Below are 57,671 nucleotides of genomic sequence, written 5' to 3'. Positions count from 1 at the left end.
ACCATTCCACAATCTAATGCTTTTTTAAAGCAAAACATCACTCTTTATTAATATAAGGAAACAGCTGAGCTGAGTTAGTTGTCGCGAACAAATCAGATAGGATTTAATGGGTAGCTTTATTGAAAAAACGGGAGCGTCTCTTCGTGAACCCTCTTCTGTATTTACTATTCCTTCATACCAAGAGGTGACATATTCTGTGATGCCTTAAAACTACATTCCTTTGAACATAAATTAATGTCAAACAACATAATTTTATGTTCAAAGGGAGGCTTACGATATGGATAATTTTGATTCAATTTGTGAACAATTTGCTACAATACTTAAAGGAAAAAGTAAAGTAACTCAAGATAGTTGTTCTGTATCATTACACCGCAATTTTAAGGTGTGGGTTCAAGGGCGCCAAAGCAGTTCTGTTATGCCAGCAGAAGTCTTATTTGAATCATTAGATCAAAGCGGTAATGCGTTAAACTTGGCTGAAATCGCTGTTTTACAAGAAGAGATTCCTCGTTTTATGTATTCAATTGTACAACAGGGTTTGATTGTGAGTGCCCTACATAATCACTGGTTATTTACTAATCCTATAATTATGTATATTCACATTCAATCTATTGAGCCTCCATTAAGTTTTGCCAAAAAGATGGCACACTCATTTTCATTTTTACGTAGTTATCCCGTTGCCTAGGCAAGTTTTAAACAAAATGAAATCGTTAAAAAAAGAAATAATAGTTCTCATTTTTAATTTTCTCTCCATATAATCTTAAAATTTATATATCTTAAGTAATCGTTTGTAAACAATATGTACACAAAAGTATATATAAACGAAAATAAAAAGCGAAAACTCGTTGTTACTGAACGGGCTTTCGCTTTTCTTACTTCCTCTAACATGCTTTATGTAAACTAGGAAAGGAATGCATATAGTATACAACTAAACTTATTGGTGTTAATCTTGTTTTCTCTCGAAAACAAGATCGTCTGAAGGAGTATAATTATTAGTAGGTAAATTCCCTGTTAGAATCATTAGTTGCTGCTCCACACACCAGATAGCAAAATAATTAAGAGAGTGAAGAAAGCTAATCCCTACTCAACAGAGATTAGCTAATAGAATGATTAAAACTTTTAAACCTTTTCTTCCATAATGATTATTGAATTGTTACGTTGTCAACGTATACAGCTGTTTGACCACTGCTTTTCGAAGAGCCCATAAACTGCACGCCAATCTCTTTAATGTCATTTAAATCGGAGATGGATGATAAATCTAAAGTTAAAATAGTTCCATTTTAGGAATTAATTTCCACACTCTCACCATCAAACCATTTCCAATCTGACCCTGTTTTCACATATAACTGTGCATTAATTCCATTCCCTAGATTTCCCCAATCAGCGTGCTTTACAGTTGCCTTTAGTTGAGATTTTCCACTGAAATTTTGGTTTTGAGTTAAAGATAAATAATGCTGGGAATTATTGTTTAATTGAACATCAGCTTTTAAAGAATAGTTGTCTTTTGATGCCCACTCATTCGTTGACCAGGGTCCAGCCATTACATTTCCACCACTCCAGCTTTGTGTTTCGGTTTCGAAATTATACAAAGTATTTTCAGTTCCACCTGAACCACCAGGATGATCTCCTCCATCAAATACTGGACTTATTTTAGAAGTAGCTTTTAAACCATTAGCTCCATTTACAATTGTATTACCCCACGAGGTTAAATTATCTCCAGCCCAATCATTTGATAAGTCTAAATAACTCCACTCGGGGCCATTACCTTTCCAAGACCAAGCTAACCAACCAACATTCTTCTGCTGTGAGTAACTCATAATTGTTTCCTCATCAACATCTCCATTCGTATGTTTATGTCCAAATTCACCAATAATTAATGCAAGATCCTGATTCAGTACTCCGTCAATATTTGATTTAATAGTGGAAGCATCCCCCCCAGCATATTCATACATATGAATAGAAAACATTGTATTTTTTAGTGGATCAGCATTAAATACATCTTTACCATATTGATGGATAGACTCTGGATATTGTCCCCAACCTGCGGAATCTACAATTAATGTATGGCTGAGTCCAGCATCTCTTAACTTTGGAATAGCCTGTTTATAGCCACTTGCCCAACTTGCACCATCCCAAGTACCATACCATTCATTGGCAATATTAATTAAGACCCTATCTTCTTTTCCAATAAGAGCCTCTTTAATACTAATCCAATAGCTAACAGCATCGTTTAACGAGCTAACAGCATCGTTTCCTGTGGCATCATGCACCTCTAAAATAGCAATAAGGTTATTCTTCTCAGCTAAGGATATAAGACTTTTTACTGTATTAATATCATCTTTTGTATACTGGCTTCCATCAGATAGGACGATTCTAATAGTATTAGCCCCTGTCTTCGCTATAGCAGGGATTGCTGTAGAAGAATCATCTTTAAACCAAGAATGAGCATGGTTAATTCCCCTCATAACAAACGGGCTACCTGTTGCATCGTACAGAGTGTTTCCGTTTACATAAAACCCAGTTGCTGCTTTTACCTCAGGCTTAAAAATAAATAGAGAAGTAGCAAACATTAGGAGACATAGAAATATTAATGGAACTTTCTTAATAATTGACATTTCATCACCTCGTAAAAGTTTTTATTTTAAACTCTTCTTCTATAAAAAATATTAAACATTCACTCCTTTCATAGTTCACTGGAAAGAAGTAAAATAAGTAAACGCTAACATTCATGAATTTTTAGTTTTAAAAAGTAAAATGAAATATCTCATTTTAAACTTAACAGAACATTAAAAATATTCAATCTATTCTATATGTGAGAGACTATTACCTCACATGACCCATCTATTTCAAACTTATTAATCTGTTTAGGTAATAAGAAGTGGCTTCCTTTCTCCAAGATGTATTCCTTTTTACCTTGGAGAAGCCTGCTTTCTCCCTTTATTACACTGCAAAGCATAAATGGCTTATCCATAATAAATTGGGTCTTGCCTTTGATGTCCCATTTATATATGGAAAAAAACTTTTCTTTTATGAATGTAGTAATAATTACGTTTTCTTTCATTTCAACAGAAGGTTTAATAATTGCATCTACATGGGGGATTGTTGCTACCTCTATAGCTTTTTTTAAATGTAACTCTCGTTTCTTCCCCTCTGTATCCGTACGATCATAATCATATACGCGATATGTTGTATCAGAGCTTTGCTGTGTCTCTAAGATTAAGGTTCCTTCTCCTAATGCATGAATAGTACCACTAGGAACATAAAAGAAATCTCCTGCTTTTATTTTCAAACGACGGAGTAAGCCATTCCATTCTTTATCTTCTATCATTCTAATAAACTCTTCTTTTGTTTGAGCAGTATGACCATAAATAATCTCTGCATTTTTCTTACAATCTATAACATACCAGCACTCTGTTTTACCTAATTCTCCATGTTCATGTTTTTGGGCATAAGTATCATCCGGGTGAACCTGGACTGATAGATCCTTATTAGCATCTAAAATTTTTGTTAATAGAGGGAATTTCTCTCCTTGCTCATTCCCAAAAAGCTCCCTGTGCTCCTTCCACAGGTCGATTAGTGTTTTACCTGCATAGGGGCCCCTTTTTACGATGGAAGGTCCATTATCGTGTGCGGAAATGGCCCAACATTCCCCTGTATTTGTAGAGGGAATATTATACCCAAATGTTTCTTTTAACGTGGTCCCACCCCAAATTCTCTCCTGAAAGGTGGGTTCTAAAAAAATAGGTTCCATAATAACTAAGCACCTCTTCTGAATACGAATGATTATTAAAATAGTGTTTATGAATGAATTTTTTTATGATAACCCTGTTGGGCAAGGATTAACGCCCCAATAATTCCTGCGCGATCCCCTAATCCAGGCGAGACAATGTATTTGTGAGGATAGGTAGAGAGTTCCGGCAAATCGATGTAACTATTTAATAATTCACTAAGTTTATTATAAATGAGGGAAAAGACTTGTTTTTGCTTCATTACTCCTCCACCTAAAATAATTTTTTTAGGGGAAAGGATCAGAATGTAATGCATTAAGGCTTGAGCTATATAGAAAGCCTGCAATTCCCATACGTCTAATCTACTAGCTAATTGACTTGCTTCTTTTCCCCATCTATCCCCAATAGCAGGTCCAGCTGCTAGTCCTTCAAGACAATCTCCATGATAAGGGCATTTCCCCTCATATACATCATCTGGATGGCGACGAACTATAATATGACCCATTTCAGGATGTGATAATCCTTGAAGAAGTTGACCATTTACTACTGCACCCGCACCGATTCCTGTTCCTACAGTAATGTATAAACAACTATCCAATCCTTTGGCTGCACCTAATTTTGTTTCTGCTAAGGCTGCTACATTTACATCAGTATTAAAGATAATTGGAACCTCGAATTCTCCCTTAAGAGCCCCCAATATAGAGTAATCTCTCCATAATTTTTTTGGGGTAGAGGTAATGCAACCGTAAGTATCGCTTTTTGGATTAATATCACAAGGTCCAAATGAGCCAATCCCTATAGCGCCTAATGTAAATTGCCGAAAGAAGCTGATTACTTCTTGCATTGTTTCTTTCGGGCTAGTTGTAGGGATTTGAATTTGTTCAATAATTTCTCCATCCTCATTACCAATAGCACAAATGAATTTTGTGCCTCCAGCTTCAATTCCCCCATAAATCATAATGATTCCCCCTTTGTAAAATGACCAGGTGAAAATAAAGATGTCCTCTATCGTCTGATATTAACTGTTGTAAAGACAAATTTATCGTAACGGTGTCTTGAAAATGAGTATTCAAAAGGGATACCTGTATTTAGATAAGCAACTTGCTCCACTTCAAGAACCGGATCATCAGTAGCACACCCCAAATAAGTTTGATCTAATTCATTTGGTTTATCCGCCCTTATCTTTCTATGAGATCCCCCTATTGTTAATCCCAACGTATGAGTTATATGGTTATAAATAGAAGAATGTAAAACTTCCTCATTAATCCCTCCAATAATATTTGTAGGCATAAAGGTTTCTTCTATCACGAAAGGTTCATTTTCTACATTACGAAGACGAATGATGTGATAGACCGGTGTATTATGGTCAATAGAAAGGTGTTCAGCTACTTTCTCTGTTGGAAATAATACATTGAACCGAATAATTTCGCTTTCAATGTCTTTATCTTGTAATAAACCCGTCAACCCTAAATTTTCTCTATCTGTTACATTAACTAGATTATGTTGGATAGCCGACTTTACAATAAACGTTCCATGACCACGCTTGCGGTACAGTAATCCTTCAGCAACTAATATATCAAGAGCTTTCTTCATCGTCATACGACTGCAATCAAATTCCTTTGAAAGAGATTTTTCATCAGGAATAGGTTGATCACTAGGATATTCACCCTCTTGTACTCTTTTCCTCATTTCATTTGAAATTTGTTCATATTTGCTCATTTTGTTTCCTCCATTCATAGCTGTATATATAGCAAGCCATTTTACTTTATTTTAGTGTTGAAAAAAATTAAATGTTATAGTCTTTATTTCTATGATAATATTTATAGTTTCTATTATAATCTTCAATAATTTAATAATATATACAAAGCTATTAGAGGAACTACCACAGTGATAAAAAAATATGAACATGTAAAAATCTCTTTCCCTACCTGAAGTTATATGATTTTCTGCCTTTTCAAAAAGTGGTAAAGAGCACCTACTTTTCCTGCATCATTTTTAAAATAACAACTACTTACTTCTGTAATATCTAATGTTTCCTTCCTTATCTTCTCCATTCTTTTTTTAATTTCGTTTATAAACTCAGGTTGTGAACTAATTCCTCCACCAATAAGCAATTTTTCAGGAGCTAGAGCGTGTATAATGTTGGTACATCCTGAAGTAAATGCATTATAAAACTTATTTAAAGATGCGTTAACTGTTATATTGTCCTGTAGTAAGAATATTTCTTCCCCACTGACTTTTTGATCGAGACCATTCGAAACATCTTCAACTAAGGCTCTAGTAGAACCCATATTACTGAATGAAAAACGATCTAGCGCTGTTTCTAACTGTTCATCAAATAACAAGGACATTAGTCCAAACTCTCCAGCCATTCCTTTTCTTCCTCTATAAAGATCACCGTTTATAAAGATTCCTCCACCAATCCCTGTACCAGCTGTGATACAAATAAAACTCTCGCATTCAGTAGCATTTCCTCTCCATTTTTCAGCTAAGGTTGCGCAATTTGCATCATTTTCTAATTCAATAGGAAGGTGTAATGTACTTAATTCCTTTTTTAAGTACCTACCAGTCAAATCAGTCACGGCTCCTGCGAAGTAAACATATCCATTTTCAGGGTTAACTGCACCAGGGACACTTAACGCAACCCCTCGTATCATAAAACTCTTTTGATAACTATTAATGATATCAAGTAAGCTATTAAAAATTTGTTTTTCTCCCTGCTTTGGGGTAGTAATAGATCCTGATTTTAAACATTCTGCTTCATGATTCATAACAGCATGTTTAATAGTAGTACCACCAATATCAATAACCACATACTGAGCCATGCTTTTCCTCCTTTTTTAAAGAAGTGGTCTGTAGAACCATCTCTTTAAAATCCATTGTCCTGGGAGACCTTTTTAAACCAATAGCCACTTTTTTTAACTGTACGTTCAGCATCTTTATCGAGGTTCACTGAAACAAATCCATATCGGTTTTTATAGGCATTTGTCCATGACCAATTATCCATAAATGTCCACAAATGATATCCTTTTACATTTGATCCCTCTTGAATAGCCTTGTGAACCCATTTTAAATGTTCTCTTATAAATTCAATACGATAACTATCTTGAATGACTCCTTCTTTATCGCGAAATCTTTCTTCCCCTTCTACTCCCATACCATTTTCAGAGATAAAGCATTCAATGTTACCGTAGTTTTCCTTAACATTAATTAAAATATCATAGATTCCTTTTTCATAAATTTCCCATCCCCTATGTGGATTCATTTTGCGACCAGTCATTACATAGTTATCAAAGTAGCGCTCGGGTGTGAACGGAGCTTCTGGATTAGGGAGATTTTCTTTAGCTTTTACTCTTCTTGGTTGATAATAGTTAATGCCTAGAAGGTCTACCGTATTCGATTTAATTAAATCTAAATCCCCTTTTTCAATGACTGGCATAAATCCCTCTTCCTTTAGAATAGAGACAAGCTCATCTGGAAATTCACCTTTCACCGATGGGTCGAGGAAAGAACGATTAAAAATGACATCAGCAATGTTAGAAGCTTTCAAATCGGCAGAATGTTGACTTCTTGGGTAAGAAGGAGTTAGGTTAAGAATAATACCTATCTTGCCATCTAGATTCAGCTCTTTATATACTTGAATAGCTTTTGCACTGGATAAAATGGTATGGTAACCTACCTGAACTGCTTTCCTAAAGTCCACTTCATTTGGATAATGGAAATCATAAAGATAGCCACCTTCCACAGGAACAATTGGTTCATTATGGGTAAACCACTTTTTCACTCGATCCCCGAATAAAGTAAAGCAAGTTTTTGCGTATTCCACATAGGCTTCCATAACCTTACGATTAGCCCAACCACCAATATCTTGCATAGCCATCGGCATATCAAAATGATATAGATTTACAAATGGTTCTACCTCATTTGCAATCATCTCATTGATAACATCATTATAGAATTCTACTGCCTTAGCATTTACTTCTCCCACACCATTTGGAAACATTCTAGACCAAGAGATAGATAAACGAAAAGAATTATGACCAATGTATTTCATGAGGGCAATATCCTCTTTATAACGGGAATAAAATTGAGAAGTATCCCCTGGTCCTACGTCATTAAAAAATCGGCTAGGTTCTTGTTCATACCAATAGTCCCATATATTCTGACCCTTTCCATCTTTATCAGCTGCCCCTTCTGTTTGAGTTGCTGACGCAGAAGACCCCCACCAAAAGCCTTTTGGAAATTGAAATTGTATAGTTTCTCTTATTTCTTCCACTGTTTTCATATCTATTTCTCCTTTTTATCCTTAGGATACTTTATTATCTTTTTCCTTTTCTTTACTTTCATTTTCTCTATTGCTTTCTTTTTCTTTTAAAACATTTACTCGATCAATAATTCTCAAGAACGGAAACCAAATAGCTAATACAATGAAGAAATTAACAAGTTGTAAGATTCCTCCTGCTAAAGAATTAGTCGCCATCATACCATTAATAAAAATAGGTACTGTCCAAGGAACAGTAACACCAGTTGGGGGAGGCACAATCCCTGTAGACATAGCAAAATACGAAACCAGTGTTGCAACTATTGGAGCTAAAACCCATGGCACAATAATTAGAGGATTCATAACAATTGGAAGTCCAAAAATAATAGGTTCATTAACATTAAAAATACCTGGACCTAACCCTAACTTTGCGACTTGCTTCATCTGTTTACTTTTCATAAAAAGCAAGATTGCGATGACTACTGCAAGGGTCATTCCTGTGCCCCCCATACCAACCGTATAAATTTCCATAAATGGTTTACTGATGATATGCGGAACTTCCCCCGTTTTCGTATATGAATTCAAATTTTCAATAGCTAAGGTATTCCAGATTGGATCCATTACAGAGTTAATAATAATTTGTCCATGTAACCCGAAGAACCACAATAACTGTATAGCAAAAACAGCAATTAAAGTTGGAATAATTCCACTACCCAAGTTTACTAGTGGTGCTTGCACTAAATGGTATATTACATCATGCATATTTGTTTTAAATAATTGTGTTACTAAGATATTAATTCCGAGAAAAACAGTTAACGTAATAACAGCTGGAATTAAAGCAGAGAATGATTTAGCTACAGCAGGTGGCACACCTGCTGGCATTTTTATCGTAAGATCTTTTTGTACAAGGAATCTGTATATTTCTGTAGAAGTAAAGGCAACAATCATCCCCAGAAACATACCTTTAGCTCCTAACCTGTCAACGGAAATAACATTTTGAATTGCTTCTTTCCCTTCCACCTCTAGAAAAAATGGAGTTAAAATAAGAAAAGATGCTAAAGCAATTGCTCCACCGAATACAGCTTCCACATTGTAACTTTTCGACAGATAGTAACCAATACCAAAGACTACAAAAATAGTCATAATATTCATCGTTGCTTGTGGAGCGATATTAAAGGCTGACCGAAATGTATTTAAGCTACTTTCGCTCATCATCTTATCTAGAAATGGTAAGTTCATTAGAACAACTACTATTGAACCAAAAATCGTAAGAGGAAAAGATAACATAAAAGCATCGCGTAATACGGATAAATAACGGTTGTTATTTAGCCTTCCAGCTATAGGAACCAGATAACTACTTAATTTTTCAAAGAAACCCTGCTTCATAAAAGATCCCCCTATTGTCAGTAACTTAGAGATTTTTTGCTTTAAAAAGTTCAAGCATCTCTCTAACTAACTCTTTCATCGTTAAGGTAGACATTAAATGATCTTCCCCATGTAAAAGCAATAAAGAAAATTCTGTCTTTAATCCATTTGCTTCTCTTTTAATCATTTGAAAATGTACATCATGTGCTATTTGCAAGTCATTTTCTGCTTCTTGTAGCAATCTATTAGAACTTTCAACATTTCCCTCTCTATACTCTCGTAGGGATTGAATAATTTTGCTCCGTGCAGTGCCACTATGAAGGATTAATTGAAAATTAATTTGTTCTTCAGTCAACTTATCTAACTCTAATTTTGTCATCATTTATCACCTATTAAGCTTAATGCCTGTTCATAAGCTTTCTTTCCATCAGCCATTCCATAGGCCATCATGTCGATTACATCTACTTTAATATCATATTTTTGTGCCTCTTTTTGAAACTCACCTTTTAAAAAGCTCATTTGAGGACCAATTAATACAACATCGGCTCTCTCCATCTCTTTTTTTGCTTGGTCTTGTCCAACTGCCCAGATTTCTACTTCTTCTCCAATTGATTTTGCATAATCTTGCATTTTTGTTACTAATAAACTAGTTGACATCCCTGAGCTACAAGCTAATAAAATTTTTTTCATATCTCCTAAACCCCTTTAGTCATTTTTTAAAACGCTTTCAATTTATTATTATAGTCATTTAATTTTAAATGTCTATACTTTTATTTTAAAAAATATAATCTTTTTAATCTAAATTATCTTTAAAACTATTCTTCTTGAGAAAATTAAACTATGTCACTTCTCACAAATTAAGTGATTGTTTACTTAAAAAGCATTTAAGTTTATGGTAAATATCTTTTTACCATTTTACGGAAGACAAAAACGAGATAGGAAAAGAAAAAAGCACAAACTCGTTGAGTAACAACGAGTTTGTGCTTTTTCTTCTCGTTTATATAATACTTTTATGGTTGGTTTTTGTTTCCTGTATGTTGAAGGTACATAACTTAAAAATTGTTATAAAGGTATGTTTAACGTTGTAATTTTACAATTACTCATTCACATTTAATCTATTCCTTACTAAAAAAAGTGCTCTCCACTTTGAAGAACACGTTTAAACTTTGTGGTAGAAATATAGGTTATATACTCTTTAAAACATTGTGTAACTTCTCAGCAAAATCCTTATAATATTCGGTATTATAACCACCATGATCACCAGGGAACTCTACTATCTCTGTTCCTAGTAACCTTGCTAATGCAACAGCACAATGATAAGCAAAAAAGCTCTGTGAATCAACGCCGCCAGCTGGGAGTAGCTTCATCGTTGAATCCTTTAATGCGGACTTTAATGCGCTAATATCTAATGAATAGTTAAGAATCCCCTCAATTTCATGCTCAACAAAATACGTTGAATTATGAAAGAGACGCTCTGCTTTCACATCCGTTGACTGTTTAGAATTGCTAATGTCCTTTTTTGAATTTGATAATAAATTTTCAACTGCACTTTTATGGTTCTTCTTGAGGGCTTCCATAAACTCCCTAGCTTGAACTTGCTCATCGTGGTCTAAAAGTGGCAATAGAACGGGCTCATGAGGAATTAGTACACTGACCTGTTCTGGATGGCGTATACACAAATCAAGTGCAATAACAGCACCGGAGCTACTTCCGAAAACATAAGCCGGCTTATCGGTCAGTTTAGCTAGTAGGCAGTGGACATCGTCACTGTGTGTTTCTACGCTATAATTCTCAATCCTATTGTCGAGTTTACTTCGCGAATGTCCTCTCCTGTCATACGTAATTACTGTATAATGGTCTGTAAGTTGGGAGGAAATCCGTTGAAATTTATCAGCATCACCACCTCCTCCGTGTATCAAAAGGAGGAAAGGACCTTTTCCATTAACCTCATAATATAGACTTGATCCGGGTACTTGTATTGTCGCTCTTTTAAAGTCGTTCATTTCCATTTTCTATCTACCTCTCCCATTTTCAATATCATTTGTTCTATTAGTTTAAGTCCATTCTTTCTTAATTTTATTTTAGCATGGGCTTTAATGATTTATAGGAAATGAAAAAGCTCACTTATAAAAGTGCTCTTTGAAAGAGATATAAGTGTAGTAATTTAAACTTAGTACTTATATATCTACCTCCATCATCAATTAAATCTTGACTTTGTGCCCTTAAGAAATAAAAAATATTTCCATCCGAATCCTCATGAATTACACCATCATTACTAAATACTAGATCGTCATTATCAATGCTTCTTCTGCAAACGAAATCGCTTTTTCTACTGAAAATATGACTTATTGGTGTTCATTAAACAGGGCGGTCCATGTCTCCACACCAACAATCCCATCAACAGCTAATCCATGCTCGGACTGGAGCTGGCGCACTTGTTCATCTGTTTGCGCTCCAAATAGTCCATCCACTACGGTTTCAAAACCAGAATGGTTTAACGTTACTTGAATGAATTCAACCTCTATACCTGCGCTTCCTTGCTGCAAGGTAGGCTGGTGCTCAGGTGCTATATTCAAAATGGGTTCAAGCTCAGGTGGTAACTCTAACATTTGAATCGATCCATCATCCGAGGCAGCTACTGTCTGAAAGGGTAGGGGCGCAACCACAAGCGCAACCGCAGGTATCACTGCTAACCATTTCTTTTTCATTATAATCTCCTCCTAAAGAAAATAATGTAGCCAATGTTGAAAGCTTTTTTAAAGGGCATCTAATCCCTTCTTTGTATCCTTCTAAAAACCTCCCATTCTATTACAAATTCCATTTTTGAAAATTCTTATCGGTATGCTTTATCTACCTTTTTGTTATGTTGATTATCAAAAATAAAAAAGAGTAAAACCATTGATTGACAAAGGTTTTACTCTTTTGCTTTCTCATTAAGTATACTTTTACGGACTATTAAAGGGCAGGATAACTGAACAACAAGATTTAACAAATAAACCTTAGTAAAGGGACACTATGCACTGAGGTGGTCATATAATAAAGCAAACATTATTTTTGATAGTTTTAGTTCTTATATTAACTGTCCCTACAAAATAGTCGAATGCCTCTGATTTAACCGATATTCTAGTGACTACTTAATTAAAAAATACTTCCATCAGGGTGGAAGTATTTTCATGTTTGTTTACTCTTGCCTCATTGCTTTTTGGCGGCATGCTTCAATGGCATCAATCATTAAACGATCCAAATGGTTTGTGTCTAGTATCTCTAAACCAGCAGCTGTTGAACCGCCAGGAGTGGCTACCTCATCTGCAAGTTCAGCAGGGGCCGCATTTGTTTTTAGCATTTCTGCAGAACCAGCAATCATGTTGGCTACTAGCTTTCTTGCTTGGTCTTTATTGACACCTGACTCTAATGTTATTTTTTCAAGTGCTTCTGCTACCCGATAGATAAATGCTGGAGCACTTCCAGTTACAGCAGTTAGCTCATGAATTTGTTGCTCTGTCACTTTTTCAAATTCACCAATATCGTAAATTAATGCCTCAATCCAGCCCTGTTGTTCTTGATTTACATTTTGACCGAGTGCATACAAAGTCATTGACTTACATAATTTGGCTGCTGTATTAGGCATAACCCAAGATACAGGTGTCCCTTTAGGAAGTCTGGACTCGAGGTAAGTTGGACCTATTCCGGCGGCTACCGTAATGACTAATTGTCCACTAATGTCTTTAGATAATTTTGCGAGAATGTCGTCATGAGACTCAGGCGGCATGGCAAGAATAATGATATCCATCTTGTGTATCTCTTGTGACCAGTGATTAGTAGTTTCCACCTCAAAGGTTTCTTTTACCTCACGTAGCCGATCTTCATTTCCATTGTTGCCGACAAGAATGGAGAATTCATTTTTGTTTATTCCTTTAATTAAGGCTTGGGCCATGCGCCCTGCCCCTATAAATAATACATGTTTTTTATTGTTACTCATTGTTATTCACCTTTTTCTGTGTTGTATTTTCTGCCTTTATTAGGATAGTTTTCCCGATTAGTGGATAGGTCACTCTAAATCTATAGTCCTTCGCAATCTTGTTTCACTAACAAAGGTGGAGCCTAATAACAGTAAACCACTAATTACTCGTAATTTGTTGAACTGACTCATTGGAAACTTTAACATTTCGCATATTTAAAATCCTCTTTTATTCTTCTCTAAAACAGCTATAAATGTCATTTGTAAGACAACCCAATCTTTATATCTTATGGTAACATATAGACCTAAATTCTAAGGAAGTTTGAGGATGATAAGTTATGACTCAAGAAGAATTTATATATTTCCGCAATGAGAGAGAACTTTATTTAGGTGTCATTATGGAGAAGCCTGTCACAGGAGAAAAAACATGGAGAGAAGAAAGTTTCTTTATAGAAAGTTAGATCAATGGGGTAATATGGCTCTCTTTCTTTACTCTGAAAATGAAAAAATGACTTTAGATAAGCTCAATACAAAAACATTTGAACTAATACACTCTGAAGATATTAGAATTAAGTCTCCTCTCCCTTTTCTAAAAGGCCTTCCATATCTTCTTTATGAGCCTTACAATCATATCTGCTATAAATATAGAAACAAGAAAAATCAGGAATTTAACCTAAAATGAGAATTTTTCAACAAGAGGTACTGCACATGCAAATACAGCGAGATAAGTGGTCATATATAACAAGAAATTACTCATAAATGATGCTCTCCTTAATTATGATTAACTTTCTGAACTTACCTCTATATACGTTTTGCTTGCTTTAACGTGCCATTTATTTCTTTTTCTTTTCATTTATATATACTTTGATGGACAGGTTGAATAGGCTGATGGATAGAGTGAAGGTCGCATGAAAATTGATTCAAAAAGAAACCTGCGCTCGAATGTTCAAGCGCAGGTTCTTTATTATGCACTCTGTTTATGTGTAAGGAATAGACTTGGGATGAAGATTACCGCAAGGACAATGGCGGATACTAAGAATCCGGCATGGTAACCTTTTAAACCATTAGCAATCGTTGGTTGCAATCCTTGTACGGCATTTGCGACAACGGTTGCGATAACAGCTGAACCAAAGCTTGACCCAAGGTTTTCAATAATATTAATACCGATACTTGCTTCTGGAAGTTGTTTGCTGTCAAGTCCTGTATAAGCGTCACTCGTCAATGGAAGATTAATACCTCCGATACTGGTACCACGGATGAACAATACGATGGAAATCCAAATCATACTTGTTTTATCGGTGATAAAGATAAGTGGAATAGATCCGATAAGTGAAAGAACAAGGCTGACCATAACCACGTATTTCGCACCGATCTTATCAATCATTTTTCCAATCAATGGTCGAGTAACAAGCATCCCCACTCCTTGAGGGATTAACGCAAGCGCTGCTTCGATTGCCGTGAAATGACGGAAGTTTTGGAAGAACAATGGAAGTATTAACATTGGTCCTAGAATAGCGATATTGGCCAATAACAAACCGATGCTTGATGCTGTGAAGCTCTTGTGTGCAAACAAATTCATTGGAAGAACGGTTTGATTCTTTCTGATTCGATTATATATGAAGTAAATTACGGCTAAAGAAAGGCCAATGCCCATCCATAGGATTGTTTCGCTATTATTAAATGATGCATGGCGCGCTGCTTTCGTAATTCCGTAAATTACTGTCGCACTCATTAAGGACAAATTGATAACCCCAAAAACATCGAGTTTACTATCTTTGTTGAATGGTTTAAAGTCTGGAATAGTTTTCATCATAAATGGTACAGCAATCAAAACGATGAACACATTGATGAAGAAAATCCAGTGCCATGATGCAACTTGAACGATGAAGCCCCCGATTACAGGGCCTAAGATTGGTCCGAGGATCATAGGTGTGCTGACGATTGCTATAACTTTCCCTAGATTTTCTGGACCTGCTGTTTTAACCAAGAGTGTTGACATAATCGGGGTAATAATCCCAGCGCTAAATCCTTGAAGCAAACGGAAGAAGACGAAGCTAGAAATATTCCAACTGATTCCAGCAAGAACAGAAGTTACACCAAAGGCAATAACTGCACCGATGAAGATTTTCTTTCCGTTAAATTTGTTCATAAGCCAGCCAGATACTGGACCTGCAATTGCAAGGGCCAAAACATAACCTGTAATGGACCATTGAATGGTATCTAATGGCGTGTTGAAATCCTTATTTAGTTTGTCAATGGCGATGTTCACCATAGTTGAGTCAAGCATTGGAGCAATTGCTGCAAGTGCAATAGCCCAAGCAGCTGTGAGGATTTCTTTTGGTAATCCCGGTTCTTTTACTTTGTCTGCCATTTTATTCTCCTCTCAGAAGTTGCGTTTTTGTTTCTTCGGAAACAAAAAAACACTTTATCATGTCTTTGTTTCCTTGTCAACAAAATCACATCAATAAAAAGGCAGCCCGTTCTCAATAGAGTTGGGCTGCCTATGGTTTCATTATTCAAATTTATTACGACTTAATTAATATCTATACCCTGTTTCTTTATTTCTGCATTCAAATGCTTACTATACTTTTCTACGAAGCTAAGCATAATGTCAAATTGTTCCTCGGTTACTTGCTCAAATACGACTTTATCCCGCTCTTGAAACTCTTTGTGCAGTTCCTCATGGGTTTTATAAATTACTTTCCCTTTTTCAGTAAGCTTAAAATAGATTTCTTTCTTGTTATCCGGCTTCTGGTAGCTTTCAATAAGGCCTTTTTTTATAAGCTTCTTAGTTAATTTACTTATGGCACCTCTAGTCATATAAAGGGACTCCGCAAGTTTTGTCACGTTGGGATCTACATTTTTTCCAATGGATTCAATACAATGTACTTCAGAAGGCTTATAACCCTTAAGACGTTCTTCCATCTTAAACTTATTAAGCCAAGCCCCCTTGTTAAATAAGTCCCTGATACTCATTCTGAGCTGTTCTTCTTTGTTCATGGTCTGTCCTCCCACCCGTTGGTGCATCAGCAATAGTGTACAGGATTTTTGTTTCCGTTTCAATAATAAACCAAGAGAGAAGAAGGGATCATTGGACATAGCCATCAAGTTATCAAAGGTTGTTATCCAATTCATCATGTATCTTGTATAAAGAACTAGCTAACATAAGATGTATTATAAGAAGTGTCGTTATTCAATTGTAATATCCGTTCCATTTCACAAGAAGTTCAGCGACTAAGTACCATACAAAAGAACTTATCTATTCTTAAATTTAATAGATTACAAAAATAACGCATCGGGTCAATGGACTCGATGCGTTATTGATTAAATATGACCTACTACCTCGTGGGGTACATATGGTTCTTCTAAAAATGCAATTTCTTCAGGCGTTAACTTAAGAGATAGAGCATCTACAGCATTTTCTAAATGAGATATTTTCGTTGCGCCAATAATAGGAGCTGTTACTTGTTCTTTCTGCAACAACCATGCAAGTGCAACATGAACACGTGGAACCCCATGTTTTTCTGCAATTGATGCCACCCGCTCCACTACTAATCGATCTGCTTCTATAGTTCCATCATATTTAGACTTTTGAATTTCATCTGTTTTAGAACGATATGTTGTTTCTGCCCAATCACGTGTCAATCTTCCGGATGCAAGTGGGCTATATGGAGTTACCCCAATTTTTTCTTCTTTGCAAAGGGGTATCATCTCTCGTTCCTCTTCACGGTATAGAAGGTTTAAGTGGTTCTGCATCGATACAAACTTCGTCCATCCGTTTTTCTCAGCTACATGCAATGCCTTTTGGAACTGCCATGCGTACATGGCAGAAGCACCAATATATCTTGCTTTTCCAGCCTTCACAACGTCATGTAATGCTTCCATTGTCTCTTCAATGGGTGTATCGTAATCCCAACGGTGAGTAATATAAAGGTCTACATAATCCGTTCCAAGACGTTTCAGACTTTTATCGATTTCACTCATGATGGCTTTTCTAGAAAGACCAGCACCATTAGGTCCTTTATGCATGGGTTGGTGTACCTTAGTTGCAATGACAATTTCATCCCGATTAGCATAATCCTTTAGAGGACGTCCGAGAATTTCTTCACTTACTCCATGTGAATATACATTTGCTGTATCAAAGAAGTTAATACCAAGATCAAGAGCTTTTTTAATAATAGGACGACTCTTTTCTTCGTCAAGTACCCATGGATGAACCCAATTAACAGCATCCCCAAAACCCATACAACCAAGACAAAGACGAGATACATCTAATCCGGTATTTCCAAGCTTCACATATTCCATTGATGATTCCTTCCTTTCTCCTATACATACTTTTAATAATTTTCATCCAGCAAATATCCATTTATTTCTCATGTAGTAACTGTTTTTCAGTCTTTTTAGCTTAATTCCTAAACAACTTTTGAAATCAATACGGTTCTTCTTTATAAGTTCCTCCTATCCTTTAGTGTTATAGATCAAGTCATTCCTATTTGTCCCATTTATATGTTTTACTGTTTGTATTGACAAATTGAGTAACTTGATTGGATATAAGTCTATCACCTTCGAGTAACGCGAAGTCAATACTTTTAATTGCTGTTAATATAAACATCAAATAAATTCTTTACACAAAAAGACAGACTAGTTTTATCTAGTCTGTCTTTTCTAATATGTCATTTACATTTAAATCAACATATCGTTTAGAGGTATTAAATGATTTTTATCCGCCGTAAACTGTTATTTACTTCATCCCTTCTGTTGAAAGGTGTTTTTTGAAATCAAACATATATTTTCTTATTAAAATAGATACTAAACTCAATAACAGGAATAGCAATCCTCCCAATACGATGTATTGTGCTCCCATTCCTGATATAAATAACCCACCTACTGCTGTACCAATGGTTATTCCTAAATTACTAAATGATAAAAACAACCCATTTGCAAAATCAGGAGCTTCGGGGGCTGCAGAGGTAATCCAATATTGACTGACGTTATTTCCTATAGCAAATAAGAATCCCCATAACAAAATCGTAAACATCATAGGTCCAGTGGATGTTCCCGTGAGTAATGACAATAGATGAACGATCCCTAATACAATGGGAAAAGTTATGGCGGTTTTTATGGCATTTCTCATAAGTAACCTACCACCTACAAGATTTCCAATTAGACTAGATAATCCTAATATAAATAATGCCAAAGTTAAGATGTTCCCTGATATATTCGTAACGGTTTCAAGATATTCTGTAATGAAAGTATTCACACTCGAAGTTGCGGAACCTATAAAGATGACCGTTGCAATAGCTAACCAAATAAGAGGTCTTTTTAATACGCTCACTTGAGATCCATAAGAAAGTCTTTCTTTAACAGGCATAGATGGAATGAATACCAATGTAGCTATGAACGCTACTGCATTAACGACAGCAAAGAATAACATGGTGATTTCTAGAGAGGTTTCACTAGCGATATAATTAGTAATGGGCACACCAAGTATCATCCCTGCAGTTACTCCCAAAATTACTTTAGAAACAGCCTTTGGAGCTTCTTCTCTGCTAACTGAGGTAGCAGCTACTGTCAAAGCCAATGAACAATAAATGGGATGAAAAAATGCTGGAATAACACGAGCAATTAGTAATATGGTAAAGTTTGATGCAAACATGGAGACAATGTTACCTAATACAAAAATGCCAAGGACAAGCAACATGACCTTCTTGCGATTTATACCTGAAAACAATAATGGCATGATAGGACCAGAAATTGCAACAGCAAGGGCAAAGAGGCTCACTAGCAGACCTGCTTGAGATACACTAATATGATAGTAATCAGCAACTAAAGGTAATACCCCAACAACACCCATTTCAGTCGTTAAGATGCCGAACACTCCGATGGTTAATATAAAGATAAGCAAATTATTTCGTTTAGCCATAAAAATCTATCCCCAACTTTCATTCATCAATAATATAGTGATGTAACTTTTGTGATTTACCTTGAACTACCCTAGATTCTTTCTTTTTATTGATGAATAGCTTAAGTTTTTTATTCCATAAATCATCTCTCCCTTTGTGTAGAGTTTCGCTAAAGGGGCCACTCAATGGGCCGAAATCGTCTATATTCCTTGTATTGGAATGACAACTTCAACACCTTTGTGCTACGATAAGCCTACTACCTTCGTGTAACACGAATTCAAGAGTTTCCGAGTAACTTTAACATAAATTTTTTGAGGAGGACTTACTAATGTATACGGTGAAAGAAGTGGCTAAACTCCTTGATCTCACTGAACATACGGTTCGCTACTATACAGATAAAGGATTAGTTCCAAGTTTGCAGCGTGATAAAAATAATAATCGACTTTTTGATCAGCAATCCATCAATTGGCTTAGGGGTGCAAAACATTTGAAACAAAGTGGTATGTCAGTCGAGGCTATCAAAACCTATGTAGACTTATGTCTGGAAGGCGAATCTACTATTCCGCAACGTTATGAGATACTTTTAGAACAAAGAGACAAGGCTTTGGCTCAGTTAGAAGAAGCGAAACAAAGAGCAGAATTTATGGTAAACAAAGTAGAACACTACCGTGATATTATGAATCATATAGTCCCAGATAACATGAATCCTGGGACTTGGTCAAAAAACGACATACAAGAAAAAGCACATCAAAATTAGTGAGAACCGTGAACAACAACACTGTTTTTTAAGGTTAGTTTAGAGAAAGAGGGATAAAAAAGGAGAAGAACAGTTTATACGACAATCTCTATTCCCTCTTACAATAGTAATAGTTAAAGGAATTTACATGCATTTTAAATAACTTAGTTTTCCAATTAGTATCTCTGTTTAATTCATCGTAGTTTCGCTAGGAAATAAGAAAAGCACAAACCCATTGTTACTTAACAGGTTTGTGCTTTTTCTTTATGTATATTTTTACGGATGTTCGTTGGATTTGAGTAGACTAGTCATTTCTTTTACTGTAAATATGGTAAGTCCTCTATGAAGAAATAAATAAACTTAATTCAAACCTATTGACTTCGTGTTACTCGAAGGTGATAACCTAATAGCACAAAGGTGCTGAACTTATAAATCTTAATCAAAAAAGACTAAATAGGATAAAACATAGGAGGAATTGTGTATGCAAAAAGTAAGGTTAAATAATGGTGTGGAGATGCCAATACTAGGCTTTGGCGTTTATCAAATTGAAGATGCAAAACAATGTGAACAGGCTGTCTATGAGGCCCTTATCTCTGGTTATCGCTTGATTGATACGGCTGCGGCTTATATGAATGAAGAAGCAGTTGGAAAAGCAATCAAACGAAGTGGTATCCCAAGAGAAGAAATCTTTATTACAACAAAACTTTGGATTCAGAATGCTGGTTACGAGAATGCAAAGAAGGCATTTGTGAAGTCATTGGAACGACTACAAGTGGATTATATCGATTTATATTTAATTCATCAGCCATTTGGGGATGTATATGGTTCTTGGCGTGCTATGGAGGAATTGTACCATGAGGGTAAAATTAGAGCAATTGGAGTCAGCAATTTCTATCCAGATCGCCTGGTAGATTTAATTACTCATAACGAAGTAGTCCCAGCAGTAAACCAGGTTGAAACTCATCCTTTCTGCCAACAAATAGAAAGTCATACCCTTATGAAAGACAACAATGTTCAGATAATGTCTTGGGGACCGTTTGCTGAAGGAAGAAACAATATGTTCCAAAATGAAGTATTAGTATCAATAGCCAAAAAGTATAATAAATCCGTTGCTCAGGTGATTCTACGTTGGTTGACACAAAGGGAAATCGTTGCAATTCCAAAGTCCGTTCATAAAGAAAGAATCATCGAAAACTTTAACATCTTTGACTTTGAACTAAGTCAAGAAGATATGGAGACGATTACTACGTTAGATACAAAAGAGAGCGTGTTCTTTTCACATAGAGAACCTGACTTCGTGAAATGGCTTGGTAATGTTAAATTTGATATTTAAGGGTATTCATTATCGAAAAAACCGATTTTCAATTAGGAACTTCGGTTTTTTCCTATATATAATTAATTGAGATTGAAAACCAGCACTATTCATAGTTTAAATGGATAATGCTAGTTTTTCATATATACTTATGCTGCATACCATATTATATCTAGTTTACATAAAACATGTTAGAGGTAGTAAAAAAAGCGTAAACCCGTTCAGTAACAACGAGTTTGCGCTTTTTCTTTTCATTTTAAGAAAGAATGTTTATCTCGGATAAATATTCTTCCGAACTTATTGATGCCCCTAAAAATGAGTACACTAATGATAAGGATAAAATTTGCAAAGAAGCCATCCCCTGCCGTATCATCATTTTTCCAGCGAACTTCAATCAGCCATCCAATTCCGTAATTTGCAACAATCCATACAGTAAACAATTTCCAGAAATTAACCCAACTTTGTCCAAACAAAGCAGAGAAGAAGGCCACAATTGACCCACCTCCGAACCAAATAACAACAAAAGTACATATTATAAAAAACGTAAACCTAAAGATAGATCCAAAACATCCCACTACAAATTCACTCCTGATTTGAACTGCATTAATTAAACTTTAATATTTTCATATTTTGTGTGTCAACTGCAGATTCTAAATACACCCGTAATAGCAACGAGTTTACACTTTTTCTTTTCGTTTATATATACTTTTACGGACGGTTTTTTGTTTAAGAACTTCCTATTTATATGTTTGAAGGTTAGACCTATTAGATAAGTTGATAATATAAACCAGACTGGGAACTCAATATCCAATTCACTCCACCCCCACTTATCCTAACTTTTCTTAACTATAGCCATTCCTTCACATAAGAAAGCAAGCCTAGTACAGCTCCAATTGAAGCTCCAAAAAAAATACTCGGAACGTATTTCCCTTTAGTTTCGTTTGTTTTCCCTTTGATATTATCCATCAATATTCCTCCTTTCCTTTATATCTCTGATTATATCTTTCGTGGAATAAAATTCCTATTATTTCAAATTAATGTAGGATTACACTTATGTAGATGATATACAAAGTTAGTTAACTAGGAAGTAATAAAAGCTCAAACTCATTGAATTACAACGAGTTTGAGCTTTTTCTTGCCCTTTAAGTATACTTTTACAGACGTAGAGTAGAAATATTAGTTAACCTTGAGAAAGCTTATTAATGATATTAGTTACATCATAGAGCCCTCCTTAAGAGTATACTAGCTTGGTCAATCGAACAATCAAAATTAGTAGAGCTGTTGTAATGATTATACTAGGCCTTTTTTATCCGTACGCTCATAGAAGATAATGAAAGAAGGAACTATCTCAAGAATTTCCACTTTCAAGACAGTTCCTTTCATAAAAAGTTATATTTTGTTTAAAACTGTTTTTTCACAAATGATACGACTTCCTCTGTTGTAGACATAGAAAGAATGGCTTCTATGTACTGTTCGATGGCTTCTTTTGATAAATGCCGGATTTGAGAACGTGCTTTCAAAATTGAAGTGGCACTCATTGAGAACTCATCTAGTCCTAATCCTAAAAGAATGGGAATTGCAATTTCATCTCCAGCCATCTCACCACACATACCAGCCCATTTCCCTTCTTTATGGGCGGCATCAATGACCATTTTTACAAGACGTAGAATGGCTGGATTATATGGCTGGTAAAGGTAAGAAACGCGTTCATTCATACGGTCAGCCGCAAGCGTGTATTGAATTAAATCATTTGTTCCAATCGAGAAGAAATCAACTTCTTTAGCAAACAGATCAGCGTTTACTGCTGAAGAAGGAATTTCAACCATCATACCAACTTCGATATTTTCAGCTATGTCTACACCTTCTTCTTGAAGTTTCGTTTTTTCTTCTAAAAGAATGGATTTCGCTTGGCGGAATTCATCAACAGTTGCGATCATTGGGAACATGATTTTTAAGTTACCATATATACTTGCACGTAACAGTGCCCGAAGTTGCGTACGGAACATATCTTGCATTTCTAGACATAAGCGAATCGCACGGAAACCTAAGAATGGGTTCATTTCTTTCGGTAAGTTCAAGTAAGTAAGTTCCTTATCTCCACCGATATCAAGAGTACGAACAACAACAGGTTTACCTTCCATACGCTCAAGTACTGTTTTATAAGATGTGAATTGCTCTTCTTCTGTTGGAAGCTCTTCACGCCCCATGTATAAGAATTCTGTACGATAAAGACCAACGCCTTCACCACCGTTTTCTAACACACCTTTTACATCTTCAGGTGTACCGATGTTAGCAGCAAGTTCAACGTGGTGTTCATCTGCAGAAACCGTTTTTTCGTTTACAAGTTTTGCCCACTCAGCTTTTTGAGTTGCGTACTCAGTGGCTTTTTTTTTATAGGCCTTTACAGTTTCTTCACTTGGATTAACGATAACTTGACCATCTAATCCATCAACAATGACTAATAAACCGTTTTCAATTTCTTCCATAACTTTTTTCGTCCCAACAACAGCTGGAATTTCCATTGAACGAGCCATGATTGCTGAGTGAGAAGTACGACCACCAATATCTGTTGTAAATCCTTTTACAAATTTACGATTCAATTGTGCAGTATCAGAAGGTGTTAAGTCTTCCGCAATGATGACAACTTCTTCAGAAATCATACTTGGGTTTGATACGTTTATACCTAAAAGATGTGCTAATACACGTTTTGTTACGTCGCGAATATCAGCTGCACGCTCTTTCATATACTCATTATCCATTGATTCAAACACGTTAATAAATATAGCAGCTACTTCGTCTAATGCGTATTCAGCGTTTACCTTCTCACCTGTAATTTTATCTTTAATTGGATTAATAAGTTCAGGATCGCTTAGAACAAGTAAATGAGCCTCAAAGATCTCAGCTTTATCATCACCTAATTCTTTACGAGCATGTTCTTTAATTGTTTCAAGCTCTGATTTCGATTTCTCAAGAGCAGCTTCCAGACGAGCTACTTCTTGTACAACATCAGTTACTGATTTTTTTTCAATGATTAACTCAGGATTCTCTAAACGAAATGCTTTGGCAATAGCAATGCCCTCTGAGGCACCAATTCCAGTAATTATTTTTGTTATATCCATTGTTTTTATACTCATACCCCAAGACCTTCCTTTTCCATTACCTTATCAATACTTTTAATCACTTGGTCCTCATCAGCACCCTCAGCTATGACTTTTACTGTTGCACCTTCTGGGATTCCAAGTGACATAACACCCATAATTGACTTTAAGTTAATTTGCTTATCTTTATACTCAATCGATACTTTTGATGTAAATGGTGTCACTACACTCACTAGTGTTGTTGCAGGTCTAGCGTGAATTCCAGAATGGCTTGTAATTGTATAAATTCTTTCAATCATATATAATCCTCCATTTTTATAACAAACTTTTCATTAACATAAAGTGAAACTTCCATCAGTGGGGGGGTTCGCATTTTCCTCACTGACGGATTCACATTTAACTATTTGTTCACAAAATGTAATTATAAGCTCTAGCTTTTCATGAAAATATTCTAACACTATCTCTTCGATTTGAATTTTATATCATTAAATACACTTGTAGAGTTCCAGACATTTAATCCAGCAAATCCCTCTGTAAATGAGTTATCTGTTTCATCAATGACAAGCTTGTCATCCAGGTAAACTTTAATATTTTTACCTTTTGCAATGACCCTTAAATTGTAATCTGTATTTCCCTTTAATTTTAGTTTTCCATTGTCATTGTAAACAGTAAGATCCTTGCCTACCCCATCAGTGAATTTGACCAGTTTTACCTTGTTGTTCAAAACATCCACATTTGCAGCATAGGCATTTTTCGCATTAACATCAGAACGGAATACTAAAGCCCCTGCACCGGTTGGATTTGAAACTGTATTATTAAGTACTTTTATATTCGCTTCATACGTAAAGTCTCTGCCTTTTTCACTTGAAAGAGTAAACGCATTTTCCTGACTTTGACCTTGCTTTCCATCAATAGTATCGGCCCAGAGTCCACTACTAGTTTTCCATCCAGACATCTTTGTATGAACAGGGCTTTTTCCCCAAGTTGACTTTAACGGGTAAACATCAAGCGATTTTAATTTAACGGCCCCACCCTTACTATAAAGCTGCAAACCATTGCTTGATGAATTCGGAAACAATTGATCAGTAATGACACTAGTACCATCATTTCCAAATACTTCAGCAGAGGATCGATCTATGAAAATATGCAATTTTATGGTTCCATCTTTTGACCTTAGTGGAGCAGAATGCTTGCCTTTAACATTTTGTCCAAAATTAAAGCTTCCAGAATTCGTTCGGTCAACAAATAGCTTTTGATTATTTACATCATAACCAATTGTTGTATGCTCATTCTTTCCTTTTCGAACCTGAAATCCAAACTCTGTTGCTTTTGTATTTGAAACATCGAATTCTGCAATCATTTCATAAGTGTCTCCCTTTATTCCCGAGAGAAGGTTACTGTTATCAGAGATAACTCTATTCTTAAAGTATGTTTTTTCTTGTTGGTTACGAATTGATTTCAAGGAAACAGGAGTTTGTTTTAAACGTAACCCCTCAGTTGTTTTCGTTAACTCTAATTCCCTAGGCAGCGACGTAGAACTTCTCCATGTAGTAGTTGGTGTGTTATTCGCATACTGCCAATTACTCATCCAGCCAAGCCAGTATTTCTCTCCATTTTCCCCCTCAATATTGCTCCAATCTACCGCAGCATAAAAGTCTGCACCATAGTCAGACCATAAGACCTGATCAGGTCGATTTTCACTTTTAAATGTTTTTCCATCGAAATTACCAACAAAATATTGCATACCTGAACCGCCAGCCGCAGCCCCATCATTTATACTTACTTGTAAAACCCACTTTTTATTTTTAGGATTTCCGTCAACTGGAAGTTGAATTAATGTAGGACATTCCCAAATGCCGCCATTACTCCCATAAGTGGATTCCACCCAATCACCTTCCACTATATTCCAATCAGATAACATTCCGCTTTCTCTTTGTTTCACTACCTGAGGTTCCTTTGCTACATTGTCAACTTTTGTAGGTATTTTACCTGTATTAAATACGTTAACATCATCAAGATTAATATGGCCCCAGCCACCCGTAGCATTATCGACTGCTTTGATATATAATACTTCTCCTAAATACTTTGACGCGTCCCATACATAACGTTGATATTTCTCATCAGCAAACTTCGTGTTCGCCTGGCGAAGTAATTCTTTGTCATCAGAGGCTCTTACTAAGGAGACATAACGGTTTTTTATATCATTTCCTCCACCCATTAATAAATTTATTTCACCAGATCCACTTAACTTAAAGGATGAAGAATGTAATTCTCCTGTCGCATCGTCTCCATTATGCTTATCAGAGAATCCCCATAGATGATATTTCCCATTTTGATCGAAGAGTCCACTCCAATTTGTTGTTGCGTTAGTCACGTGATCATTTGTAAATGCATCGCCACCTACCGTTTTCCATCCGCTTAAATCTCCTGTTTCAAAATCAGGGTTTTCAATTTCTTTGACATCTGTCACAATAAAATTGCCCTTAGTAACATTCTGGAACTTCACAGAAGAGTTCCCAACATACAACCCAAACAATCCTTTTGAAAAAGTTGAATCATTTTCAGTAAGTATCAGATCATTATTTAAATATACGCCAATCTGATTTCCTGCTGCAGTTACTTTGAGTTTATACACTTTATCTGTGTCAATCTTTGTATTTTTTTCAGCAATCACAGTGGAAACCCCATTTTTGAGCTTCGACAGTTTGATTTTATCTGTTGAGGCATCAATGCTAGCAACATATCCGTTTTTCGCATGTGCATCAGCCCGGAATACAAGAGCACCTGAACCACCCTTGTCACCTGAAACGGTCATATCTGATTCATAACTAAATTGCTGTCCCTGTTCCTCACTCATAATAAATCCATCATCTTCTGATTTACCGGATTTACCATCATTTGTATCGTTCCATGTCCCACTAACTGTTTTCCATCCAGACAAGTTTGTTATAAAATTTGTTTTGTTCACGAATTTCACATTGCGAAACACAGATGTGGAATTCCATGCAGTCAATCCAAACTGTCCACTTTCAAAAGATGAGTCTGTTCCTTCAACAGCTTGTTTACCATTTAGAGAAATCTTAAAATGATTTGTATCCGCTTTCACCTTTACGTGATAAGTCTGTGAAGTATCAAGCTTTATTGACTTTGAAGCAATATCGATCACTTTGCCTTTATCGATCTTATTTAATGTTAAAAGATCCTTTTGGGCGTCTAAATTTACCATATATGCATTTGTAGCATCTTTATTTGAACGAAAAACAAGCCCTCCTGCGCCTTCACGTCCATTTTTCTCTATAAGGGAAATATCTCCCTCTAAGGTAAAAGATTGACCTTTCTGTTCAGACAGCGTATACGAGTGGGCATCTCTTTGTCCGTTTGCTTGAATACCTCCGTCGGGACCAAATTCACTTGCATATTTCCATTTTTTTAAATCCGGTGAAGTATAGAACATTATTTTGTTTTTAGCAGCTAAAGACATCACCCATTGATGTGTTTCATCATGCCAAAACACTTTTGGATCACGCCAATCAGGAATCGGGGGGTTTGGCATCACAGGATTCCCCTTATATTTTTTCCACGTTCTTCCCTTATCGTTACTGTATGCAATACTTTGAACTTGTCCCTTACTTCCGGATTGAGTATAGACTGCAATCATTGCTTCTTTACCAAATCCCGCTGTATTGTGCCAATCAATGACTGCACTTCCTGAAAAAATCTCTCCATTTTCATCAGGAGATAAGGCTATTGGGAGTTGCTTCCAACGAACTAAGTCTTTGCTGACAGCATGCCCCCAATGCATGGGTCCCCACGTTGTTCCGTAAGGATGATACTGATAAAAAAGATGATACTCTCCTTTATAATAAATCATTCCATTTGGGTCGTTCATCCAATTGGCTTCTGGAGAAAAATGAAATTGGTTGCGATACTCTTCTTGGTAATATCCAGAATCCTGCGCAAACACTGGAATAGCTGATAATAATGTTAAAGAACACGCCATTCCTACTGTCAATAGCTTCTTTACTACTCTTTTCAAATTACCTTCCTCCTTTACTATTATTCATATTAACTCGGCATGTATGTTCAGATTGGTTTTATACTTTCTACCACTAACTACTTACAACACGCATTTATCTCATAATAGATTAATAATTTATTATCCTAAGAACCCAACCCAATAACCTAAAATACCTATTAAAAATATTGCCATAATGATAAGAAGAGGATTTGCACCTTTTCGAAGCATCCGTGCTACTAATAAAGTCAGCGCTAAAGGAAGTAAACCTGGTAAAATACTATCCAGCACGTCTTGCACGGTTTTTACAACAACTTTACCAGAATCATCTTTGATTCTAGAAACAACTACCGGTATATTGATAGTGGTCCACTTGGAGACGAGAGCCCCCATAACAAACAACCCTAGAATAGAGGCACCTTCTGTTAGCTTTTGAATTCGATTGCCAACTAAATCTTTTAAAATTTCCGTCCCTTTGATGTATCCATATTTTAATCCATAATATTTCAAGCTTAATCTTATAACATTAATTAATACAAAGAATAATAGTGGGCCCGCGATATTTCCACCTAATGCCAGTGACGCTCCTAAGGCTGCTAACACTGGACGTAATGTTCCCCAGAAAATAGGGTCACCCACACCAGCTAATGGTCCCATTAAACCGATTTTCATTCCACTAATCGCTTTTTCATCCAAGTCTTTTTTATTAGCCATTTCTTCCTCCATGGCCGCAGTTACACCAAAAATAGGCGCCGAAATCCAAGGATGTGTATTGAACCATTCTAAATGCCGTTTCAATGCTTGGTTTCTTTGCGCTCCCGGACCATACAATCGTTTAATAGCTGGAATCATCACGTAACAATAGCCCATTGCCTGCACACGCTCAAAGTTAAAAGATCCAAGTAAAAAATTTGAGCGTATGAACATACTAAAAATATCCTTTTTCGTTAATCTTTTTTCATTTTCCATTTCTATTCTTCCCTCCCCTTGAGTTCGCCGTTTAGGTATCTAAATCATCATCATCATCATCGTATACCCTTTCATTGCTCGTAGCTGCTGGTACACCCGCGGGCTGCATTTGATTTCGCTGCTGCATCACTTGCTGATACAGAAGTGCTAAACAAAGACCTAACGCTCCAAATCCTACTAAGTTAAATCCTGTGAATGCTGCTAATAAGAAACCGATATAGAAGAAAGGCTTTAAATGAGGAATATTCATCATATTGATAACCATGGCATATCCTACAACCACGATAATGCCTCCTCCGATTTGCAAGCCTTTTGTAATAACTTCTGGTATATTTCCCAAAAAAGTTTGCACAGCGCTTACACTGATTAATGTAACGATTAAAGTGGGAATCATCACGCGAAGAGCCTGGAAACCCATTGCTGTAATATGCATAATTTCAATTCCTTTAAAGTTTCCTTCTTCCGCATACTTATCTGCTCGGTGAATTAAAAATACTGTGATTGTACGCACAAAAATGGTGAGCACTTGCCCTGCAGCTGCTAAAGCTATAGCCACCGCAATACCTTCACCGATACCTTGACCAGCTGTGATAACTAAAATTGTTGAAATAACAGAAGCAATAGCCGTATCAGGTGCCATCGCTAATCCGACATTCATCCATCCAAGAGCCATTAATTCAAGTGTTCCTCCTAAAATAATGCCCGTTTTTAAATCTCCAAGCACTAAACCTACTAACGTGCAGGCTATGAGAGGACGATGGGATTGCCCTTCGTCCAACACACTTGCGATACCTGTCACAGCTGCGATGACTAACAATAAAATAATTTGTATGGAAGACATAACCCCATCCCCTTATTTGATTTTTGTTTCGTTTCTCAGTAGTTGAATAAAGTTTTCACTAGAATCCGAAGGTAATTGGCGCAGCTCAAGCTTCACACCTAATTCATGTAATTTCTCAAAAGCATCAATATCTTTTTCGGTAACGCTTACAGATTTAGTGATTTGTTTTCGATCATTAGCGAAACGCATGCCGCCTACGTTTACTGTTTCAATAGGCACCCCCGATTGAACAAGAGCAACAATATCGGCTGGACTTTCAAACAGAAGCATCGCGGTTGTATCTTGGTAGCGCGGGCTATGGAAGGCTTTTGTTATTTTAGAGATTGAAACAGCACTCGCTTTTACATTCGAAGGAGCTACCGAGAGAATTAGAGTTTTTCTCATTTCATCCGCTGCCACCTCATCTGAGACAACGATAATTCGATCTGCTGCATTTGTCTTGATCCATCTTGTTAATACCTGTCCATGAATAAAACGATCATCAATTCTTGCTAAAACGATTTTCATAATAATCCATCCTCTCCTATTTGATTTGTTTGTTGGATTTTTTCTAAATGTTCACTGCATACTTGAAAACTTTCTTCATTCACTTGCTTTAATCTTCCTAGCATTTCTTTCAACGTGACATGTTCTCGCATAGCTAATACTTCTAATAACATAGGCAAGTTGACGCCAGATACCATATCCGCTGTTTTGTTTTTTAGGATATATGGAGTAGCCGCATTATAGGGCGTTCCCCCGAAAATATCGACTAAAAACAGCACTTCGTTTTCTAGAGGAATTTCCCCTAGCACCTCTTTGTACTTTTCTTGAAGTGTTTGTGTGCCTTCTCCTTTTAAAAAGGGCACTGCAATTAGGTTATCTTTCTCCCCAAATATCATTCTTGAAGACCCTTCTAATGCTGTAGCAAAATCTCCATGTCCACTAATAATGACTGAAATCATATATTTCTTCTCCCCTCTTTTCAAGTTTCTCACTAATTATTAATGCAATTTCCGTGCCAAAAAAGTGTATTGAGCGTTTTCACTTGTTTTTCAGCTACTTATTTTTATCTTTTAATACACATTTATCTAAACAAACAAACCTGTATTAAAATAGACATCATTTTAATACAGGTTTGTTTTTATACTTGTGAACTATTAAAAATAAGGTTCTAGTGCAAAAGCTTCAAGGTATTTCATGTTTCTAATCCCCATGTCATAACAGTTGATAAGAATTCTGCCTATCCTGTAGTGATTGAAGAGTTGAAGAAAGAAAAAAAGATGCCAGAAGGCATCCAAATAAGGCAAGTGAAATATCTGAACAACATCGTGGAACAGGATCACCGTTTCATTAAGAAACGTGTACGTTCTATGTTGGGATTCAAGTCGTATGAAACAGCCACTTCTATATTGAATGGCGTTGAAGCCATGTATATGATGAAAAAAGGACAACTTCATCCACAGGTGAAGTCTATCCAAAATGAGGTTGAATTCATTCATAAGTTATTCGGAATAGCTGCTTAATCTCAAAGTTAACAGGATATTATCCTCCTATGTTTCTATTGCATTATTTTCGCACCAGAACCCTTTTTTCTGTATGTGTAAGGATCAGTTGATATTTCAAAATTATTATACTTTTAATACCGTTACATTTCTTCAGCAAAAATAGTTGTGATAAATAGTTTTTCATCTCTAGTTATCTTGCATCCAAGTTTTTTTTCAATAGATTTTAACGTTTTCTCCGTTTTTTCATAGATTTTTTCTAGTTTATCATCGATCTCTTCATCCTCCGGAAAAGCGATTGGTTCATTTTTAATCGTTCTTTCAAAAGCAAAAGCTGTATGCATAATGATTCTAATAATGACTGTATTACTTAATATGATGCCTAGTTCATCTTGCATATTTTGTACCCACTCTAATAATATTGTGGTTATATGGTAGGGGTTTAAAAAAACAAGATGCTGCCTTAAGTTCTCCTCACAAAGTTCAGGTACAACAATATTGGATCTAATTGGTCCATTGCTACTGTGTATTTTTCCATTTGTAATCGCCTGTTGAATGATTCGTTCTCCATCACCTTCAATAAGGACTTCTAAGGGGATGTGAGGAGCATTAATTTTAGGATTTTTAGTTCCTGCCGTTGCTATAACCTCGTACTCTTTTTGGATTTCTTTAATATTGCTTGCTAACTTAATAGAAGAAACAGTTAGTACTCTAATAGGCTCAGAAGAAACTTTATTTATGATTGCCGTTAGGATTTTCTCCAACTTTTTGGCAGTTCCATCACCTGTTGTGCAAATAGAAACCAATACTTTCTTTTTTTCAGAGATATCTGCTTGTTTGTCTAAAAACTCCATAAAGTCCTTTTGGACTGAATCATAAATAGCATATAAATTTAGATCTAAATAGTTTACCTTTCTAACAGTATCCAGCACCATAGAAGTAGTGACATTACTCATAGTTTTTATTTTAATACCCGTTTTTTCTTCTAACTGATTTTCTAGCATAACAAGCGAACCCATGTCCACAAGCATTAATACTCCTTCTCCTTCATCAACTTTCTTAATTCCCTCAGTTAAGTTAGCGAGAATTTCTGATGGGGACAGATTTAACGGCACATCGATGGCTACGATAGGAGTTCTCCCCAAAAGTTCAGTTGCTACTTCAACCATGGAACTTGCCGTACTGTTCCCATGTGCAGCTACCACGATACCCACTCTTTTATTCTCTTCTAATGACTTGATAGATTGAATGACCATTGTTAAATATATAACTTCTATTTCTGGAACAACTACGTTAAAAAACTCCTGAATCTTCTTTTTGAAAATTAATGCTACCTGATATTCTTTCAAATATGTGTCACGGATTTCATCTGTTTCCTGTGCACTTAATACGTCAATCTGTTTTCCCCGTTTCAAAAATGCATCAATATGCATACTTAAAAAATGAATAAATTTACGATCAAACTTGCAGTTTAATTCTTTTTCAGCCACCTGTTTTAAATCTCTCGTAATTTGAATAACGTCATCTCCAACGAATTTCATTAAATTAGAGTTTTGAAATGTCTTTTGATTAAAAAAACTTTTAATGTTCAATTGAATATCTGTTAAAATATACCGATTTATCTCTGTTTCTGATAAACCCTCATTTTTTAAAATCTCGACTTTTTCTTCTATTAAATGATATAAATTAAAAGAAAGGTCATCATCTATTTTTGTCATTTCGTCTTCTACAACAGGAGAAATTATGGTTTTGATATTTACATATTCAGATATCATTTTACTTCTTTCAATATTGTTACTGCTTGAGATCCAATCTTGTTTTATTTCATCTGGTAAATCCCTAACAGTTAGTTCCACTACATTTTTATTGTTTAAATTGTTTAAGAATCCATGAGCACAGGCTAACTGAACATTGGACTTCAATTGTCCCACATTTCCGAATTTTTCTGTATGTATAAGGGCATTTAATACATCCATGTGCACACTTAGATTTTTATTAATCCGTTCTGCCTCTTTTCCTAATAAAAAAGTAGTTAATCGTATCTTTTCTTTAAGAGATCGTTCTTCTAGTGAAGGAATATGAATAGTCATCGGAATTCTTCTTAAAAAAGTTTTTAGTAAGGATGAACCGGGATTTTCAGTTGTTGCACAAATAATTAATACCTTGGATGTTCGTTTATGATCAGTTTCTCCTAAACGATTATAAGTACCCTGATCAATAAGATAGAAAAGCATTTCTTGGCCTTCAGGAGGGAGTCGATGTATTTCATCCATAAACAGAACGCCCCCGTTAGCTTGCTCTACTAAACCAATCTTATCTCCGTTCGCCCCAGTAAAGCTTCCTTGTTTATGACCAAATAATTGAGAAAGAAGTAATTGGGGGTTGTTATAGTAATCAGCGCAGTTAAATGTAATAAAAGGGGCGCCTGGTTTTAACCTTTCCGAATATAAAGCAAACTGGTATATCCGATTCGCAAAAAGAGATTTACCTGAACCCGTTGGCCCCAACAGTAGCATATGCAAACCATTTGGTGGATACAAGACAGCTGCTTTTGCTTGGGAGATTGATTTCTTTAAGCTACCTTTTGCACCAATCATTAGTTCAAAAGGGTTGGTTGAAATAGTTTGTTTTTTTTGATGATCAACTGGCTGTTCAAGCAGTTCCACTTCCATATCCTCGAGATTCCATTTTTCACGAAAGATATCCTCCACAACCTCTACTGGCACATAACGTACAGGGAATGTCTTAATTTTGATTACCTTTTGAGCTCGTACGAGATTGTTCAATTCAAAGCTTATATTTGATCTCTCCATTTCCAATTGTTCGGCAATTTCCTGTGCTGAGGATCCTTGTTTACTTAATAATTCATCTAACGTAAATTCATGAAAATTATTCAGTAACTGGTGGTATACTTTATCAATTCTTCTCATGCATATCATCCTTTTTATTCTTGATTAGAAGTCCATATATTTTTATACTAGAAAAAATCAATCAAGATAGGACAAAGGTTTCCAGTGCCAATTTCATTCCTTCTTGATTATTACTTTTTGTCACAAAACCTGAAACCCCTTTCACTTGTTGGGGTGCATTTCCCATTGCTATCCCTGTGCCAGCATATTCTATCATGGCCATGTCATTAAAATTATCGCCAATTACCAACACTTCTTCAGGCCTTATTGCAAAATAAGTCTCGAGCGCTTTTATACCTAACACTTTTGATACCTTATTAGAGGTAATTTTGGTTCTGGTGCAAGAAATCTAGTAAACTTGGACATACTAATACTAGTACTCTAAAAAAGGGTCATGATCAGTATGGAAAACCAAAATTTGTTCAAATGGAAACATTATCATCCTGACATGATTTTGCTAACTGTAAGATGGTACCTACGGTACAACCTGAATTTTCGTGATTTGGTGGAAATGATGGAGGAACGAAGCCTGTCGATAGCTCATACAACGATTATGCGTTGGGTTCATCAATATGGACCTGAATTAGATAAAAGAGTACGGCGTCATCTTAAGCAAACAAACGACTCGTCGAGAGTCGATGAAACCTATATAAAAGTAAAAGGACAATGGATGTACTTATATCGTGCAGTCGATTCGGAAGGAAATACGATTGACTTTTATTTAAGTAAATCCAGAGATACCAAAGCAGCCAAGCGATTTTTCAAAAAAGCCTTGGTTGTTCGTCATTCTACAACACCACGTGTCGTTACGGTTGATAAAAATCCAGCGTATCCTTTAGCCATTGAACAGTTAAAAGAGGATACCTGAAGGCATCCAAATAAGGCAAGTGAAATATCTGAACAACATCGTGGAACAAGATCATCGTTTCATTAAGAAACGTGTACATTCTATGTTAGGGTTCAAGTCTTTTGACACAGCTACATCCATTCTTTCGGAGTAGAAGCCATGCATATGATCAAAAAAGAACAGATTGATTTACGGAATCAGTCTGTCCAAAATCAAAAAGAATTTATCTATCAATTGTTTGGGATTGCAGCATAAGGTACGATTCCGCTAGGAATTTATGCGCTTTATTCTCTTTTATTTTATCTTTACACCAGAACCACAAAAACTCTCTTTAATATCTTCACCCCAAAACAATGAACAAGTGTCTGGGTACTTGTTCATTCATAATTTATTTCCAGATATCTTTTAGTTTCCAATATGTTAATTCCTTAATTTTTGCATCACCACTATCAGCAAATAGCTCAATACCTAATCTATTTTCAGTTGGATAAATACGACTTGTCATAGTTGTTTGTCCCTCATTTGCAAATACTTCAATAGAAGATCGGTCAATAAATATGCGTAAGGAAAGCTCTTGATTCTTTCTAAGTATGGTATTCCTCGCATCATCTTCCACCTTTCCAGACTTAGAACAATTGAGTGTTAGTGTTTGTTTGTCTAAGTAGTATGTTAATACAGTCTCTTCCTGGTTAACTCCACGAATTCTTAATCCTACAGATTGAGAGTTACAATTGGTTAAATCAAACACGGCTTTTATTTCAAGTAAATCCTCTTTTGTTTCTATCAAATAATCACTTTATGTGTAAGTATATTATGTTCAATTTCACGTAATAAATTTAATTCTTCAACAGGATTCATTAGAATTTTATCATTTTCTCCTAAGGTAACTTCACATGGCAATGTAAGCGCCCCACACCATTCATCTGCTTTTGTTGGCATATCAGACTCCCACATGTCCATCCACCCAATAGCAATTCGGCGACCTTTTTCATTTTTCAAAGTTTGAACAGCATAAAAGTCATGTCCGTAATCTAATTCGGTAAATGAACCGTGTGTAAAGTTATTTGTCTCATAATCATATTCCCCTACTAAATAACCAGTTTGGAAGATATTATTATATAAATCTCCTTCTGCTTTAATTCCTTGAGGAGAAATCATTAAAACAAATTTTCCATCTAATTCGAAGAAATCGGGACATTCCCACATGAAACCAAGCTTCTCATCCCCTTGTGCTAATACACCAACGTATGACCATTCACGTAAATCTGAGGAACGATATAAGATTACTCTACCTACATTTTCTTTAGTCGAATTTCCTACTACCATATACCAATTATCTTTGTTTTTCCAAACTTTTGGGTCACGGAAATGATGATTACTATCTGTAGGAGGTTTAGAAATCACTGGATTTTCTACAACTTTTTGAAATGTGACACCATCGACACTAACAGCAATATTTTGATTTTGATAAAATAGATCCTTTTCTTTGTCTATATAATGATGACCTGTATAAATCAACGTTAATTCACCATTGTTATCTACCGCACTTCCAGAAAAACATCCACCTGTATCACAAGTATCTCCAGGTGCAAGGGCAATAGGTAAGTGTTCCCAATGAACAAGGTTTTTACTTTTCACATGTCCCCAGTGCATAGGTCCTCAATTTTCATCATAGGGATGATGTTGGTAAAATACATGGTATTCTCCTTTATACTGTATCAAACCATTTGGATCATTAATCCAGTTGGCGGGCGCCATAATATGATAACCTAAACGATATCGTTTATTAACATTTCCTTTTGTATTATTTAATGCTTCTTGCGCTTATTGAAGTTTTTTTATTGTAAATATTCTAACATCTACTTATGTAACTTGTTTAATGTCTTTTATATTTCCTTCTAAACCTTTACTTTTATTAGGACTTAATAAAGTGAACATTGAAATAATGGTAAAACAAAGGACTATCATTCCTAAAATAAGGTAAGTATGACGAAACCCTATCATATCGTATAATTTACCTGCAAAAGGGGATAACAGAGATGCACCAACTTGAGAGGCAGCCTGAAATCCAACTAAATATAAAACAGAAGATAGTCGCGTATCGAAGTTAGCCGCAAAATATTTAAAAATAGCAATCAACATAATTGGTAATTCTAATGCATGTATTAATTTCATTGAGGAAATACCAATTGGACCCACTACAAGTCCTGATCCAATAATACGAAGTGCCATTAGAATACCGGGCAATAATAATCCGTTTTTGGCTCCAATTTTATTTACAATAAAAGGGGCAATAAACATCATTCCAGCCTCTAAAAACACTTGAAAAGAACTTAAATATCCAAATACTTGATTTCCCATGGATTCAGCAGGGAATAAAGATGTATAATAAATTGGAAATTGTTGATCGTACAAACTATAAACACATGTAACTCCAATTACATACATCATTAAAAACCAAAATTTCCTTAAGAGAAGAAGTTGTCCAACATCTTTTAATTTAATGGATTCAGCTTTTGCCAATTCATAGTTTGTAACTTCTATTTTCACCGATATAATAATTGCAACTAAGATAATTGCTGAAACAGATGCCACCCAAAAGTTGATATTTGGATTAATATTAAACAGCTGGCCTGCAAAAAAAGTAGCCGACGCCCACCCTAGCGAACCCCACATTCTAGACTTTCCGTATTCAAAACTGTATTTACGGCTAACTTTTTCAACATAGGTTTCAATGACGCCAATACTTGCAGAAATACTAACTCCTAAATAAATAGCTCCAACAGCCGCGCCTAAAATTACATTATATTTTAATAGTGGTCCATATATATAAATATAGAATGGTCCTACAAATACAAGCAGTAAACTAATAAAAGATAATATATTTTTCTTTAAACCCATCTTGTCAGAGATATAACCATATACAGGTTGTATACACAATACGAAGATAGCGTTTACAGAGAAAATTAAACCTGTAGCTGATCCACTTAAATTTAACTCTTGCTTTAACCAAATAGGAAATAAAGAGACGCTAGAAGACCAAGTAAAAAATAAGCACTTAACTTCCAATAGAGAACTTTTGAACTTTTCATGTTTATTGCTCTCATTTAAATAGATATATAGAATCTTTGAAACAAAAAACGAAAGCACTTTCATATTCATTTTATGTCAACCGTTTGCACATGTCAATCGGTTGACATATTTTCTTGAAAAATCAAACGTTTTATCCCTCTAATCAAAAGAGAGTTATAATACGTCAGAAAATAAGTATTATCAACATATATTTCAAAATAAATGTTGATGTTTATTTGATATAAGCTAATAGCAATTAATCTCTAACTCTTGCACGTGTTAAAAATATTCTCTACAATAAACCCGTAACAAATAAACTTTAACTAGTTAAAGTTTCCTCAATTAGAAACTATTTCACCATATGTTTTTTTAATTGAGAAATTGTAAAGTTACAAAATTATTGATCAACTTTATTTTCTATAAATTATCAATAATAATGTTTACCGAACTATTTTCCCTAACCTAGATAAAGAATTTATTATGTAATCAATAAGTGTGAAAAATATAAAAAGGTTATCTAAATAAAGAAGAACAAAAATCTTAATATAATATTAATAGATGGTATTAAACGAGCCAGGAGGAATATAATGAAACCCAATATTCACGATGTAGCAAAAGTAGCAGGAGTTTCATCAACAACAGTTTCACGTGTTTTAAATGACCGGGGTTACATAAGTGAGAAAACAAAGGAAAAGGTTTATAAAGCGATGGAAGAAATTAATTATTTTCCAAACGATTTAGCTCGTTCCCTATTTCATAAAAAAACAAATTTAATAGGATTAATCATACCAGATTCGAGTAACCCCTTTTTCGGTGAACTTGCCTTTCATATTGAAAGAGTCTGTACCTCACTAGGGTATAAATTGTTACTTTGTAACAGTTTAAACCGTATGGACAAAGAAGAAAAATACTTAGAAATGCTTATACGAAATCAGGTAGATGGAGTCATTGTGGTAACATATAATCGAGGGATACTGAATTATCATAAGCCAAACCTTCCTATCGTAGCGATTGATCATTATTTATCTAAAAAGATTCCTGTTGTGGGATCTGATAATTATGAGGGGGGAAAAAAAGCTACGGAATTGTTAATAAAGAAACAGTGTGAACATATTATCCATATTAATGGCCCTCTTGAGCTGGAAACACCAGCAAACTTTAGAAGAAAAGCGTATGAGGATGTTATGAAGGAATACGAAAGGTTACCAATTACATATGAAGTCTCTCCTCAAAAGAGTCGTCAGGAGGTAATCTCTAAGCTTTTTGATGAACACCCAGAGGTAGACGGGATTTTTGCAAGTGATGATTTAATTGCAGCTGCTGTCATAACTGAATCTAGAATACGAGGAAAAAGTATACCGACTCAATTAAAAGTGGTCGGTTATGATGGAACAGACACAGTGAAGACCATACTACCAGAGTTGACAACCATACAGCAACCTATTGATTCAATTGCCGAGGTAGCAATTGACATTTTATCCAAAGAGATCGAAGGCGAATTTGATAATATACAACTTGAAACATATCTACCTGTTAAGCTTTTAGAAGGTAGAACTACTTAAATAAACCCACAATATTTACATAAGAACAGTATGTCTGAGATTTAGAAAGGACATGTAAGTATCTTAGATATTTTACACAAAAGGGAATCATTTTGCACAAAAGCATACTTAAAGGAAAAGAAAGAGCGCAAACCCTTTGTGAAGTGACCCCTGTCAAGTAGACAGTAGTAAAAAGCAACCCTAAGCGACCTGAGTTCTATATTCATATGGACTCAGGTTATTTAATTTCTTCTGAAAGCGTTCGTGATTGTAAAAATGAATGTATTTCGCTACAGCGATCTTTACCTCATCTGTTGTATGGAAGGAACGAAGACGGAAACACTCTGATTTAAAATGGCTAAAGAAGTTTTCCATACTTGCATTATCCCAACCGTTTCCTTTTCGAGACATACTGGCTTTCATCTTGTATTTTTTAAGGGCATTGTTATATGGATGGGATGTGTACTGAAATCCTTGATCACTGTGTAGAAGAACGCCTTGTACATTCCGGTTCTTGCGAGCTTTCTTAAGAGTATCCATGACAAGCTGCAGATCATTTCTGTGACTCATCTGATAAGCCACAACCTCGTGGTTGTATAAGTCCTTAATGACAGAGAGGTATAACTTTCTTCCTTGAAATAGAAGATACGTGATATCCGTTACCCATTTTTCATTTGGCTGTGACGCTTTGAACTGTCTGTTCAAATGATTTTGTGAAACGACATACTTCTCCTTTTGACCATAATAAGGACGCTTTCTCCGAATAACTGCACGAATCCCCATTTCACGCATGAGACGCTGTACACGTTTATGATTTATATGTAAGCTGTACACACGCCTTAGCCAGATTAAGACCCTTCGATACCCATAAATCCCCTTCATTCTTGTATGACATTCTCTGATCTTTTCCTGGATATTTTGATCTCTAACTGTTTGGGAGAAGAGCTTGTTTGTCGTTTGATCCATTTATAATACCCACTCCGAGAGACACAGGCTAGGTCACACAAGAGTTGAACAGGATATTGATGTGCGAGCTCTTGAATTCCCTTATATTTCTCCCATGCTGGTCGTTCTTCCATTCCTCCTTTCATTTATCCTAAGAACTTTTTTAAGAGTGCATTTTCTGCTTCCAATCGTTTCAGTTTGGTCTCTGTTGTTTCAGGTTGAGTAGTGGGTCTTCCCTTACCAACCCCTTTTGCTTTTCCACGTTTTTCTTCGAGCCCTTTTAGTCCCTCAGCTTGAAAGTGCTTCACCCATCGATAGATGATGGCAACATCAATTTCTAACTCCTTCGCAATCGTTTTATACCCCATTTCTTCTTTCAGATATAAGTCTACTGCTTTTCTCTTCGTTTTTAGGTCATACGTTCTATTAGTTTTACCCATAAAAACCCCCCCTCCGTAGTAGATAGAATAAAGGGCTCTCTTTTTTCTGTCTACTATAAGGGGATCATATCAGAGCAGGTTTGCGCTTTTATTACTTCCTCGAACATGTTTTATGTAAACTAAAAACGTATAGAATATACACTTCATTCCTTAATGTATGGATCCCAACACGATAAAAATAACAAGTATTGATATAACCAATAGTGTGGTTATTTGATAAGGTTTTTGATTTTCTTTTGTCTCTTTTTCTTTCATAATTCTTCTATATTAACCTTGGATTTTATTTTTATTTGAATTCATCATTAAATTCATTCCTTTACACTAAAATGTCAGAGTGCAAAATTGTATAATCCTGCTAGAATAAGGTGGAATGAAACTAATGAGTATCCCTAAAAAAGCGACTTCGCTTGCCAACGCCGAGGTCGCTTTTTATTTTTATTTCTTTCTTGCTAAAAGCCTGTCCTCTAGCTTACATACTGCCTTATAATAGCCTAGTAAGATAAGTAAAAGGACAGGATTGAGAATAGCTGAGTGCCATAAATTCCACCAACCATAATAGAAATAACCCCAAGGCTCAGGTAATAATGTCAACATTTCATAAAGCAAAATGGCTATCAACCAAAAAATAAAATACCGAACTTGCCTAATATAATTCCTTTTAAAGGGATACCAATTAAGGAACATCATATTAACAGGCGGGATTAACACAGTATGAACAAGAATTCCTGTCCAATCTGCACCGTCTGTAAAATACCAGTATCCATGATATTTTAAATCTATATACACGTCAAAATTACTTTGAAAAGCGATTGTAAACAACCAAAGATGAACAATTTGATTTGCTGTTAACCTTTTATTTGTTTTAAAGGCAATAAAATTAAAAAGAATAATGGCAATAATAAGTCCTATCATAAAATTAATTTTCCTTTTTAATCTAATGTACCATATATTGTTAAAAAAGCATAACCAATTAACTACATGGAGTCCTGATGACCAAATGACATAAAACCTACAGTGAAAATTTTTACGGAAAATAAAAAACTAGAATTACACATTTAACAACAAAAAGACCACCTTCATTTCTAAGTATATAAGGCGGTCTTTTATGTTTTGCAAGGGGATAATAATTGTCGATAATCAACATTAAGTGAACTAGAATTGAACAAGGTCTCTATTCTTTTAGAAGTGAAAAAAGAATAAATGGGGAAAATAAATGAAATACTCAAGATAAATACATGTAATTAGGAGGCATTAATGGTTAAACGAAATATAAGGTTATCAAGCCCCGAGATTGGTGGTTTATGGGGAGTTTATATACAAGAAACAATGTCAATTTGTTTGTTAAAATATTTTCTTCATCACCTTCAAGATAACGAAATAAAGCCTATTTTACAAAAGTCTTTACATCTCTCTCAAACCCATATAAACCAAATTGAGGATATTTTTTCAAAAGAAAATATTCCTTTACCTGATGGATTTACACATAAAGATATTAATTTATCAGCTCCTCCCCTTTTCTATGATCTCTTTGCTCTGAGTTTTGTCTATTCGATGAACCGTATGGGAATGGTTAACTTAGGATTTGCTACCTCTACTGTTGCTCGAGCAGATGTTCTTGATTTTTTTACACACGCTTTGAATCAAACTACGGAGCTCTATGCAGAGTCCACTAATTTAATGTTATCTAAAGGTATTTACGATAGACCTCCTATGATTACCTATCCTGAGAAGGTCGAATATGTAAAAAAGCAATCTTATATCGTAGCAGCCGTAGGGAAAAAAAGACCTTTAAATGCTGTCGAGCTTACTGAAATATTCTTTAACATTGAGCGTAACTATTTTGCAGTTCTACTCTGTATGGGCTTATTACAAGTAGTGAAGGATAAAGAAATTAAAAATTATATAAAAAATGGGATGAATTTATCAGAGAAGCAGATTAATTTTTTTAATGACCTTCTAAAAAAAGAGGATCTTCTTGGTACTGTCCCTGTTAGTATGGAGGTGACAAATTCAACCGTCTCCCCTTTTTCTGATAAGCTTATTGTTGCACTTTTCCATTTTTTAAATTCTATTGATGTTACACTTATTGGCCATGCTTTGTCTTTATCCATGAGGTTGGATTTAGCTACTTATTATAGTAAATTAATCGGAGAAATATTAGCATATGCTGAAAAAGGGTTCAATATTATGGTGAATCGACAATGGCTAGAACAGCCACCCCAGGCACCAGATAGAAAATCCTTAAAAGAAATGTAACTTACTTAATAAAAAAGATGCTACTTGATGAAATGAAAAAGCCCTTAATAAAAGGGCTTTTTAACATGCTACTGATAATAATATGTTTTATGTAAACCAGAATTGTATAACCCATGCATAACCTTTTTATATTAAAATGTAATAATATAGGAGGGTTTATTTTGAAAAAGAGGTTACTAAAGGTAGGGGTTATATTCCTTATTCTAATGAGTAGTTTAACAGGCTGTATATATTATAAATTTTTTAGTCTACAGGGCGTCCCCAAAGGGGAATTAATCCGAAAAATAGAATCCCCTAATGGCGAATATGTGTAAAAACTTATTTTCATTATGGCGGTTCATTAAGTTTGGATACGGCTAGGGGAGAATTAATTAATGTTCAAACAAACAGAAAAAGAAATATATATTGGAATTACCCTGATGCAGATCCGTATATAGTCTGGATAGATAATGATACGATTAAGATCGGAAATCAAACTTTAAATGTTAACAAGGGGGAAACTTACGATTGGCGCGATGATGATGAGTGGGAAAGAGAGTTACCAAGACAATTATCTGACCAATATCCGCCAAAAGTAATCGAGTAACTTCCCCTAATCCGTGTTATGTGAACTAAACGTAGATTTAAAATAAAATCGCTATGCTTTCTTTTCTTAGATAATTGTGGATTTCATTTAACTATTGGAGCTGTTTAATCGAGGAAGAAATGATGGATAAGAGCACTCTCTTTTTTAGAGAGTGCCTAATTGTGGGTTAAATAATAGATATTATTTTTTTTGTTCTGAAGCAAAATGAAAACGACAATATCCAATTTCAGAAGCATTTTTCATAAGTTCAAGATTCAACCAGGAAGCCATTTTATGAAATTCTACGTCAGCTAATGGCCATTTCGAGTATTTTGTAGATAAAAAATCGTTATCTGGTAAATCTGTCAGAACTTTTTCCCATTTAGTAATTAATGATACTAGCTTTTCTTTTGTAGATTCAACATCTCCATAACAGACTATATCTTGTCGTTGAAGTGTACCTTTTCCAAAAGCATAGTCGAAAACCATTTCCCACCAATAACTGATATGCCACATAGTCCAGGCTATACTTGCTGTACCTATATCATAATCTTCAGATTCCGGCCAGTCAGCGTACCAGATCCCATTTTGATTATGAATATGGAGTCCATTTTTATAGGGGCGCCATAAATACTCTTCTGAACCGAGGGAAGTAAGGTGATATTCAAGGAGCTGTTTTGATATGCTGAATTGAAATTTTATATTTTCTCTTAATTCATTAATAGTTGTATCCATTAATAATCTCCTCTCTGATAGATGTAGTTTCTTCCTATTATATATTATCCTTATTTACAGTACTTTCATATTCCTTCACCCATTTTATAAAACGTTGTCTTCTTAACAGTAGCTTCTTTCATCTAACCAACATAATCAGTCCGTAAAAGTTGACTTTTACAGACGTCATCATCTATTGAAAGGTCAAGCAATTTATATCATTTTGTTTGCGATATAGATAAAGTAAATTAAGTATGTGCTTTACTATCCTTCATTAATCCGGCATATTATTGTTTTAGGATCGTCTTCCATAACAAATGGACCTGCATTTTGAATTAGATTGAGCTGTGCCTCAGTTTAGTAATCTTTAGCCTCGTTTTCACTTAAATAATACCATCCAATTTTATAAGCATTTCCCCACTGAGATACAAAAGTTGACTTGTAGAGATAAATATTATAAATTTATTTGTGTGCGCAAGCAAATAAATCCGTGCATAAGGATATACGTGCAAGTAAATAAATAATGTATAAGGAGTGAATATCATTGGCAACAATTTCTACACCCTACAAAATTAAAAATCTTGAACTAATGAATAGAATCGTCATGGCTCCAATGTGCCAATACTCGGTCGAGAAAGAAGACGGTATTCCTAACGATTGGCACTTTGTTCACTATGTCTCAAGAGCAATCGGAGGAACAGGTCTAATTATTATGGAAATGACTAGTGTTACCCCTGAGGGGCGTATTACGAATGGTGATCTTGGTCTTTGGTCAGATGACCATGTACCACATTACCAACGACTTGTTAATGAAATAAAAAAGTATGACACCAAGGTTGGAATTCAAATAGCTCATGCAGGAAGAAAAGCAGAAGATGCCGATCAACCTGTAGGGGCTTCTGATATACCTGTAGAAGTATTACCAGAGGAAACAAAGAATGGTGAACTTAAACCTCCAAGAGCTTTAACAAACCAAGAAGTGAAAGAAACTGTTCAGCAATTTAAACAATCTGCTGAGAGAGCAATAAAAGCAGGTTTCGATACAATCGAATTGCATGGTGCTCATGGTTATTTGTTGCATCAATTTATGTCACCAAGCATCAATAATCGTACAGATGAGTATGGAGAAGATGTAGCACTCTTTGGGGAAGAAGTTATAAAGGCAGTCAAAAGTGTAATGCCAGCAGATATGCCACTTATCATGAGAATATCAGCTATCGAATATATTGATGGCGGTTATGATATTGAACATGCTATAAAAATGGCTAAACGGTTCAAAAATGCAGGAGTAGACGTGTTTCATGTATCAAGTGGAGGAGAAGGTCTTCCAGGAAAGAGAAAGCCAGCAAATCATCCTGCATATCAAGTTCCTTTTGCCCGTGCATTTAAGGAAGCTTTGCAAACACCAGTTATAGCAGTGGGTAAATTGAGTGACCCACAAGTTGCAGAAGCAACATTAGCAAATGGAGATGCAGATTTAGTTGCAATTGCTAGGGGTATGTTAAATGATCCTTACTGGGGATTACATGCTATAAAAGCTATTTCAAAGAAAGTTACGCCGCCAGTACAATATAGCAGAGGTATACGCTAGTTTTATTTTAATGTATCTATTTTTCTCTGGGTGAACATAAAAAAACAACCCATTCTAATAGGATGGGTTGTTTTTTTATCGGGTTTGTTCTATATTACAGTTTTTTCTCTTTGGAGGAGTAAACCTTTTAGCTTTACTATTATTCGGATAGTCTATTCCGTGTGGATAAGTTATTAGCTCTATTACCAATCCCCATGGAGTTGATGCATAGACAAATTGATTCGTCTCATCATTTCCTTCTATTTCATTTAGGATTTTTGTAGGTTTAGTAAATAAATAGCCACCAGCTTGGTCAAATTTTTTTACAGCTTCCTCCATATTATCCACATATACAGCAAAATGTTGAACACCCAAATCATCTGGATTAGCCGGTCTTCTTTGATTTATACCTTGGTATTTGAATAGTTCAATACTAATACTTTCTCCTATAGATACTAATCTCATGTGAACTACTTCTGATCCCTTTTTTAAACCGAGAATCTTTTCAATTTCTTCCCCGCCCATTGCTCCCTCTTCGGGCCTCTTTGAGTCATAAACTACTTTAGCGTCGAATGCTTTTCTAAAGAATTCAGTTGCTTCTTCCATGTCTGGAACGGTTACGCCAATATGATCAATGCCTCTAATGATGTTACTCATAATAATCACTCTACCTTTCTAATACTTAAAAATTTAAAACAATAAATGATCTAAAGAATATATTCCTGGTCCAATAATAATGATGGCGATTGATACGGTAATTATAAGGATGTTATATTCGGCACCATTATTGTTAATCCAATATCCATTTCTTCCTGTTACCGTAATTACAGCTGCTACCATGGTAACTATAATAAAAAGAGAAGCAAGAGGTGTAAAAAGACCAACGGTTAGCAACAATCCCCCTACAATTTCAGAAGATGCTGCAAAAAAAGCCATTAGCTTTGGTGGTTTTAATTTCATATTGGCAAAACTCTCTACAGTCTTATTCCATCCATTGCCTCCAAACCAACCTGTGTTTTTTTGTAATCCATGTCCAATGAAAGTTAATCCTAATAGAATACGAACTAACAAGATTGCTGTACTCAATATCCCACCTCTTTTTTGTCTATATTAATGAAACGCCAGTATTCCATGTTTTAATAGTTTCATTAGGAGTTTTAATTTTCCCTACGCTAATAAGAGGCATGTCATTCCCTAGATGCCCCATTATGTTCCTTTAAAGTTACCATTCTATTTTTTAAGGACGATTGTATTGTCATAAGAACCATTCCAATTCTATTATTGACTGACGTTCCATTTAGAAGAGTAAAAGGTTTAAACAACTTATTGTAGTTTTTATTTCCATTTTTACACCTCATTATAAATTGCTTGCGCAAGCAAATTTATAATTATATATTATCCTTTTTTAAGTTGAGTAAACCTATTTTATATTTGCAGCCTTAAATTCATTGTTGTATTCTAATAGTAAGATAATTATCGTTAGGAGCGCACTATGAAAAACGAGGAATTAATTGAAACATGGTTCAATTTTTCTAAGTACCACAACCGAATTTCAAACGCAATTGATCATATTTTGAAAAAACATTATGAGTTGGATATAAAAGAATTTTCTTTGCTCTATTTTCTCTCGGACGCTGATGAAAAAAAACTTCGTTTGCAAGAACTTCATTCTAGGATGGATTTAAGTTTAAGTGCAGTGTCGAGAATGGTTTCGAGATTGGAAAATTATGAAGATGGCGAACTCGTCTCACGAGTAACTTATCCAGAGGATAAAAGAAGTGCATATATAGTATTATCAGCAATGGGAAATGATTTATTAGAATCCATGATAAAGACTATAAATGAAGCATTAAATAAATTCTTACTACCAAAAGATATATCAAATATAGTGGCATTGTTGGAATAGAGGAGGGGGATTAATTCCCCTTCCTTTTTCAATTTAATTATGGCATGGATGGAATTATTCCAATTCCACCCATGATATAATTCCAGCTACTTTTGTATAATACGTCTCCTTATAGTTAACATAACACCGATTATCAGAAGTAAAAAAGCTTAAAACCATTGTAAGACAAAGGTTTTAAGCTTTTTATTTTCTCTTTAGTTATACTTTTACGTAGGGGGGAGTTAATTTATAGAAGAGTAAAAAGCCTATTTTTATTGTTTTATGTTTTAGTATCACCCTTGTCTTGATTGGGATCGTTATTGGACTTCTTCACTATTTTATCTAATTCCCCTGTATCTCCTTTTGCATTAATGATTTCAAATATTTGATTTAACCCCTCGTTCGTTTGATTATCATGATCTCTCATCATCTAACCTCCTTATAAGATTACTACTATCATTTTCCACTTTATTGTAAATTATGTTTCCGATGGAATAATATCAAGGCAAAATTCATTTTACATATTTAAAATCCTCTTTTAGTCTTCTCTAAAACATCTATAAATGTCATTTATAAGACAACCTAATTTTCGAATTTTATGGTAACATATAGACCTAAATTCTAAGGAAAGTTGAGGATGATAGGTTATGACTCAAGAAGAATTTATATATTTCCGTAATGAGAGAGAACTTTATCTAGATGCCATTATAGAGAAGCCTGTCACAGGAAAACAAAACATTGAGAGAAAAAAGTTTCTTTACAGAAAGTTAGATCAATGGCGTGATAGGGCTCTCCTTCTTTATCCTGAACATAAAAAAATGAAGCACTAGTGGCTTACTCATCACTAGTGCTTCATTTTTATTTAGAATCTTTGTAGGCGTTCTTTATATATTCCTCAAAGATTGATGTACGTTTCATTTAATATAAAGTTATAAAGCAGTTTATTTAAATCAGTCTCAAAAATCCTTATACTTACAAGGCTTTCTAAGAACAATTTATCTTCCCCTAACTACTTTTAAGGAAAATATTTTCTTATCATTCAACTCCTTATTACACTGTGATTTCTGTAATCTTGAATATATTGAGCTACAGATTTACCAGCTATTTTCCCAAAAATTGAACCTGCCATTAATCCTGTTCCACCAGGGTAATTTTCATAGAAAATACCGCCCATTATTTCTCCTGCTGCAAATAATCCATTCAGAGGTTTATCATTCTCATTTAATACTTCGGCATGAGCATTAACTTTTAATCCTCCAAACGTAAAAGTAATGCCACAAGTGACCGGAAAAGCATAGAATGGTCCTTTTTCTATAGGTAACGCCCAGTTTGTCTTAGGAGGAATGATATCTTTGGTTCCTTTTCCATCTTTCACTGTAGGGTTATATTCTCCATCGAGTACAGAAGCATTATAATCTTGGACGGTTAGTAAGAACTGTTCTTTATTTACCGGAAGAAGATTTATTAATTCTTCAAGAGTATTAGCTTGATAACAAGTTGCCTCATTGATATTATATTCTTTACGGAGTAAAGACCTCACTTGTGCATCATAAACCTGATAAGCTATGTGGTCAGGTTGTTTCAGAATCTCCCGTCCATATTTGGCGTAGGTATAATTACGGAAATCTGCTCCTTCATCTATAAATCGTTTTCCTTCTTTATTCAACATAATGCCATACGGATAGGAATGCTTTTTAAAAATATCTCCAGGTTTAGTGAAATCCCCCACTTTTGGAGCGTTATAATCTGTACCGATAGAATGACAGTCTTTCCATTGGCCATATCTTTGAGCTCCAATAGCAATAGCCATAGAAATACCATCCCCTGTGTTATGTTCCGTTCCTCTAACAATAGCCTTTCCCCATTCTGCTCCCATGTATTGCTGACGCATTTTCTCATTGGCTTCAAAACTTCCACAAGCTAAAATTACACTGGAAGTATTTATTCTTATTTTCTTTCCTTCTTGTTTTACTATGATGCCAGCTATTTTTTCGTTTTCATTCACTAGTTCCAAAGCACGAGTATTGTACCAAATTTCTATCCCTACTTCTTCTATGCGGGAAAATAATTTCTCCATAAGGCCAACACCTTTACCCTCAACTCTTACAGGAGATCCTCCCCAAAATAAATAGTTTCCATCTTGTTTAAATGATTGATTTTCATAATTAAGTGTAAATTGGACTCCTTGATCTTTTATCCATTTAATCGTCTCATATGACTGTGCCACTAATTGCTTCGCTAATGAGGGGTCACTCTTTCCAGGGGTAACTCTCATTAAATCGCGTATGTAATCTATTTCGTGATAAGGTGGCATTTTAATTAGGTTTGCTTCTTCATCCGTTATACTTGTAACCACTTCTCGAATATCATTTAAGTTGCTGTATGCAAAACGAATTGAACCATCCGAAAAAAATGAATTTCCACCTCTTTTATTTATAGTTCCTTTCTCAAGCACAAGAACTTTACATCCTTCCTCTTGAGCTGATAGTGCTGCACATAGAGCAGCATTTCCGGCGCCAACCACAACTACATCATAAGTAGAATTATATTTTTTTTTAGAAGACATCATAATTCCTCCCCAATGTTACATATATAAAACAAATCATTTCATATGTTACTGTTGTAAGGGAAAGCTCTTGCTGGTGGTAGTAACAACATCATTAATAGTAAAAAAATCAAGGGAGTTAACAGGAACTGTTCTATGTTTAAAAGAAAACCTATGTTATAAACGTGTTTCTCATAATAGTGTATCTTTTATAAAGACCACAAGGAAAATAAATTCCAATATCTAAAGTAAGGTAATATCTTATAAACATGAAAAATTCTCTTGAACTCTCCAATTTTATAAATCACAAGTTACTGTTTATGACAATTACTCGTTTTATTCTATTTCACTCTAAATATGATTACGTTTTAAGAAATCTAAAATCAAATTTCCGATTTCTTCCGCATGTGTTTCTAACGCAAAGTGTCCAGTGTCTAATAAGTGAATTTCAGCATTAGGTAAATCCTTTTTGAAAGCTTTAGCTCCTTCTGGAATAAAGGAAACGTCATTTTTACCCCAAACTGCTAATAAAGGTGGCTGATGCTTACGGATATATTGTTGAAATTGCGGATACATCTTCACATTAGTTTGATAATCAAATATTAAATCTAACTGTTTTTCATCATTTTTTGGTCGTGCCATATAAGTAATGTCAAGAGTATAACCGTCTGGTGAAACTTTATTTTCTTGCGTTCCATCAATGTACTGATGTTTAATAGTTTCTGGTGCAAAAGCTGTACGATAACTTTGCCTCTTTTCGGGAGTTGGATTTTTCCAATATTCTTCTCGATCTGCCCATTTTGATCCTAGACCTTCTCTGTAAATGTTGCCGTTTTGACTAATGATTGCTGTCACACGCTCTGGGTTGTGCATTGCTAAACGAAAGCCAATGGGTGCTCCATAATCGAAAACATATAGAGCGTACTTCTCGAGCCCCAATTTATTAACAAAAGCTTCAATAATTTCTGTGATATGATCAAATGTATAGTCGAATTCCTCTCGATCAGGCGAAGTTGAGTTCCCAAAGCCAGGATAATCTGGGGCAATTACATGATAATCTTTTTCTAGAACCGGGATAAGATTGCGGAACATATGACTTGCAGATGGAAAACCATGTAGTAACAAGATAACGGGTTTATCTGGATTCCCTGCCTTACGATAAAATATATTTATACCTTTCACTTCTAAAACATGATATGTTGTCATATTGCATTCTCCTGTCTTAATTTCTATCAATATTAAAGTGGTCAACTCTTCTTTCGTTTAGTCATAATCAACAAGAATTTATCCTCAATTAGACTTTTCTATTGTTACTTTTATCTGAGGAGTTTTTTGATTGGCAACTATAGTTTATAATAGGTTTACCTATCATGTATAATTCAATATTCAGATGGTGGATATCTCTAAAAAAGATATCAAATCAACTTAGGAGGCAACATGGACATTCAATTACTTCGCGTTTTTTTAACGACTGCTCAAGAAGGAAGTATTTCTAAAGCAGCTAAAAAGCTAAATTATGCTCAATCCAATGTGACAAATAAAATACAGCAATTAGAAAAAGATTTAAAAACTCAGCTATTTTACCGTCATAACCGAGGGATCACAATTACACCTTCTGGTCAGGTTTTTGTCTCTTATACAGAAAAGATTTTAAATACAATTCAAGAGGCTAGGGCTGTATTGAGTGAATCTGCTGTTCCCTCCGGTCCTCTTCGTATTGGTTCTATGGAAACCACAGCAGCTATTTGGTTACCTAAAATTTTGCCAGATTATCATGCTGATTATCCAAATGTAGATTTATCGTTAGTAACAGGTCCTACCGAACAACATATACATGCCATTCTACACTATGAATTAGACGGGGCCTTCGTTTCAGGACCGATTGATCATCCTGAACTAATTCAGGATGAAATTATAGAAGAAGAACTGGTACTTATAACAGCTACCTCACACCCCCCCATCGCTTCTATTCAAGATATTGATACGTATACAATGCTTGTATTTCGAAAAGGGTGTTCCTATCGAGCAAAATTTAACTCTATTCTCCAAGAAGAAGGGATATTCCCGACAAAATTAATGGAATTTGGGGTTATGGAAGCGATAATTGGTTGTGTTAGTGCTGGATTAGGGGTTTCATTACTCCCACGTTCTATTGTTAATCTATATGAACAGCAAGGACGCGTTCGCGTTCATTATCTTCCAGGCAAACAGTCTCTAGTTAAAACATTGTTTATTCGACGAAAAGACACATTGGTCACTCCTGCTTTATCAGCGTTCATGGAGAAAATGAGATCAAAATTAGGTTGACATAAAAAAAATTTTTTTAGAAAATCATTAAAGTTTGTTTTCCAAACCAAAGAGAAGCATTCTAAGGAACTTTAGAATGCTTCTCTTTTTTGTTCAAAATGCTTTTATATCAACGATATTGCCTTGGTACACCTAACGTAAATATCTTTTATATATTTACGTTAGGTTAGTCAAAAAAGTAAAATAAAAAGCTCATAAACTCCAATCATATTTTCGAGAAAAGGTCAAATATTTTTTATGAGAAAATTTCCATTATTCAAAAAACGTGCTAAACTATCTCTTGCATCCTGAAAGTTGTTCATATTTGGCAATTTTCGAATAGGGAATGGATGTCTGGGAGTACAATTTATATCTTAAGGAGAGGGGATTATGTATGAATGATTTTATGAAAATGTTTTCGTTGACAAAGCCTATTATTCAGGCTCCAATGGCTGGGGGAATTATTAAACCACGTCTCGCAGCAGCCGTTTCTGAGTATGGTGCATTAGGAAGTTTAGCTTCAGGATATCTTACACCACAAGTATTAGAGGACCAGATTAAAGAAATGTTTGAACTAACAGAGGGATCTTTTCAAGTCAATTTGTTTGTGCCAGCTGATAATGGAACTCCTAATGATGAGGATGTTCAGCATTGGAAACAGAATCTTCCCCTATGCGATAAAGCAAGCCCATTTACCGTGATTAAAGAGGAGTGGGATGATTTTTATGCGAAAATTGAATTAATTTTACAGTGCGGAGTCAAATATTGTTCATTTACTTTTGACCTCCCACCTGAAGATGCTGTTAAAGAGCTAAAAAAAGCTGGATGTGGCTTAATTGGGACGGCTTCATCGGTAGAAGAAGCTATCTTGATGGAGGAACGTGGCATGGATGCCGTTGTACTTCAAGGTAGTGAAGCTGGTGGGCATCGTGGTTCATTCTTAAAATCGAAAGGCGAATCTAGTATAGGTTTAATGGCCTTGATCCCTCAGACAACAGATGTAATCAATATTCCAGTTATTGCAGCTGGTGGGATTATGGACTATAGAGGTGTAAAAGCAGCATTGACATTGGGTGCTCAAGGTGTTCAAGTAGGAACAGCTTTCTTAATTTGTCATGAAAGTTATGCTCACCCAGCATATAAACAAAAAATTATTTCAGAAAATGAAACAACAACAAGATTGACTAAACTTTTTTCAGGAAAAGAAGCAAGAGGGATTGTGAATAAATGGATGGAAGATAAGAAACTTGATGAAGTGAGATCTTTACCTTATCCGTATCAAAATACATTAACGAAGCCAATGCGACAGCAAGCTGCTCTTCAGAATGATCCTGAACAAATGTCATTATGGGCTGGACAGGGTATTCGGTCTCTAAATAAAGAAACTTCCGTAAAAGAACTTCTAGATAAACTTTGCCAAGAGAATATAACCGTATAAAAAATGGTACTCATAATTCCCGAAATTAATTTTTCCAGAATAATGATTATTCATTCCATTAAGCAGTAATAATTAAAGATTAGAATTATAAAAAGACCAAACAATCTATAATTAATAGTTTGTTTGGTCTTGAAAAAATCATTCTTTAAAGCCTTACAATAACTCTTCCTCGAATCTTTCCCTTTAAAATAGTAGGTAAATATTTTGGCAGTTCGTCAATTGAGATTTCATTCTGTATAAAATCTAAAAGGTTATCTGGTTTTAAATATGTTGCTAATCGTTCCCAAACTTTCTGTCTCATTGCCATCGGGCAGTAAACGGAATCGATACCAAGCAGGTTAACTCCACGTAGGATAAATGGAAATACACTGGTTGGTACCTTATTACCACCTGTTAATCCACTGACGGCTACAGAGCCTCCGTATTGAATGTGGATTAAAATAGAAGCAAGTGTGTTCCCACCAACTGGGTCAATGGCTCCTTGCCATTTTTGTTTACTTAATGCTTTTATTTCTCCGTTATATACGTCATCTCTTGAAATAATCTCATTGGCACCAACTTTATACAAATACTCATGTTCTTCACCTTTTCCCGTGCTAGCTACAACATGATAGGAGCGTTTAGCTAACATAGAAACAGCGAGACTTCCTACTCCTCCTGTAGCTCCCGTCACAAGTACGGCTCCTTTTTCAGGAGATACTCTATTTTCCTCTAGTCTTTGTATGGATAATGCAGCTGTAAATCCAGCCGTTCCTAATACAATTGCTTCTTTAGGGGTTAAGTTTTTGGGTAAAGGAACAATCCAATCTCCTGGAATACTTGCATATTCACTGTACCCTCCAAAACGAGAAACCCCAATTTCATAGCTTGTAGCAATGACTTCCTCCCCCTCTTGAAAGCGAGGATCTTTAGAAGACACCACTTTACCCACTAAATCAATCCCTGGTATGAACGGATAATTTTTTACGATTTTCCCATCTGGAATACTTGCCAAACCATCTTTATAATTAATGCCAGAGTAATATACTTTAATTAACACATCACTTTGAGGTAATGACTCTAAAGAAAGTTTTTTTACCTTGACCGAAAATTCATCATCCACTTTATCTACAACTAAAGCTTTAAATTGTTCTTTCATTTTTCTACTACTTCCTCCTTGAGCATGCCCTATTCATATTTACTGGCCACATAAAAATTAATTTTTCTTATTTTGCATATTCTCATTTGAACTTTCTACAATAACAATCTTAACTGGTTTATTATCAAATTGAATTCCAGTTAATAGAAAGAGTGCCCCAATTAATACGACAATTGCAGCCCCGATTAAAGCCGAATTATAATTATGGCTAGCAGAAGCAAGACTTCCGGCAATCATTGGTCCTATCATTTGGCCAGCAGCATAAATAGCTGTAAGATAACCAATAATACGACTACTATTCTGTGGATTAATTCGACTTGCTAATGTTGTAGCGAGCGTTGTGATTCCCATAAATGTCGCTCCAAACAATATGGCACTGACAACTAATCCTGTTTTAGTTATTAATAATACTGGAATAACAATACCGAACGATTGCAATATCATGGCAACAATTAAGGATTTAACAAATCCCCATTTCTTCGCAAGCGAGGACCATATAATACAAGACGGAATGGCAGCTAACCCGACTATCATCCAAATAAAGGTTGCATCTCCATTGAAATTTGGTGTTTCCTCCGCAATAGATACAATGAAGGTACCTGTTACAATATACCCCAATCCTTCTAACCCATAGGCTATAATCAGCCAAGGCAACCATTTCATTGGAGGACCATGAGTAGGTGACTCCTTCTCCGTATTCTGAGTAGGATTAGAAGTTGTATCTTTCAACCAAATCCATACTAGAAAAGTGAATATGAGACTAGTAACAGACAGTCCAATCCATGCGCCTTCCCATTTAAAATAACGATTTAAAATAGGGATGATTAATCCTGTAAGGAAAATTCCGATTCCAACTCCTCCGTAAAAGATTCCAGACCAATTTGTTTTGCTCTTTTCAGCAAGTTTGTCTAATACAATACTTGAAGCTAGCACAAGTACAAACGCACTGGAAAATCCAGATACAAAGCGAAATACGTACCAAACTGTATACAAGTGAAAGAATCCCATACCTGCAGTCGTAATTACACTGAGGATTAGACTTAATCTTAAAAAGGCTTTTCTCCATTGCCTTAAAGGGAGGATTCCTGCTAAAACAGCTGCCACTAAGTATCCTGCATAGTTACTTGTAGCAAGATAACCTGCCACTCCATTTGAAAATGACATGTCATTTTGCATAAGTGGAAGAATAGGCGTATAGGAAAATCTTGCAATCCCCATTGCAATAACTAACGATAATATTCCACCCATTAAAATTTTAATCAAGTTCTCATCCCCTTAAAAAAATGATGCTATTTTAGCATATCGCTATTTTGATATATAATAAAATACGTAAAATAGATGTTTGGCATCTCATAATTAGATATCAAGATACAAAGGAGAAAATTTAGTAATTCAAATTTCCATCAAGTATGAGGCATTTTAATAATGAATAATATGTATATATAAATATATAAAACTGACCATGGTATTACCGTATCCCCCATATGTAAAAACCCTTTGTTAATATTGTGGACTGACCCCATGAAGTGAGACAAATAAAAAACACCTTTTCGTTAAAGATCGGATACAAATGACCGAACTATAACGTGGAGGTGTTTTTTCTATGGGAACAAGAGTAAGTTATCCAGTAGAAGTGAAAATGAAGGCGATTGAAATGAGGTTAGCAGGCGTGCCTGTAAAAGAAGTCATGGAAACCTTACAGATTCGGAATCGTACCCAACTGAAAACCTGGATGAGATGGTATAAGAATGGAGAGATGAAGCGACTAGAACAGCCTGTTGGAAAACAATATACTTATGGGAAAGGACCGCATTCTCAAGATGCATTCGCTAAATTAGAAGCTGAAAATCGAT

47 protein-coding genes and 7 pseudogenes are annotated in these 57,671 nt (G+C 35.2%); 15 read left to right on the top strand and 39 right to left on the bottom strand.

What is annotated here, in order from left to right; all coding sequences use genetic code 11:
* Positions 1-277: 277 nt before the first annotated feature.
* Positions 278-682: a DUF1259 domain-containing protein gene (locus BM012_RS22490; protein ID WP_061804945.1), complete on the top strand. Its 405-nt coding sequence runs from the start codon at positions 278-280 to the stop codon at positions 680-682.
* A gap of 457 nt (positions 683-1,139) precedes the next feature.
* On the opposite strand, the pseudogene BM012_RS22485 reads toward BM012_RS22490, so the two are convergent.
* From BM012_RS22485 to proC, 12 genes and pseudogenes are all read right to left on the bottom strand, one after another.
* Positions 1,140-2,567: pseudogene (locus BM012_RS22485) on the bottom strand (glycoside hydrolase family 5 protein).
* A 236-nt stretch (positions 2,568-2,803) separates the two neighbouring features.
* The gene (gene manA / locus BM012_RS22480) at positions 2,804-3,748 is read right to left on the bottom strand and encodes a mannose-6-phosphate isomerase, class I (protein ID WP_061804946.1); all 945 of its coding nucleotides are present in this window, start codon (positions 3,746-3,748) and stop codon (positions 2,804-2,806) included.
* A 47-nt stretch (positions 3,749-3,795) separates the two neighbouring features.
* A complete protein-coding gene (locus tag BM012_RS22475; protein WP_153018487.1) occupies positions 3,796-4,680 on the bottom strand; it encodes an ROK family protein in 885 nt (294 codons plus the stop codon).
* A 50-nt stretch (positions 4,681-4,730) separates the two neighbouring features.
* Positions 4,731-5,444 carry a GntR family transcriptional regulator gene (locus BM012_RS22470; protein WP_061804948.1) on the bottom strand — a complete coding sequence of 238 codons (714 nt, stop codon included), beginning with the start codon at positions 5,442-5,444 and terminating at the stop codon, positions 4,731-4,733.
* A 215-nt stretch (positions 5,445-5,659) separates the two neighbouring features.
* On the bottom strand, positions 5,660-6,550 hold the full coding sequence (locus BM012_RS22465; RefSeq protein WP_061804949.1) for an ROK family protein: 891 nt from the start codon (positions 6,548-6,550) through the stop codon (positions 5,660-5,662).
* A 44-nt stretch (positions 6,551-6,594) separates the two neighbouring features.
* Positions 6,595-8,010 (bottom strand): glycoside hydrolase family 1 protein, encoded by a 1,416-nt coding sequence (locus BM012_RS22460; RefSeq protein WP_061804950.1) that lies wholly within the window; start codon positions 8,008-8,010, stop codon positions 6,595-6,597.
* 21 nt (positions 8,011-8,031) lie between these two features.
* Positions 8,032-9,372: a PTS cellobiose transporter subunit IIC gene (gene celB / locus BM012_RS22455; RefSeq protein WP_061804951.1), complete on the bottom strand. Its 1,341-nt coding sequence runs from the start codon at positions 9,370-9,372 to the stop codon at positions 8,032-8,034.
* Positions 9,373-9,397: 25 nt separating this feature from the next.
* Positions 9,398-9,730: a PTS sugar transporter subunit IIA gene (locus tag BM012_RS22450; RefSeq protein ID WP_061804952.1), complete on the bottom strand. Its 333-nt coding sequence runs from the start codon at positions 9,728-9,730 to the stop codon at positions 9,398-9,400.
* A complete protein-coding gene (locus BM012_RS22445) occupies positions 9,730-10,041 on the bottom strand; it encodes a PTS sugar transporter subunit IIB (protein WP_061804953.1) in 312 nt (103 codons plus the stop codon). Before BM012_RS22445 ends, BM012_RS22450 begins: the two co-directional genes overlap by 1 nt.
* A gap of 494 nt (positions 10,042-10,535) precedes the next feature.
* Entirely contained in the window at positions 10,536-11,354 is an 819-nt protein-coding gene (locus BM012_RS22440) for an alpha/beta fold hydrolase (RefSeq protein WP_061805218.1), read from the bottom strand.
* A 342-nt stretch (positions 11,355-11,696) separates the two neighbouring features.
* A complete protein-coding gene (locus BM012_RS22435; protein WP_161939316.1) occupies positions 11,697-12,017 on the bottom strand; it encodes a peptidoglycan-binding domain-containing protein in 321 nt (106 codons plus the stop codon).
* 515 nt (positions 12,018-12,532) lie between these two features.
* On the bottom strand, positions 12,533-13,330 hold the full coding sequence (gene proC / locus BM012_RS22430) for a pyrroline-5-carboxylate reductase (protein ID WP_061804955.1): 798 nt from the start codon (positions 13,328-13,330) through the stop codon (positions 12,533-12,535).
* 317 nt (positions 13,331-13,647) lie between these two features.
* Here proC and BM012_RS27135 point away from each other — a divergent pair, with 317 nt between their 5' ends.
* The gene (locus BM012_RS27135; protein WP_268801484.1) at positions 13,648-13,770 is read left to right on the top strand and encodes a hypothetical protein; all 123 of its coding nucleotides are present in this window, start codon (positions 13,648-13,650) and stop codon (positions 13,768-13,770) included.
* Between the two features lie 503 nt (positions 13,771-14,273).
* On the opposite strand, the gene BM012_RS22420 is transcribed toward BM012_RS27135, so the two are convergent.
* From BM012_RS22420 to BM012_RS22405, 4 genes are all read right to left on the bottom strand, one after another.
* On the bottom strand, positions 14,274-15,680 hold the full coding sequence (locus BM012_RS22420) for an MDR family MFS transporter (RefSeq protein ID WP_061804957.1): 1,407 nt from the start codon (positions 15,678-15,680) through the stop codon (positions 14,274-14,276).
* A gap of 161 nt (positions 15,681-15,841) precedes the next feature.
* Positions 15,842-16,309, bottom strand: coding sequence for a MarR family transcriptional regulator (locus BM012_RS22415; protein WP_061804958.1), 468 nt, complete (start codon positions 16,307-16,309; stop codon positions 15,842-15,844).
* A 324-nt stretch (positions 16,310-16,633) separates the two neighbouring features.
* Positions 16,634-17,614 (bottom strand): aldo/keto reductase, encoded by a 981-nt coding sequence (locus BM012_RS22410; protein ID WP_061804959.1) that lies wholly within the window; start codon positions 17,612-17,614, stop codon positions 16,634-16,636.
* 436 nt (positions 17,615-18,050) lie between these two features.
* Positions 18,051-19,232: an MFS transporter gene (locus tag BM012_RS22405; RefSeq protein WP_061804960.1), complete on the bottom strand. Its 1,182-nt coding sequence runs from the start codon at positions 19,230-19,232 to the stop codon at positions 18,051-18,053.
* 308 nt (positions 19,233-19,540) lie between these two features.
* Here BM012_RS22405 and BM012_RS22400 point away from each other — a divergent pair, with 308 nt between their 5' ends.
* Positions 19,541-19,969, top strand: a complete 429-nt coding sequence (locus tag BM012_RS22400; protein ID WP_061804961.1) for a MerR family transcriptional regulator — start codon at positions 19,541-19,543, stop codon at positions 19,967-19,969.
* Between the two features lie 460 nt (positions 19,970-20,429).
* Positions 20,430-21,281: an aldo/keto reductase gene (locus tag BM012_RS22395; RefSeq protein ID WP_061804962.1), complete on the top strand. Its 852-nt coding sequence runs from the start codon at positions 20,430-20,432 to the stop codon at positions 21,279-21,281.
* A gap of 230 nt (positions 21,282-21,511) precedes the next feature.
* Here BM012_RS22395 and BM012_RS22390 read toward each other — a convergent pair whose 3' ends face one another.
* From BM012_RS22390 to BM012_RS22355, 8 genes are all read right to left on the bottom strand, one after another.
* Positions 21,512-21,751 carry a hypothetical protein gene (locus tag BM012_RS22390; RefSeq protein ID WP_235606172.1) on the bottom strand — a complete coding sequence of 80 codons (240 nt, stop codon included), beginning with the start codon at positions 21,749-21,751 and terminating at the stop codon, positions 21,512-21,514.
* 909 nt (positions 21,752-22,660) lie between these two features.
* On the bottom strand, positions 22,661-24,373 hold the full coding sequence (ptsP, locus tag BM012_RS22385; RefSeq protein ID WP_061805220.1) for a phosphoenolpyruvate--protein phosphotransferase: 1,713 nt from the start codon (positions 24,371-24,373) through the stop codon (positions 22,661-22,663).
* A gap of 17 nt (positions 24,374-24,390) precedes the next feature.
* Positions 24,391-24,657, bottom strand: coding sequence for a phosphocarrier protein HPr (locus BM012_RS22380; RefSeq protein ID WP_061804963.1), 267 nt, complete (start codon positions 24,655-24,657; stop codon positions 24,391-24,393).
* A gap of 158 nt (positions 24,658-24,815) precedes the next feature.
* Positions 24,816-28,358: a glycoside hydrolase family 32 protein gene (locus tag BM012_RS22375; RefSeq protein ID WP_153018488.1), complete on the bottom strand. Its 3,543-nt coding sequence runs from the start codon at positions 28,356-28,358 to the stop codon at positions 24,816-24,818.
* A gap of 156 nt (positions 28,359-28,514) precedes the next feature.
* Positions 28,515-29,342, bottom strand: a complete 828-nt coding sequence (locus BM012_RS22370) for a mannose/fructose/sorbose PTS transporter subunit IID (protein WP_061804965.1) — start codon at positions 29,340-29,342, stop codon at positions 28,515-28,517.
* Between the two features lie 31 nt (positions 29,343-29,373).
* Positions 29,374-30,183, bottom strand: a complete 810-nt coding sequence (locus BM012_RS22365; RefSeq protein ID WP_061804966.1) for a PTS mannose/fructose/sorbose transporter subunit IIC — start codon at positions 30,181-30,183, stop codon at positions 29,374-29,376.
* Positions 30,184-30,195: 12 nt separating this feature from the next.
* The gene (locus tag BM012_RS22360) at positions 30,196-30,690 is read right to left on the bottom strand and encodes a PTS sugar transporter subunit IIB (protein ID WP_061804967.1); all 495 of its coding nucleotides are present in this window, start codon (positions 30,688-30,690) and stop codon (positions 30,196-30,198) included.
* Positions 30,687-31,127, bottom strand: a complete 441-nt coding sequence (locus tag BM012_RS22355; protein WP_061804968.1) for a mannose/fructose/sorbose PTS transporter subunit IIA — start codon at positions 31,125-31,127, stop codon at positions 30,687-30,689. The genes BM012_RS22360 and BM012_RS22355 overlap by 4 nt, the downstream gene beginning before the upstream one ends.
* Before the next feature lie 216 nt (positions 31,128-31,343).
* Between BM012_RS22355 and BM012_RS22350 the strand changes: the two are divergent.
* Positions 31,344-31,688, top strand: a pseudogene (locus BM012_RS22350) (DDE-type integrase/transposase/recombinase); the annotation flags it as partial.
* A 122-nt stretch (positions 31,689-31,810) separates the two neighbouring features.
* On the opposite strand, the gene BM012_RS22345 reads toward BM012_RS22350, so the two are convergent.
* Both BM012_RS22345 and BM012_RS22340 read right to left on the bottom strand, forming a co-directional pair.
* Positions 31,811-34,597, bottom strand: coding sequence for a sigma-54-dependent transcriptional regulator (locus tag BM012_RS22345; protein WP_061804969.1), 2,787 nt, complete (start codon positions 34,595-34,597; stop codon positions 31,811-31,813).
* 61 nt (positions 34,598-34,658) lie between these two features.
* Entirely contained in the window at positions 34,659-34,904 is a 246-nt protein-coding gene (locus BM012_RS22340; RefSeq protein ID WP_268801486.1) for an HAD hydrolase family protein, read from the bottom strand.
* A 75-nt stretch (positions 34,905-34,979) separates the two neighbouring features.
* Here BM012_RS22340 and BM012_RS22335 point away from each other — a divergent pair.
* A pseudogene (locus tag BM012_RS22335) lies at positions 34,980-35,678 on the top strand (IS6 family transposase).
* Positions 35,679-35,811: 133 nt separating this feature from the next.
* Here the strand turns inward: BM012_RS22335 and BM012_RS22325 are convergent.
* Together BM012_RS22325 and BM012_RS22320 are read right to left on the bottom strand one after the other, a co-directional pair.
* Positions 35,812-37,247, bottom strand: a pseudogene (locus BM012_RS22325) (glycoside hydrolase family 32 protein); the annotation flags it as partial.
* Between the two features lie 39 nt (positions 37,248-37,286).
* Positions 37,287-38,515 (bottom strand): annotated as a pseudogene (locus tag BM012_RS22320) (oligosaccharide MFS transporter).
* A gap of 567 nt (positions 38,516-39,082) precedes the next feature.
* Here BM012_RS22320 and BM012_RS22315 point away from each other — a divergent pair.
* Positions 39,083-40,057, top strand: a complete 975-nt coding sequence (locus BM012_RS22315) for a LacI family DNA-binding transcriptional regulator (protein ID WP_061804971.1) — start codon at positions 39,083-39,085, stop codon at positions 40,055-40,057.
* A 180-nt stretch (positions 40,058-40,237) separates the two neighbouring features.
* Here BM012_RS22315 and BM012_RS22310 read toward each other — a convergent pair whose 3' ends face one another.
* The 3 genes from BM012_RS22310 to BM012_RS22300 form a co-directional block, all read right to left on the bottom strand.
* Positions 40,238-41,002: an IS3 family transposase gene (locus tag BM012_RS22310; RefSeq protein WP_083415631.1), complete on the bottom strand. Its 765-nt coding sequence runs from the start codon at positions 41,000-41,002 to the stop codon at positions 40,238-40,240.
* A gap of 125 nt (positions 41,003-41,127) precedes the next feature.
* Entirely contained in the window at positions 41,128-41,421 is a 294-nt protein-coding gene (locus tag BM012_RS22305; protein WP_074842905.1) for a transposase, read from the bottom strand.
* A gap of 435 nt (positions 41,422-41,856) precedes the next feature.
* On the bottom strand, positions 41,857-42,333 hold the full coding sequence (locus tag BM012_RS22300) for a hypothetical protein (protein ID WP_061804453.1): 477 nt from the start codon (positions 42,331-42,333) through the stop codon (positions 41,857-41,859).
* Between the two features lie 342 nt (positions 42,334-42,675).
* Here BM012_RS22300 and BM012_RS22295 point away from each other — a divergent pair, with 342 nt between their 5' ends.
* Positions 42,676-43,677, top strand: coding sequence for a DUF3231 family protein (locus BM012_RS22295; RefSeq protein WP_061804454.1), 1,002 nt, complete (start codon positions 42,676-42,678; stop codon positions 43,675-43,677).
* A 206-nt stretch (positions 43,678-43,883) separates the two neighbouring features.
* Positions 43,884-44,263: pseudogene (locus BM012_RS22290) on the top strand (DUF5412 family protein).
* Between the two features lie 180 nt (positions 44,264-44,443).
* On the opposite strand, the gene BM012_RS22285 reads toward BM012_RS22290, so the two are convergent.
* Complete coding sequence (locus BM012_RS22285) at positions 44,444-44,977, bottom strand: DinB family protein (protein ID WP_061804455.1); 534 nt, start codon at positions 44,975-44,977, stop codon at positions 44,444-44,446.
* A gap of 523 nt (positions 44,978-45,500) precedes the next feature.
* Here BM012_RS22285 and BM012_RS22280 point away from each other — a divergent pair.
* Complete coding sequence (locus tag BM012_RS22280; RefSeq protein WP_061804456.1) at positions 45,501-46,547, top strand: NADH:flavin oxidoreductase/NADH oxidase; 1,047 nt, start codon at positions 45,501-45,503, stop codon at positions 46,545-46,547.
* Positions 46,548-46,622: 75 nt separating this feature from the next.
* On the opposite strand, the gene BM012_RS22275 is transcribed toward BM012_RS22280, so the two are convergent.
* The gene (locus BM012_RS22275) at positions 46,623-47,183 is read right to left on the bottom strand and encodes a VOC family protein (RefSeq protein WP_061804457.1); all 561 of its coding nucleotides are present in this window, start codon (positions 47,181-47,183) and stop codon (positions 46,623-46,625) included.
* 33 nt (positions 47,184-47,216) lie between these two features.
* Positions 47,217-47,612, bottom strand: a complete 396-nt coding sequence (locus BM012_RS22270) for a DoxX family protein (protein WP_206765158.1) — start codon at positions 47,610-47,612, stop codon at positions 47,217-47,219.
* 406 nt (positions 47,613-48,018) lie between these two features.
* Here BM012_RS22270 and BM012_RS22265 point away from each other — a divergent pair, with 406 nt between their 5' ends.
* Entirely contained in the window at positions 48,019-48,432 is a 414-nt protein-coding gene (locus BM012_RS22265; RefSeq protein ID WP_061804459.1) for a MarR family winged helix-turn-helix transcriptional regulator, read from the top strand.
* Positions 48,433-48,691: 259 nt separating this feature from the next.
* Here BM012_RS22265 and BM012_RS26585 read toward each other — a convergent pair whose 3' ends face one another.
* Positions 48,692-48,838 carry a hypothetical protein gene (locus BM012_RS26585; RefSeq protein WP_167360158.1) on the bottom strand — a complete coding sequence of 49 codons (147 nt, stop codon included), beginning with the start codon at positions 48,836-48,838 and terminating at the stop codon, positions 48,692-48,694.
* 220 nt (positions 48,839-49,058) lie between these two features.
* On the opposite strand from BM012_RS26585, the gene BM012_RS22260 reads away from it, so the two are divergent.
* Positions 49,059-49,241: a hypothetical protein gene (locus tag BM012_RS22260; protein ID WP_061804460.1), complete on the top strand. Its 183-nt coding sequence runs from the start codon at positions 49,059-49,061 to the stop codon at positions 49,239-49,241.
* A gap of 209 nt (positions 49,242-49,450) precedes the next feature.
* Here the strand turns inward: BM012_RS22260 and tcuA are convergent, their stop codons facing one another.
* Together tcuA and BM012_RS22250 are read right to left on the bottom strand one after the other, a co-directional pair.
* Entirely contained in the window at positions 49,451-50,977 is a 1,527-nt protein-coding gene (gene tcuA, locus BM012_RS22255) for an FAD-dependent tricarballylate dehydrogenase TcuA (protein WP_061804461.1), read from the bottom strand.
* Between the two features lie 330 nt (positions 50,978-51,307).
* Positions 51,308-52,162, bottom strand: a complete 855-nt coding sequence (locus tag BM012_RS22250; RefSeq protein WP_061804462.1) for an alpha/beta fold hydrolase — start codon at positions 52,160-52,162, stop codon at positions 51,308-51,310.
* 231 nt (positions 52,163-52,393) lie between these two features.
* On the opposite strand from BM012_RS22250, the gene BM012_RS22245 reads away from it, so the two are divergent.
* Positions 52,394-53,263, top strand: coding sequence for a LysR family transcriptional regulator (locus tag BM012_RS22245; protein ID WP_061804463.1), 870 nt, complete (start codon positions 52,394-52,396; stop codon positions 53,261-53,263).
* Between the two features lie 373 nt (positions 53,264-53,636).
* The gene (locus BM012_RS22240) at positions 53,637-54,680 is read left to right on the top strand and encodes a nitronate monooxygenase (RefSeq protein ID WP_061804464.1); all 1,044 of its coding nucleotides are present in this window, start codon (positions 53,637-53,639) and stop codon (positions 54,678-54,680) included.
* 145 nt (positions 54,681-54,825) lie between these two features.
* On the opposite strand, the gene BM012_RS22235 is transcribed toward BM012_RS22240, so the two are convergent.
* Entirely contained in the window at positions 54,826-55,818 is a 993-nt protein-coding gene (locus tag BM012_RS22235; protein WP_061804465.1) for an NADPH:quinone oxidoreductase family protein, read from the bottom strand.
* 57 nt (positions 55,819-55,875) lie between these two features.
* Positions 55,876-57,081, bottom strand: a complete 1,206-nt coding sequence (locus BM012_RS22230; protein WP_082802582.1) for a YbfB/YjiJ family MFS transporter — start codon at positions 57,079-57,081, stop codon at positions 55,876-55,878.
* Between the two features lie 340 nt (positions 57,082-57,421).
* On the opposite strand from BM012_RS22230, the pseudogene BM012_RS22225 reads away from it, so the two are divergent.
* A pseudogene (locus BM012_RS22225) lies at positions 57,422-57,671 on the top strand (helix-turn-helix domain-containing protein); the annotation flags it as partial.

The sequence above is a fragment of the Priestia endophytica DSM 13796 genome, assembly GCF_900115845.1.
GTDB lineage: Bacteria > Bacillota > Bacilli > Bacillales > Bacillaceae_H > Bacillus_I > Bacillus_I endophytica.
The sequence above is the reverse complement of the archived record's forward strand: the minus strand, read 5'-3'. Positions and strand labels throughout refer to the sequence as shown.

What these genes read in the sequence shown, in the direction of transcription:
- BM012_RS22490 (WP_061804945.1), top strand. Translation starts at nt 278, where the DNA reads ATGGATAATTTTGATTCAATTTGTGAACAATTTGCTACAATACTTAAA.
- manA (WP_061804946.1), bottom strand. Translation starts at nt 3,748, where the DNA reads ATGGAACCTATTTTTTTAGAACCCACCTTTCAGGAGAGAATTTGGGGT.
- BM012_RS22470 (WP_061804948.1), bottom strand. Translation starts at nt 5,444, where the DNA reads ATGAGCAAATATGAACAAATTTCAAATGAAATGAGGAAAAGAGTACAA.
- BM012_RS22465 (WP_061804949.1), bottom strand. Translation starts at nt 6,550, where the DNA reads ATGGCTCAGTATGTGGTTATTGATATTGGTGGTACTACTATTAAACAT.
- BM012_RS22460 (WP_061804950.1), bottom strand. Translation starts at nt 8,010, where the DNA reads ATGAAAACAGTGGAAGAAATAAGAGAAACTATACAATTTCAATTTCCA.
- celB (WP_061804951.1), bottom strand. Translation starts at nt 9,372, where the DNA reads ATGAAGCAGGGTTTCTTTGAAAAATTAAGTAGTTATCTGGTTCCTATA.
- BM012_RS22450 (WP_061804952.1), bottom strand. Translation starts at nt 9,730, where the DNA reads ATGACAAAATTAGAGTTAGATAAGTTGACTGAAGAACAAATTAATTTT.
- BM012_RS22445 (WP_061804953.1), bottom strand. Translation starts at nt 10,041, where the DNA reads ATGAAAAAAATTTTATTAGCTTGTAGCTCAGGGATGTCAACTAGTTTA.
- BM012_RS22440 (WP_061805218.1), bottom strand. Translation starts at nt 11,354, where the DNA reads ATGAACGACTTTAAAAGAGCGACAATACAAGTACCCGGATCAAGTCTA.
- proC (WP_061804955.1), bottom strand. Translation starts at nt 13,330, where the DNA reads ATGAGTAACAATAAAAAACATGTATTATTTATAGGGGCAGGGCGCATG.
- BM012_RS27135 (WP_268801484.1), top strand. Translation starts at nt 13,648, where the DNA reads ATGACTCAAGAAGAATTTATATATTTCCGCAATGAGAGAGAACTTTAT.
- BM012_RS22420 (WP_061804957.1), bottom strand. Translation starts at nt 15,680, where the DNA reads ATGGCAGACAAAGTAAAAGAACCGGGATTACCAAAAGAAATCCTCACA.
- BM012_RS22415 (WP_061804958.1), bottom strand. Translation starts at nt 16,309, where the DNA reads ATGAACAAAGAAGAACAGCTCAGAATGAGTATCAGGGACTTATTTAAC.
- BM012_RS22410 (WP_061804959.1), bottom strand. Translation starts at nt 17,614, where the DNA reads ATGGAATATGTGAAGCTTGGAAATACCGGATTAGATGTATCTCGTCTT.
- BM012_RS22405 (WP_061804960.1), bottom strand. Translation starts at nt 19,232, where the DNA reads ATGGCTAAACGAAATAATTTGCTTATCTTTATATTAACCATCGGAGTG.
- BM012_RS22400 (WP_061804961.1), top strand. Translation starts at nt 19,541, where the DNA reads ATGTATACGGTGAAAGAAGTGGCTAAACTCCTTGATCTCACTGAACAT.
- BM012_RS22395 (WP_061804962.1), top strand. Translation starts at nt 20,430, where the DNA reads ATGCAAAAAGTAAGGTTAAATAATGGTGTGGAGATGCCAATACTAGGC.
- BM012_RS22380 (WP_061804963.1), bottom strand. Translation starts at nt 24,657, where the DNA reads ATGATTGAAAGAATTTATACAATTACAAGCCATTCTGGAATTCACGCT.
- BM012_RS22375 (WP_153018488.1), bottom strand. Translation starts at nt 28,358, where the DNA reads ATGGCGTGTTCTTTAACATTATTATCAGCTATTCCAGTGTTTGCGCAG.
- BM012_RS22370 (WP_061804965.1), bottom strand. Translation starts at nt 29,342, where the DNA reads ATGGAAAATGAAAAAAGATTAACGAAAAAGGATATTTTTAGTATGTTC.
- BM012_RS22365 (WP_061804966.1), bottom strand. Translation starts at nt 30,183, where the DNA reads ATGTCTTCCATACAAATTATTTTATTGTTAGTCATCGCAGCTGTGACA.
- BM012_RS22360 (WP_061804967.1), bottom strand. Translation starts at nt 30,690, where the DNA reads ATGAAAATCGTTTTAGCAAGAATTGATGATCGTTTTATTCATGGACAG.
- BM012_RS22355 (WP_061804968.1), bottom strand. Translation starts at nt 31,127, where the DNA reads ATGATTTCAGTCATTATTAGTGGACATGGAGATTTTGCTACAGCATTA.
- BM012_RS22345 (WP_061804969.1), bottom strand. Translation starts at nt 34,597, where the DNA reads ATGAGAAGAATTGATAAAGTATACCACCAGTTACTGAATAATTTTCAT.
- BM012_RS22315 (WP_061804971.1), top strand. Translation starts at nt 39,083, where the DNA reads ATGAAACCCAATATTCACGATGTAGCAAAAGTAGCAGGAGTTTCATCA.
- BM012_RS22310 (WP_083415631.1), bottom strand. Translation starts at nt 41,002, where the DNA reads ATGGATCAAACGACAAACAAGCTCTTCTCCCAAACAGTTAGAGATCAA.
- BM012_RS22305 (WP_074842905.1), bottom strand. Translation starts at nt 41,421, where the DNA reads ATGGGTAAAACTAATAGAACGTATGACCTAAAAACGAAGAGAAAAGCA.
- BM012_RS22300 (WP_061804453.1), bottom strand. Translation starts at nt 42,333, where the DNA reads ATGATAGGACTTATTATTGCCATTATTCTTTTTAATTTTATTGCCTTT.
- BM012_RS22295 (WP_061804454.1), top strand. Translation starts at nt 42,676, where the DNA reads ATGGTTAAACGAAATATAAGGTTATCAAGCCCCGAGATTGGTGGTTTA.
- BM012_RS22285 (WP_061804455.1), bottom strand. Translation starts at nt 44,977, where the DNA reads ATGGATACAACTATTAATGAATTAAGAGAAAATATAAAATTTCAATTC.
- BM012_RS22275 (WP_061804457.1), bottom strand. Translation starts at nt 47,183, where the DNA reads ATGAGTAACATCATTAGAGGCATTGATCATATTGGCGTAACCGTTCCA.
- BM012_RS22265 (WP_061804459.1), top strand. Translation starts at nt 48,019, where the DNA reads ATGAAAAACGAGGAATTAATTGAAACATGGTTCAATTTTTCTAAGTAC.
- BM012_RS26585 (WP_167360158.1), bottom strand. Translation starts at nt 48,838, where the DNA reads ATGAGAGATCATGATAATCAAACGAACGAGGGGTTAAATCAAATATTT.
- BM012_RS22260 (WP_061804460.1), top strand. Translation starts at nt 49,059, where the DNA reads ATGACTCAAGAAGAATTTATATATTTCCGTAATGAGAGAGAACTTTAT.
- tcuA (WP_061804461.1), bottom strand. Translation starts at nt 50,977, where the DNA reads ATGTCTTCTAAAAAAAAATATAATTCTACTTATGATGTAGTTGTGGTT.
- BM012_RS22250 (WP_061804462.1), bottom strand. Translation starts at nt 52,162, where the DNA reads ATGACAACATATCATGTTTTAGAAGTGAAAGGTATAAATATATTTTAT.
- BM012_RS22245 (WP_061804463.1), top strand. Translation starts at nt 52,394, where the DNA reads ATGGACATTCAATTACTTCGCGTTTTTTTAACGACTGCTCAAGAAGGA.
- BM012_RS22240 (WP_061804464.1), top strand. Translation starts at nt 53,637, where the DNA reads ATGAATGATTTTATGAAAATGTTTTCGTTGACAAAGCCTATTATTCAG.
- BM012_RS22235 (WP_061804465.1), bottom strand. Translation starts at nt 55,818, where the DNA reads ATGAAAGAACAATTTAAAGCTTTAGTTGTAGATAAAGTGGATGATGAA.